The organism is uncultured Serinicoccus sp., from assembly GCF_947487915.1.
Lineage (GTDB): Bacteria > Actinomycetota > Actinomycetes > Actinomycetales > Dermatophilaceae > Ornithinicoccus.
In genome coordinates, this window is sequence record NZ_CANKYH010000008.1 from 114,631 (window position 1) to 171,227 (window position 56,597).

The 56,597-nt window shown below is 73.7% G+C and carries 49 protein-coding genes and 1 pseudogene (2 of these 50 only partly in view); 29 read left to right on the forward strand and 21 right to left on the reverse strand.

From position 1 onward, the window contains the following. Both Q0795_RS11970 and Q0795_RS11975 read right to left on the reverse strand, forming a co-directional pair. Positions 1–67, reverse strand: partial view of a hypothetical protein gene (locus tag Q0795_RS11970; protein ID WP_298889932.1) — the beginning only. It extends 560 nt beyond the left edge of the window; the window shows 67 of its 627 coding nt (coding positions 1–67); the start codon lies at positions 65–67; the stop codon falls past the left edge of the window. Next, a complete protein-coding gene (locus Q0795_RS11975; RefSeq protein ID WP_298889934.1) occupies positions 64–1,128 on the reverse strand; it encodes a glycosyltransferase in 1,065 nt (354 codons plus the stop codon). Before Q0795_RS11975 ends, Q0795_RS11970 begins: the two co-directional genes overlap by 4 nt. An 89-nt stretch (positions 1,129–1,217) precedes the next feature. Here Q0795_RS11975 and Q0795_RS11980 point away from each other — a divergent pair, with 89 nt between their 5' ends. From Q0795_RS11980 to Q0795_RS11995, 4 genes are read left to right on the forward strand one after another with little or no spacing between them, the layout of a single operon-like run. Beyond that, entirely contained in the window at positions 1,218–2,477 is a 1,260-nt protein-coding gene (locus Q0795_RS11980; RefSeq protein WP_298889936.1) for a nucleotide sugar dehydrogenase, read from the forward strand. After that, the gene (locus Q0795_RS11985; RefSeq protein WP_298889938.1) at positions 2,474–3,388 is read left to right on the forward strand and encodes an ABC transporter permease; all 915 of its coding nucleotides are present in this window, start codon (positions 2,474–2,476) and stop codon (positions 3,386–3,388) included. The genes Q0795_RS11980 and Q0795_RS11985 overlap by 4 nt, the downstream gene beginning before the upstream one ends. Next, positions 3,375–4,304 (forward strand): ABC transporter ATP-binding protein, encoded by a 930-nt coding sequence (locus tag Q0795_RS11990; protein ID WP_298889940.1) that lies wholly within the window; start codon positions 3,375–3,377, stop codon positions 4,302–4,304. Before Q0795_RS11985 ends, Q0795_RS11990 begins: the two co-directional genes overlap by 14 nt. Further along, positions 4,301–5,434, forward strand: coding sequence for a glycosyltransferase (locus tag Q0795_RS11995; RefSeq protein WP_298889942.1), 1,134 nt, complete (start codon positions 4,301–4,303; stop codon positions 5,432–5,434). The genes Q0795_RS11990 and Q0795_RS11995 overlap by 4 nt, the downstream gene beginning before the upstream one ends. On the opposite strand, the gene Q0795_RS12000 is transcribed toward Q0795_RS11995, so the two are convergent. Both Q0795_RS12000 and Q0795_RS12005 read right to left on the reverse strand, forming a co-directional pair. Continuing rightward, positions 5,384–8,470, reverse strand: coding sequence for a glycosyltransferase family 4 protein (locus Q0795_RS12000; RefSeq protein ID WP_298889944.1), 3,087 nt, complete (start codon positions 8,468–8,470; stop codon positions 5,384–5,386). The genes Q0795_RS11995 and Q0795_RS12000 overlap by 51 nt on opposite strands. Then, positions 8,460–10,532 (reverse strand): glycosyltransferase family 2 protein, encoded by a 2,073-nt coding sequence (locus Q0795_RS12005; protein ID WP_298889946.1) that lies wholly within the window; start codon positions 10,530–10,532, stop codon positions 8,460–8,462. Before Q0795_RS12005 ends, Q0795_RS12000 begins: the two co-directional genes overlap by 11 nt. A 136-nt stretch (positions 10,533–10,668) precedes the next feature. Between Q0795_RS12005 and Q0795_RS12010 the strand changes: the two genes are divergently transcribed. Genes Q0795_RS12010 through Q0795_RS12020 form a run of 3 tightly spaced genes read left to right on the forward strand, consistent with a single transcriptional unit; the run spans position 10,669 to position 15,127 of the window. Further along, positions 10,669–11,043 carry a hypothetical protein gene (locus Q0795_RS12010; RefSeq protein WP_298889948.1) on the forward strand — a complete coding sequence of 125 codons (375 nt, stop codon included), beginning with the start codon at positions 10,669–10,671 and terminating at the stop codon, positions 11,041–11,043. Beyond that, a complete protein-coding gene (locus Q0795_RS12015) occupies positions 11,040–14,009 on the forward strand; it encodes a glycosyltransferase (protein WP_298889950.1) in 2,970 nt (989 codons plus the stop codon). Before Q0795_RS12010 ends, Q0795_RS12015 begins: the two co-directional genes overlap by 4 nt. Next, positions 14,006–15,127, forward strand: a complete 1,122-nt coding sequence (locus Q0795_RS12020) for an ATP-grasp fold amidoligase family protein (RefSeq protein ID WP_298889952.1) — start codon at positions 14,006–14,008, stop codon at positions 15,125–15,127. Before Q0795_RS12015 ends, Q0795_RS12020 begins: the two co-directional genes overlap by 4 nt. A gap of 6 nt (positions 15,128–15,133) precedes the next feature. Here Q0795_RS12020 and Q0795_RS12025 read toward each other — a convergent pair whose 3' ends face one another. The 3 genes from Q0795_RS12025 to Q0795_RS12035 are packed head-to-tail and all read right to left on the reverse strand — an operon-like array spanning position 15,134 to position 20,568. Continuing rightward, positions 15,134–17,287 (reverse strand): acyltransferase family protein, encoded by a 2,154-nt coding sequence (locus Q0795_RS12025; protein ID WP_298889954.1) that lies wholly within the window; start codon positions 17,285–17,287, stop codon positions 15,134–15,136. Beyond that, positions 17,284–19,356 carry an acyltransferase family protein gene (locus tag Q0795_RS12030; protein ID WP_298889956.1) on the reverse strand — a complete coding sequence of 691 codons (2,073 nt, stop codon included), beginning with the start codon at positions 19,354–19,356 and terminating at the stop codon, positions 17,284–17,286. Before Q0795_RS12030 ends, Q0795_RS12025 begins: the two co-directional genes overlap by 4 nt. A gap of 45 nt (positions 19,357–19,401) precedes the next feature. Continuing rightward, positions 19,402–20,568, reverse strand: coding sequence for a nucleotide sugar dehydrogenase (locus Q0795_RS12035; protein ID WP_298889958.1), 1,167 nt, complete (start codon positions 20,566–20,568; stop codon positions 19,402–19,404). Positions 20,569–20,841: 273 nt separating this feature from the next. Between Q0795_RS12035 and rpsF the strand changes: the two genes are divergently transcribed. From rpsF to rplI, 4 genes are all read left to right on the forward strand, one after another. Next, positions 20,842–21,129 (forward strand): 30S ribosomal protein S6, encoded by a 288-nt coding sequence (rpsF, locus tag Q0795_RS12040; protein WP_298889960.1) that lies wholly within the window; start codon positions 20,842–20,844, stop codon positions 21,127–21,129. 51 nt (positions 21,130–21,180) lie between these two features. Beyond that, on the forward strand, positions 21,181–21,843 hold the full coding sequence (locus tag Q0795_RS12045) for a single-stranded DNA-binding protein (protein WP_298889962.1): 663 nt from the start codon (positions 21,181–21,183) through the stop codon (positions 21,841–21,843). A gap of 88 nt (positions 21,844–21,931) precedes the next feature. Next, positions 21,932–22,168 carry a 30S ribosomal protein S18 gene (rpsR, locus tag Q0795_RS12050; RefSeq protein ID WP_010147233.1) on the forward strand — a complete coding sequence of 79 codons (237 nt, stop codon included), beginning with the start codon at positions 21,932–21,934 and terminating at the stop codon, positions 22,166–22,168. A gap of 20 nt (positions 22,169–22,188) precedes the next feature. Beyond that, positions 22,189–22,635 (forward strand): 50S ribosomal protein L9, encoded by a 447-nt coding sequence (gene rplI / locus Q0795_RS12055; RefSeq protein WP_298752079.1) that lies wholly within the window; start codon positions 22,189–22,191, stop codon positions 22,633–22,635. A gap of 264 nt (positions 22,636–22,899) precedes the next feature. Here rplI and Q0795_RS12060 read toward each other — a convergent pair whose 3' ends face one another. Continuing rightward, positions 22,900–23,868 carry a hypothetical protein gene (locus Q0795_RS12060; protein WP_298889964.1) on the reverse strand — a complete coding sequence of 323 codons (969 nt, stop codon included), beginning with the start codon at positions 23,866–23,868 and terminating at the stop codon, positions 22,900–22,902. Positions 23,869–24,060: 192 nt separating this feature from the next. Here Q0795_RS12060 and Q0795_RS12065 point away from each other — a divergent pair, with 192 nt between their 5' ends. The 7 genes from Q0795_RS12065 (at position 24,061) to Q0795_RS12095 (ending at position 33,565) form a co-directional block, all read left to right on the forward strand. After that, positions 24,061–27,009, forward strand: coding sequence for a Na+/H+ antiporter subunit A (locus tag Q0795_RS12065; protein ID WP_298889966.1), 2,949 nt, complete (start codon positions 24,061–24,063; stop codon positions 27,007–27,009). After that, a complete protein-coding gene (locus Q0795_RS12070) occupies positions 27,006–27,497 on the forward strand; it encodes a Na(+)/H(+) antiporter subunit C (protein ID WP_298889967.1) in 492 nt (163 codons plus the stop codon). Before Q0795_RS12065 ends, Q0795_RS12070 begins: the two co-directional genes overlap by 4 nt. A gap of 17 nt (positions 27,498–27,514) precedes the next feature. Then, positions 27,515–29,053 carry a Na+/H+ antiporter subunit D gene (locus tag Q0795_RS12075; RefSeq protein WP_298890175.1) on the forward strand — a complete coding sequence of 513 codons (1,539 nt, stop codon included), beginning with the start codon at positions 27,515–27,517 and terminating at the stop codon, positions 29,051–29,053. Then, positions 29,050–29,670, forward strand: coding sequence for a Na+/H+ antiporter subunit E (locus Q0795_RS12080; protein WP_298889968.1), 621 nt, complete (start codon positions 29,050–29,052; stop codon positions 29,668–29,670). The genes Q0795_RS12075 and Q0795_RS12080 overlap by 4 nt, the downstream gene beginning before the upstream one ends. Further along, the gene (locus Q0795_RS12085) at positions 29,667–30,053 is read left to right on the forward strand and encodes a monovalent cation/H+ antiporter complex subunit F (protein ID WP_298889969.1); all 387 of its coding nucleotides are present in this window, start codon (positions 29,667–29,669) and stop codon (positions 30,051–30,053) included. Before Q0795_RS12080 ends, Q0795_RS12085 begins: the two co-directional genes overlap by 4 nt. Beyond that, positions 30,050–30,406 carry a monovalent cation/H(+) antiporter subunit G gene (mnhG, locus tag Q0795_RS12090; protein WP_298889970.1) on the forward strand — a complete coding sequence of 119 codons (357 nt, stop codon included), beginning with the start codon at positions 30,050–30,052 and terminating at the stop codon, positions 30,404–30,406. Before Q0795_RS12085 ends, mnhG begins: the two co-directional genes overlap by 4 nt. Positions 30,407–30,478: 72 nt before the next feature. Further along, complete coding sequence (locus tag Q0795_RS12095) at positions 30,479–33,565, forward strand: hypothetical protein (RefSeq protein ID WP_298889972.1); 3,087 nt, start codon at positions 30,479–30,481, stop codon at positions 33,563–33,565. Positions 33,566–33,575: 10 nt separating this feature from the next. Here the strand turns inward: Q0795_RS12095 and Q0795_RS12100 are convergent, their stop codons facing one another. Together Q0795_RS12100 and Q0795_RS12105 are read right to left on the reverse strand one after the other, a co-directional pair. Further along, positions 33,576–34,910, reverse strand: coding sequence for an MATE family efflux transporter (locus Q0795_RS12100; protein WP_298889974.1), 1,335 nt, complete (start codon positions 34,908–34,910; stop codon positions 33,576–33,578). A 36-nt stretch (positions 34,911–34,946) separates the two neighbouring features. Then, complete coding sequence (locus Q0795_RS12105; protein WP_298890177.1) at positions 34,947–35,393, reverse strand: Hsp20/alpha crystallin family protein; 447 nt, start codon at positions 35,391–35,393, stop codon at positions 34,947–34,949. Positions 35,394–35,766: 373 nt separating this feature from the next. On the opposite strand from Q0795_RS12105, the gene dnaB reads away from it, so the two are divergent. Continuing rightward, complete coding sequence (dnaB, locus tag Q0795_RS12110) at positions 35,767–37,566, forward strand: replicative DNA helicase (RefSeq protein WP_298889976.1); 1,800 nt, start codon at positions 35,767–35,769, stop codon at positions 37,564–37,566. Positions 37,567–37,595: 29 nt separating this feature from the next. Beyond that, a complete protein-coding gene (locus Q0795_RS12115; RefSeq protein ID WP_298889978.1) occupies positions 37,596–38,423 on the forward strand; it encodes a hypothetical protein in 828 nt (275 codons plus the stop codon). Positions 38,424–38,490: 67 nt separating this feature from the next. Here Q0795_RS12115 and Q0795_RS12120 read toward each other — a convergent pair whose 3' ends face one another. Both Q0795_RS12120 and Q0795_RS12125 read right to left on the reverse strand, forming a co-directional pair. Further along, entirely contained in the window at positions 38,491–39,498 is a 1,008-nt protein-coding gene (locus Q0795_RS12120) for an arsenic resistance protein (protein WP_298889980.1), read from the reverse strand. A gap of 9 nt (positions 39,499–39,507) precedes the next feature. Next, the gene (locus Q0795_RS12125) at positions 39,508–39,909 is read right to left on the reverse strand and encodes an SRPBCC family protein (RefSeq protein WP_298889982.1); all 402 of its coding nucleotides are present in this window, start codon (positions 39,907–39,909) and stop codon (positions 39,508–39,510) included. 93 nt (positions 39,910–40,002) lie between these two features. Here Q0795_RS12125 and Q0795_RS12130 point away from each other — a divergent pair, with 93 nt between their 5' ends. Together Q0795_RS12130 and Q0795_RS12135 are read left to right on the forward strand one after the other, a co-directional pair. Next, complete coding sequence (locus Q0795_RS12130) at positions 40,003–40,605, forward strand: GNAT family N-acetyltransferase (protein ID WP_298889984.1); 603 nt, start codon at positions 40,003–40,005, stop codon at positions 40,603–40,605. Next, on the forward strand, positions 40,602–41,474 hold the full coding sequence (locus Q0795_RS12135; protein WP_298889985.1) for a hypothetical protein: 873 nt from the start codon (positions 40,602–40,604) through the stop codon (positions 41,472–41,474). Before Q0795_RS12130 ends, Q0795_RS12135 begins: the two co-directional genes overlap by 4 nt. Positions 41,475–41,528: 54 nt before the next feature. Here Q0795_RS12135 and Q0795_RS12140 read toward each other — a convergent pair whose 3' ends face one another. Next, on the reverse strand, positions 41,529–42,086 hold the full coding sequence (locus Q0795_RS12140; protein ID WP_298889987.1) for a helix-turn-helix domain-containing protein: 558 nt from the start codon (positions 42,084–42,086) through the stop codon (positions 41,529–41,531). 78 nt (positions 42,087–42,164) lie between these two features. Between Q0795_RS12140 and Q0795_RS12145 the strand changes: the two genes are divergently transcribed. After that, positions 42,165–43,790: a bifunctional NAD(P)/FAD-dependent oxidoreductase/class I SAM-dependent methyltransferase gene (locus Q0795_RS12145; protein ID WP_298889989.1), complete on the forward strand. Its 1,626-nt coding sequence runs from the start codon at positions 42,165–42,167 to the stop codon at positions 43,788–43,790. A gap of 43 nt (positions 43,791–43,833) precedes the next feature. Here Q0795_RS12145 and Q0795_RS12150 read toward each other — a convergent pair. Both Q0795_RS12150 and Q0795_RS12155 read right to left on the reverse strand, forming a co-directional pair. Next, a pseudogene (locus tag Q0795_RS12150) lies at positions 43,834–44,897 on the reverse strand (DUF6596 domain-containing protein). A 143-nt stretch (positions 44,898–45,040) separates the two neighbouring features. Further along, entirely contained in the window at positions 45,041–45,460 is a 420-nt protein-coding gene (locus Q0795_RS12155; protein WP_298889991.1) for a YciI family protein, read from the reverse strand. 177 nt (positions 45,461–45,637) lie between these two features. Here Q0795_RS12155 and Q0795_RS12160 point away from each other — a divergent pair, with 177 nt between their 5' ends. Then, positions 45,638–46,813 (forward strand): MFS transporter, encoded by a 1,176-nt coding sequence (locus Q0795_RS12160; protein WP_298889993.1) that lies wholly within the window; start codon positions 45,638–45,640, stop codon positions 46,811–46,813. A 16-nt stretch (positions 46,814–46,829) separates the two neighbouring features. Here Q0795_RS12160 and Q0795_RS12165 read toward each other — a convergent pair whose 3' ends face one another. Further along, entirely contained in the window at positions 46,830–47,372 is a 543-nt protein-coding gene (locus tag Q0795_RS12165) for a TetR/AcrR family transcriptional regulator (protein ID WP_298889995.1), read from the reverse strand. Positions 47,373–47,453: 81 nt separating this feature from the next. Between Q0795_RS12165 and Q0795_RS12170 the strand changes: the two genes are divergently transcribed. The 4 genes from Q0795_RS12170 to Q0795_RS12185 all read left to right on the forward strand — a co-directional run bounded on the left by Q0795_RS12170 (position 47,454) and on the right by Q0795_RS12185 (position 51,580). Further along, a complete protein-coding gene (locus tag Q0795_RS12170) occupies positions 47,454–48,284 on the forward strand; it encodes an SDR family oxidoreductase (protein WP_298889997.1) in 831 nt (276 codons plus the stop codon). Between the two features lie 94 nt (positions 48,285–48,378). Then, entirely contained in the window at positions 48,379–49,374 is a 996-nt protein-coding gene (locus Q0795_RS12175; protein ID WP_298889999.1) for a GTP pyrophosphokinase, read from the forward strand. Positions 49,375–49,400: 26 nt separating this feature from the next. After that, positions 49,401–50,438 carry an alcohol dehydrogenase catalytic domain-containing protein gene (locus Q0795_RS12180; RefSeq protein WP_298890001.1) on the forward strand — a complete coding sequence of 346 codons (1,038 nt, stop codon included), beginning with the start codon at positions 49,401–49,403 and terminating at the stop codon, positions 50,436–50,438. Between the two features lie 122 nt (positions 50,439–50,560). Further along, positions 50,561–51,580, forward strand: coding sequence for a serine hydrolase (locus Q0795_RS12185; protein ID WP_298890003.1), 1,020 nt, complete (start codon positions 50,561–50,563; stop codon positions 51,578–51,580). 8 nt (positions 51,581–51,588) lie between these two features. Here Q0795_RS12185 and Q0795_RS12190 read toward each other — a convergent pair whose 3' ends face one another. The 5 genes from Q0795_RS12190 to Q0795_RS12210 all read right to left on the reverse strand — a co-directional run bounded on the left by Q0795_RS12190 (position 51,589) and on the right by Q0795_RS12210 (position 56,133). Beyond that, the gene (locus Q0795_RS12190) at positions 51,589–52,107 is read right to left on the reverse strand and encodes a hypothetical protein (RefSeq protein ID WP_298890005.1); all 519 of its coding nucleotides are present in this window, start codon (positions 52,105–52,107) and stop codon (positions 51,589–51,591) included. A gap of 110 nt (positions 52,108–52,217) precedes the next feature. Beyond that, positions 52,218–53,078, reverse strand: a complete 861-nt coding sequence (locus Q0795_RS12195) for an SDR family oxidoreductase (RefSeq protein WP_298890006.1) — start codon at positions 53,076–53,078, stop codon at positions 52,218–52,220. Between the two features lie 34 nt (positions 53,079–53,112). Then, the gene (locus Q0795_RS12200) at positions 53,113–55,314 is read right to left on the reverse strand and encodes a catalase (protein WP_298890007.1); all 2,202 of its coding nucleotides are present in this window, start codon (positions 55,312–55,314) and stop codon (positions 53,113–53,115) included. 124 nt (positions 55,315–55,438) lie between these two features. Further along, complete coding sequence (locus tag Q0795_RS12205) at positions 55,439–55,927, reverse strand: glutathione peroxidase (protein WP_298890008.1); 489 nt, start codon at positions 55,925–55,927, stop codon at positions 55,439–55,441. Next, positions 55,924–56,133: an antitoxin gene (locus tag Q0795_RS12210; protein ID WP_298890009.1), complete on the reverse strand. Its 210-nt coding sequence runs from the start codon at positions 56,131–56,133 to the stop codon at positions 55,924–55,926. The genes Q0795_RS12205 and Q0795_RS12210 overlap by 4 nt, the downstream gene beginning before the upstream one ends. A gap of 136 nt (positions 56,134–56,269) precedes the next feature. Here Q0795_RS12210 and Q0795_RS12215 point away from each other — a divergent pair, with 136 nt between their 5' ends. Beyond that, positions 56,270–56,597, forward strand: partial view of a TIGR03557 family F420-dependent LLM class oxidoreductase gene (locus Q0795_RS12215; RefSeq protein WP_298890010.1) — the 5' end (the start) only. It continues 635 nt past the right edge of the window; 328 of the gene's 963 nt are visible here — the first part of the coding sequence; the start codon lies at positions 56,270–56,272; the stop codon falls past the right edge of the window.

Consider the following 56,597-nt stretch of genomic DNA (forward strand, 5'->3'; position numbering starts at 1 on the left):
CGGGCAGCCTCCGGGTCCACCGGGCGAGCGTCTGCTGGCGCCGCCGCTGAACCGGGGTGGGGGTCATGCCGCGCCCGCCACGGCCAGGATGTGGTCGGCGGCGGCCTGCGCCCCGTTGCCGGGGTCGGCGTCCAGCGCGGCCGCGGCGAGCTCCCCGCCGCGCGCCAGCAGCTCGTCGACGAGGGGTCCGGCCGCGCCACCCGTGAGGGTGGGGGCGACGAGCGCCCAGCCCTGTCGGGCGGCCTCGCGCGCCCGGGCCTCCTGGTCGTCGAGCGACGTCTGCCGGTTCGGGACGAGCAGGGTCGGCACCCCGAGCCGCAGGGACTCGTGGAAGGAGTTGTAGCCGGCCGCGGCGACCACGAGGTCGAAGGCCCGGTAGTGCTCGGACAGCGGGAAGTGCCGCACGAGGTGGACGTCACCGGCATACGCCCGCTCGGCGATCGCGGGGGCGGTGACGCAGACTCCGACGCCCCGTTCCGTCAGGGCCGCGGCGGCGGCCCCCACCTCGTCATCGGTGTCGTTGATGTTGCCGGCACCCAGCGAGACCAGCGCGAGGGTGCCCTCCGCCGGCAGACCGAGGGCGGCGCGCGAGGCGGCCCGGGCGTGCGCCTGCCCGGCGTCGACGAGGGTGACCGGCGGGACCCGCAGGACCGCCTCGTCGGGCACCGTGGCCGTCGCCCCGCGGTCCGCGGCGGCCGACAGGTCGCCGGGCTCGACGACCGCGTCGAACCACGCGGCCTTCTCCAGCTGGTCGGTGTTGCGGCCCGCACGCCACATCCCCCGTCGCGACCACACGGCGCGGGTCCGGGAGTGGGCGGCCAGAGCCTCGTCCAGCCCGGAGTAGGGGTGGGTGCCGTCGAAGACCAGCACGTCGGGGTCGACCCGGTGCAGGATCTCGCCGACCTGCTCGGCGAAGAGGCGCCGCCACGCCGCCGGGCGCAGGCCGGAGGCACCCTGCGACGCGAGGTACTCCCACGGCAACCCCTCGGCCTCCACGACCGGCACCGCCTGCGACAGCGACACCACGTGCCGGCGGACCTCCGGCGGCATCCGGCGCGCGTACGCCAGCAACCGCGTCAGGTGGCCCATCCCCGCGCCGTTGCTGGACAGCAGGAGCACCGAGGACATACCGGCGATCATGGCACAGGGCGTTATGCTCGGGACGCGCCCGGCGGGCGCCCCGACCCACCCTCTTGTCGCGAAGGAGACTGGCCACCGTGGCTGTCGACGCTGTCATCATCGGCCTGGGATATGTGGGCCTCCCCCTGGCGCAGGAGGCGACCCGCGCCGGGATGAGGGTCCTGGGTTTCGACATCCACCAGGGCGTGGTGGACGACCTCAACGCGGGCCGGTCGCACGTGGACGACCTGGCCGACGACGACATCGCCCAGATGCGCGAGGGGGGCTTCGAGGCGACGACGGACGAGGCGCGGATCGCCGAGGCCTCCACGGCGGTGATCTGCGTGCCGACGCCGCTGTCCGCGGACGGCGGACCCGACCTGCGGGCGGTGGAGTCGGCGGTCGCGGCGGTGGCCCGCAACCTGCGCCCGGGGATGCTGGTCGTGCTGGAGTCGACGACCTACCCGGGCACGACCGACGAGGTGGTGCGGCCGGCGCTGGAGGCGGGCGGCCTGGTCGCCGGTCGGGACTTCCACCTGGCCTTCTCCCCGGAGCGCATCGACCCGGGCAACACCAGCTTCGGTGCCAAGAACACCCCCAAGGTGGTGGGCGGGCACACCCCGGCGTGCAGCGACGCGGCGGCCGCGTTCTACGGGACCTTCGTCGACACGGTGGTGCGCACCAAGGGGACCCGCGAGGCCGAGACGGCCAAGCTGCTGGAGAACACCTACCGGCACATCAACATCGCGCTGGTCAACGAGATGACCCGGTTCTGCCACCAGCTCGGGATCGACCTGTGGGACGTCATCGACGCGGCGAGCTCCAAGCCGTTCGGGTTCCAGGCGTTCTACCCCGGACCCGGGGTGGGTGGGCACTGCATCCCGATCGACCCGAACTACTTGTCGCACAACGTGCGCGCCCGACTGGGCTACCCGTTCCGGTTCGTCGAGCTGGCGCAGGAGATCAACGCCGGTATGCCGTCCTACGTCGTCTCCCGCGCCCAGGACATCCTCAACACCGAGGGCAAGGCGCTCAACGGCTCGAGCGTGCTCCTGCTGGGGGTGACCTACAAGCCCAACATCGCCGACCAGCGCGAGAGCCCGGCGGTCCCGCTGGCGCGGCAGCTGGCCGCCAAGGGCGCGCAGGTGCTCTTCCACGACCCGCACGTCCAGGAGTGGCACGCGGTGCCCGAGGCGGAACGGGTGCAGGACGCCGCCGACGCGGCGGCCCAGGCCGACCTGACCATCCTCGTGCAGAACCACCGCGGCTACGACGTGGACGCCCTCGCCGACGCCTCCCGGACCTTCTTCGACACCCGCGGGGCCGCCACCGGAGGGGAGAAGGTCGTCCGGCTGTGAGCTCCGACCTCGGGCCCGAGCCGCGCCACCAGCCCACGGTGATGCCTCACGCCGAGGCCGCGGAGCTGGCACGCCGCCACGGGATGACGCAGGTCGCGGTGCGACCCTCGCTGGGCGGCTACCTCCGGGAGATCTGGCGCTACCGCCACCTCATGTGGTCGCTCGCCAAGGGCGAGGTCGTCAGCCAGCACCGGGACAACTACCTCGGCGTCCTGTGGTCGGTCATCAACCCGATCCTCCTCGGCGTGGCCTACTACCTCATCTTCGGGGTCCTGCTCGGCCTGGACCGCGACGTCGACAACTTCGTCGCCTTCCTCACCGTCGGCCTGTTCACCTTCTCCTTCATCTCGGCGACCCTCACCTCCGGGGCGCGTTCCCTGCTCGGCAACGTCGGGATGATGCGCTCGCTGGCCTTCCCCCGGGTGCTGCTGCCCGTGGTCAAGGTCATCTCCGAGTTCGTCAACAACATCCCGGCCTTCCTCGTGCTCGTGGTCATCGCCCTCATCACCAAGGAGCCGGTCACCTGGGAGTGGCTGCTCTTCCCGGTGGCGCTGCTCATCGTGGTCGTCATGGGGCTGGGCATCTCCATGCTCATCTCCCGCGCCGTGCACGCCGTCCGGGACCTCGCCAACATCGTGCCCCTCATCACCCGGCTGCTGCGCTACGTCTCCGGGGTGTTCTTCTCCATCCAGGTGCGGTTCGCCAGCATCGACGACGCGCCCCGGTGGGTGGGCCTGCTGCTGGAGTACCAACCGGTCGCGGTGAGCCTCACGCTGGTCCGGGAGACCCTGCTGCAGGGCTTCGAGCTGCGCTGGCAGACGTGGGCGGTGGCCGCGGGCTGGGCGGTCGTCCTCTTCGTCAGCGGCTTCATCGTCTTCTGGCGCGGGGAGGGGACGTATGGCCGTGCCTGAGGACGCCGGCGCGCGGACCGCCGCGACGCCCGCCGCGGAGGAGGACCGGATCCCCTCGGTCATCGTGTCGCACGTCGACATCCGCTACCGCATCTACGGCAGCCCGAAGCGCCCGGAGGAGAGCGAGGAGGAGGGCGCCGTGCGCCGCCTCCTCAGCCGGGGCAACCAGGCGGGCCTGGGGGTGCAGGAGGTGCACGCGGTCAAGGACGTGTCGTTCGTGGCCTACCGCGGGGAGTCGATCGGCATCATCGGCCGCAACGGGTCGGGGAAGTCGACGCTGCTGCGCTCGGTCGCGGGCCTGGTGCCGCCGAGCAGCGGGACCATCTGGCTCGGGGGCCGCGCCGCCCTGCTGGGCGTCAACGCCGTGCTGCAGAAGAAGCTCAGCGGCCGCGACAACATCTGGATCGGGGCGCAGGCCCTCGGCCTCACCCCGGCGCAGGTCCGGCGGCGGATGGACGACATCATCGAGTTCGCCGACATCGGTGACTTCATCGACCTGCCGATGAGCAGCTACTCCAGCGGGATGGCGGCCCGGCTGCGGTTCGCGATCTCGACCGCCGTGGTCCCCGACATCCTCATCGTGGACGAGGCGCTGGCGACGGGTGACGAGCACTTCCGGGCGAGGGCCACCGAACGCATCGAGCAGATCCGGCAGCAGGCCGGGACGGTCTTCCTCGTCGCGCACAGCCGCAAGCGGATCAACCAGCTGTGCACGCGGGTGCTGTGGATGGACGACGGACGGCTGCTCGGGGACGGGCGCCCCTCGGTCGTCAACGGCCTCTACGGCCGTAAGTACGGCCGGCACCGCCAGGTGTGGAAGGAACGCTACGAGCAGATCGAGCGGGTCATGACCGAGCAGGGCCCGGAGGCGGCCCGCGAGCTGCTGCGCAGGTGGGAGCCGGAGGGGAACTGGTGAGCCCACGCCGGATCCTCGTCGTCACCGTCGTCCACCACCCGGACGACGCGCGCATCCGGCACCGCCAGGTCGCCAGCCTGCTGGAGGCCGGGTGGGAGGTCACCCTGGCCGCGCCGTTCGGCGGTCACGGCGTCGAGCGCCCCACGGACGTGCAGGGGCTGCGGACCGTCGACGTCACCCGGTCCACCGGTCGCCGCCGGGTGGCCGCCCAGCGGGAGGCCCGCCGGGTCCTGCGCGAGCTCGGGCCGCGGCACGACGTGGTGATGCTGCACGACCCCGAGCTGGTCCCGGCCACCCTGGGCATCTCCCTCCCGGTGACGGTGTGGGACGTGCACGAGGACACGAGGGCCGTCGTCGCCCTGCGCTCCTGGGTGCCCGACCGGCTGCGCGGCCCGCTGGCCTCGGTGGCCTCCGCGCTCGAGCGCAGCGCCGAGCGGCGGATGGTCCTCATCCTGGCCGACGAGGAGTACGCCGACCGGTTCGCCCGCGCGCACCTCGTCGTCCCCAACACCACCCCGGTGCCGGTCGACCCACCCCCGGCCGGGACCCCGGACGAGCAGGGGCGCCTGCGCGTGGTCTACCTCGGCAGCCTGGCCCGCGAGCGCGGCGTCGCCGAGCTCGTCGCGGTCGGAGAGCAGCTGCACCGGCGCACCGGCGGACGAGCGGTGCTCGAGGTGGTCGGCCCGGCGCACGGCGCCGCCGTCACCGCCGAGCTCGAGGCGGCCCGGGAGCGAGGGCACCTGGAGTGGACGGGGTTCCTGCCGGCGCGGGAGGCGCTGGCCCGCCTGGACGGAGCCCTCGCCGGGCTGTCGCTGCTGCACGACGTCGCGAACTTCCGCCCGAGCATGCCGACCAAGGTGGTCGAGTACATCGCCCACGCCGTCCCCGTCGTCACGACGCCGTTGCCGCGGGCCGTCGACCTCGTCGAGCGCAGCGCCGCGGGTGTCGTCGTGCCCTTCCACGACGTGGAGCAGACCGTGCAGACGCTGCTCGGCTGGGTCGAGGACCCGGCGGCCGCCGCGGCCCTGGGCCGTCAGGGGCACGCCCTCGCCGCCCGGGAGCTGGACTGGGCCGTGCACTCACGCGCCTTCGTCGACGCCATGGACCGGCTCGCCGACGCGCCCCGCTGAGGGCGGTCGCGCCCCGGTGGCGATCTCGTAGACCTCGTCGTAGCGCGTCGCGATCGCGGACCAGGTGCGGTGCTCGCGCACCCACGCCCGGGCGGACCGGGCCATCTCCGCCCGGCGGGCGGGGTCGTGCAGGAGGTCGGCGAGCACGTCGGCGAGCGCCTCGGCGTCCCCCGGCGGGAAGGTCGCGCCGCGCTCCCCTCCGCCGACGACCTCCAGCAGGGCGGGGAGCGCCGAGACCACCAGCGGCAGGCCCATCGACATCGCCTCGTAGGGCTTGAGCGGGGTCACCAGCCGTGCCGCCCGCTCGTCGATCCGGGGGACGACGAAGATGTCGAGGAGGGCGTAGTAGTCGCCGACCTCCTCGTGCGGGACCTGCCCGGTGAGGACGACGTGCTCGGCGACGCCGCGCTCGGCGGCCAGCCGCTCCAGGGCCTCCTGGCGTTCGCCGCCCCCGACGAGCAGCACGGTCACGGCGAGCCCGCGGCCGCGCAGCACCGAGACCGCCTCCACCAGCGTCTCCTGGCCCTCCCGCGGGTGGTCCAGGTTGCTCACGTAGCCGACGACGAGTGAGCCGCCCTCGCCGAGCCCGAGCCGCTCGCGCAGGTCGGCCCGCGGGTCGCGCGGCCCGATCGCCTCGGCGTCCACCCCGTTCGGGACGACCACGACCCGCGCCGGGTCCGGCGTGCGGCCGGCCCGGGTCGGGGGCCGCTGCACGATGTCCTCGCGCATGGACTCGCTCAACGTCACCACCGCGTCCGCCTCGGTGAGGACCCGGGTCTCCAGCTCGCGCCGCAGCCGGTAGAGCTCGCTGCGCGTGGCCCGCCCGACGTCGGAGGTCCACACCGCCTCGAAGAGGCCGCGGACCTCGTAGACGACCGGTATGCCGGTGGCGCGGCCGACGGCGAGGGCGACCAGCGCGAGCTCGTAGCCGCGGTGCCCGGAGTGGGCGTGCAGGACGGCCGGCCGGTGCTCGGTGACGACGTCGAGCAGGTGGCGGGCGAAGACGTCCAGGTGCTGGTCGGGAGCCTCCCGGTCCGGCACGTCCGTGCGGGTGAGCCGCAGGTGGGGGACGCCGCCCACGTCCTGCACCGGTGGCGCCGGTTCGTCGGGGAAGTCCAGGGCGGTGGCGGCCAGCACGTCCTCGCCGGCGCGTCGCCGCTCCCGCAGGAGGTAGAACGAGCGGACGGCATACCCGCTGGTGCGCTGCGGGAGGGAGGCCTTGAGCAGGTGCAGCACCCGGCCGGGGACCGGGTCGACCGGTCGGGGTGCGAGGTCGCCGGGCCACCAGCCGGGGTCGAACTCGCGCAACCGCCCCTCCTGCTCGCGGACCAGCGTCGCGAGCAGGGCCCGGTCGTCCCGCGCGGCCCAGCGACGCAGGACGGCCAGCCGGGCGCTGGGCTCCCCGGCCTTGGTGGCCGTGAGGGCCGCCTGCTGCAGCACGGCGGGCCCGACCGCGTCGTCCGGACGGGCGAGCAGCTCGTGGACGAGCGCCATGGCGGCCTCGTGCTCGCCGGCCCTCGTCCGGTCGGCCAGCCGCCCGATGTCACCCAGGACGGCCTCGCGCAGGGTCGTGGCGGCGCCGCCGGTCGACGTCTCCGCGCGCAGCGAGCCGAGCCCGGGCACCACCTCGACGACCGCTCCCGGCGCCAGCTCGCGGACCCGGCCGGCGGACGCGTCGTCCTCGACGAGCAGGCGCTCCATGCGACCGGTCTCCAGCATCGGCAGCCACGGCGCGTCGAGGTCCCCCGGGCGCAGCAGAACCAGGAGCCGCGCCGTGACGGGGGCGACGAGCGAGGCCAGGACGGCGCGCTGGTCGGCGCCGTCGACGAGGACGACGTCGGGCGGCCCGTCCTGCACCGCCGCGGTGAACGAGGGGTAGGCCGGGCCCGGCCTCCCGAGACCGGCCCGCAGCCGGGCCTCCACGAGGGCGTCGGGAACGCCCGCGCCGCGCAACGGGGTAGGGACGGCGCCGTCGCCGGCGCCGAGCAGCGTGACGTCCACCACCGGGGAGACCCGCAGGGTCGTGCGCAGCGGCGGGCCGGAGCCGTCCTTCGGCAGCACCAGGACCCGGTGGTGCGAGCTCTGCGCCGGCGCGGCCTCGGCGCCCGCTGCGTTCGCTGTGTCCGCCGCGTCGGCCATGCTTGCGGCGTCCACGCGGTCGCGGACGGGGTCGGTGAGCGCCCGGCCCGTCCGGCTGCCCCGCAGCAGGTCGCGGGACGACGTCCCCCCGTCGGCAGGCAGCAGGCGCAGCGCCAGGGCCGCCCAGCGTGCGGCGGTGCCGGGATCGCCGTCCAGCAGGCCGTCGGCGGCGGCGAGCAGGTCCGTCCCGGCCTCGACGGCCTGCGCGTCGCTGCCGCTCCCCGCGAGGGCCGCCCAGGCACGCAGGACGACGTCGTCCGCCCCGAGCAGCGGGACGAGGGCCTCGAGGAGGACCTGCCGCTGGTGCTCGTCGAGGGTCGTCCAGGGCACCCGTCGTGCCCGCTCGCGCACCTCGGGCCCCGGTGGGAGGTCCTCACGGAGCAGGCGCACGGCCGCGCACAGCGCGTCCAGCTCGTCCTGCGGCAGGCTCGCCCGGCGTCTCGGAGGACCGGCGGGGAGCCAGCCCCGGGCGACCTCGGCGGCCGCGGTCCGCACCGGTCCCGGTCCGACGACGACGCGGGTGGTCGGGGCCAGGATCCGCGTCCTGGCGGCGACCGCCTCCGCGCCGGGGCCCAGGACCAGGACGAGGTCCGCCGAGCGCGCGGCCGGGACGAGCCGCGGGTCCAGCCGGGCGGCCAGGGCCGCCCGTGGGCCGGCGGGCAGGAGCCCGGTCACCCGCAGCGGTGTCCGCTGCCACCGAGGCCGTCCGTGCCCGGCCCGCAGGACGGTCCGGCCCGGCACCGGCGCCGCGCCGGGCCCGGTCTGCGGGAGGGTGAGCGAGGGGAGCAGGACCCCGAGGTCGCGGCCGAGCGCGGCGGCGAGCTGGTCCGGGTCGCCACCGACGAGGAGCAGGACCGCCGGCTGGTCGGGCTGCCCGGCGACCGGGTCAGCCGGCACCGTGGACCTCCGACGTCGGCGTGCGGGCGACCTCCACGGACCGGGGCGACCCGGTGGTGGTCGGTCCGGGCGGGCCACCCACGTCCTGCGCAGTGCCCCCGTGCGGGTGCAGGTCGAGCCCGGGCAGCGCCCGCCGCAGCTCGGCCTCCTCGCCTTCGTCCAGCCACGGGGCGACGACCCAGCGGGGCCGGACCCCCCACCAGGAGCGCACCACGTCACCGGCCCCGAGGAGGTCCTCCGGGAGGCCGGAGGGCCCGGGCCGCACGCTCTCGGTGCCGAGCCAGACCTCCACCGCACCGGCCTGCACGCGCACGCCCTGCCCGGCCAGCAGGGCCAGGACCGAGAGGTCGAGGACGACGAGCCGGTCCACGGCGATGTCGTCGGTCCGGGAGAGCAGCCAGGCCCGACCGTCCAGCAGGGCGTCGTCGAGCCCCCGGTCCAGCTCGGCTCGGCGCACCCCCGCCGCGGCGTGGCCCTCCTGGTGCCACAGGCCGACCCGCTGCTCGGGCGGGCCGGTCCGCAGCCGTCGCTGGAGCCACCCGCTCGCGCGGGTGGTGGGGGGCGCGGAGAAGGAGCCGAGGTATGCCGTGGCCAGCCGGCCCGGGACGAGCGCGCCGACGGGGAGCCCCCGGGTCCACCCCCGGGGGACGGGGAAGGGCAGCGCGCCGAGGGTGGCGTCGTCGACGCTCGCCTCGCCCTCGTCGCGCCGGCGCCTGCTGAGGCGGCGGTGCCAGGCCATGAAGCTCGAGCGGAAGGCACGTCGCTCGGGGGCGGCCCAGGAGAAGGTGAAGTCGCCCCGCGAGAGCGAGCCGGCCCGCAGCCGGGTCACCGCCAGCGGCAGCTCCACGTCGACGATCTGGCCGTGCAGCCGGGCCACCCGCTCGGCGAACTCGGAGTCGGCCCCCTTGCGCACCGGCAGGAACCCGCCGGTCCGCTCCAGGATGCTGCGGCGCAGCAGCAGCGAGGAGGCGTTCTCGCGCACCGCGCGGTAGCCCAGCCACTGGTGGGTGAGGTCGTCCTTCGCCCGGACCGCGAGGCTGCGGCTCATCGGGGTCTGCGGACCAGCGTCGTCCAGGGCCCGCACCTGGTGCTCGATGCGGTTCGGGTGCGACCAGTCGTCGGCGTCCTGGAAGGTGATGAGACTGCCCCGCGAGGACTCGATCGCGGCGGCCCTGCCGAGGTAGGACCCTCCGTTGCGTTCCATGGTCAGGACCCGGACCCGGGGGTCCAGCGCGGCCACCCGGGCGTAGACCTCCGCGAAGTCGGGCCCCGAGCAGTCGTCGACCACGACGATCTCCAGCTCGGGGTAGGTCTGCTCGGTGATGGAGCGCACCGCCGTGAGCAGCCCGACATCCGGGCGCCAGCTGGGCATGATGACGGTGACGAGCTCGCCGGCGACGGCCGAGCCGGCCACCGGCCCCGGTGCCGCGAGCCGGTCGAAGGGGCAGGGTGCGCCGTCGACCGCGTCGTCCCGGTCCACCTCGCGCAACCGCGGCGTGGCGAGCCCACGTTCGGCGAAGCGGGTGCCGAGCAGCTGCTCCCAGGCGGTCTCGGCCAGGGCCACGGTGCTCGCTCCGTGCGGGTTCGCCAGGTCCACCCGCAGATAGAGCTCGGCGTCGGGGTGCAGACCCTCGGCGTCCGCCAGCAGCTGCCGCAGCTGCTCGTGGCGACCGGCGAGGTAGAGCGTCTGCAGCGCGGTCATGCGCAGCTGCGGGGAGACCCACGACAGGCCCTCACCCCGCCACAGGGTCTCCACGACCAGGGCCGCCGCGCGCAGCTCCTCCTGGGAGCGCAGCAGGCCCGCCCACACGAAGGCGACCCCCGCCAGCGCCCGCCGTTGCGGGGTGCCGCGCAGGCACACGCTCGGCACGCCCTCGCCCAGGACGGCCGCCAGCAGGGTCGACGCGGTGTGCCGCCCCGTGCTGGCCCGGCCGGCGAGCACCTCGAGGGCGTCCGGCGAGCGGTGCCGCAGGGCCAGGTGGAAGAGCGCGGCCGGGTCGTCCCCGGCGGGACCGTGCCCCAGCTGCCAGGCGAGCCACGACGGGACCGGATCGGTGCTCATGGGGTGGACAGCTCTCCCTCGTGGGCTCGCGGGTGCGTCGTGCCGGGCCGGGGCGCCCGGCCCCGGGGTACAGTGAACACCGTCTGGCCCGGTGCCGGAACCCCGACACCCCACCCCGTGCAGGAAGGTCTGTCGCGTGCCCGTCCGCCTCGTTCCCGTCGTCGGCAGCGCCCTCGGGCTCGTCCTCACCGTGGTGCTGGTCATCGGCGCGGCGATCGGCAGCCCGGTCCTCGCAGCGGTCGCCGGAGGGTTGCTGGGGACGGCCGTGCTTGCGGTCCAGCTGGACTCCTGGCGTCGCGTCCGGAGCCTGCGCACCTACCTGCGCGACGAGATCCGGGCCAGCCGGGCGCCCGCCCAGCCCACGGGAGCGGCGGGGCCCTCGGAGGCCGACCTGCTCGGAGCCGTGCAGCTGCTGCAGGCGCAGTACACCGGGCGCCTGGACCGGATGCAGGCGGCGTTGGACGACGCGCTGGCCCGGACGGGCTCGCGGGCCGACCACGACCCGCGGTGAGCACGGCCCGGAGCGCCACCACCAGGGGGGTGGCGGCCGACCACGCGCGCATCGCCGGCCGACGCTCCAGGGCGCTGGTCGCGACGGCGCTGCGCACCCGGTCCGTCCACGGCCGGGAGGTGCTGGCCGAGGCGGCCTGGCCCGGTCACCTGCCCGCCGACCTGGCCGCGTGGGCGCAGCGCGGCCCGCGGGCCGGGGTCCCCGACGACGCCGACCCGCTCGGTCTGGCCGACCACGCCCGCGTCCTCGCCGTCCAGACCGGTGACCCGCAGGACGTCACCGTCGGTCGGGGGCTGCTCGAGCAGCTCCTCGCCTCCCCGCACGGTGCGGCGCTCCGCCGCGAGCACGTCGAGATGCTGGCCCAGCTGCGCGTCCTGGGCGGCGACCCCGGCGGTGCGGTCGACCTGGCCGCCGACCGGCGGGTCCGGCCCGGCGTGGCCGCGTCGGTGCGGGCCGACGCCCTGCACCCCCGGCTCGACCCGGGCGCCGCCGGACAGGGCGAGCGCTGGGCCGCGGCCTTCTCCGCCGCGCTCGGCAGCGGCCGACTCGCGCCGGTCCGGGCGCCCGAGGGTGGTGCCGCACCGGACCTCGACACGCTGAGCACCCGGGCGGTCGAGCCGGTGAGCGGGAGCGGGCTGGTGACCGTGCTCATGAGCAGCTACCGCCCCGGCCCGCCGCTGCTCACGGCCGTCCGCTCGGTCCTCGCGCAGAGCTGGGCCGACCTGGAGCTGCTCGTCGTGGACGACGCCTCCGGCGACGAGGAGACTGCCGGTCTGCTGGCCGAGGTCGAACGGCTCGACCCCCGCGTCCGGGTGGTCCGCAAGGCGCTCAACGGCGGCACCTACCGCGCCCGCAACACCGCCCTGCGCCTGGCCCGCGGCGACTACGTGGTCGTCGTCGACTCCGACGACTGGTGGCACCCGCAGACCCTCGAGGTCTGCGTGGCGCCGCTGCTGGCCGACCCCGGTCTGCTCGCGACCCGGGCGCAGGGCGTGCGCGTCACCCCCGACCTCGTCCTCACCCGGCCCGGCTACCTGCCCCGCTTCGCCTCCGCCGCGACCGTGCTCTTCCGGCGCCTGCCCGTGATGAACCGCATCGGCTTCTTCGACCCCACCCGCAAGGGCGCCGACACCGAGTTCACCCGCCGCCTGGAGGCCGCCTTCGGGCCGGTGGTCCGGGACGTCGAGGAGACCACGACCATCCTGCGCGGCGGGGCCCCGACGCTGTCCTCGGAGGAGTTCGCCAACGGCTACCGGCACCCGGCACGCCAGCTCTACAAGGCGCTCTACACGCCCTGGCACGACGCCGTCCGCGGCGGTGAGGACGCGGCATACCTCGACCCCGAGCTGCCGCGCCGCTTCCCGGAGCCGCTGCGCTGGACCCGGCCCACCCACCCGCTGCTCGAGGCCCGGCCGGCCCGGCTCGATCTCGTCGTCGCCGGGGACTGGCGCAAGTTCGGCGGCCCGCAGCGCTCCATGATGGAGGAGATCCGCGCGGCGCTCGAGGCCGGGCTGCGGGTCGGCGTCATGCACCTGGAGGCGCTGCGCTTCATGTCCGCCCAGGACCAGCCGCTGGCCGTCCCGTTCACCGACCTGGTGCGCTCGGGCGCGGTCACCTGGGTGCTGCCGGACGACGACGTCGACATCGACGTGCTGCTGGTCCGCTACCCGCCCATCCTGCAGTACCCCCCGGTGCTGGCCCGCCCCGCGCGCGTGCGCCAGCTCCTCGTCATGGCCAACCAGGGACCGCTGGAGCCCGACGGCAGCGACCAGCGGTACGTCGTCACCGACGTCACCCGGCGCGCCGGCGAGCTCTTCGGGGCGCCGGTCACCTGGGTGCCGCAGAGCCCGACCATCCGCCGGGTCCTGCGCGAGCAGGACCCGGCGGTGGTGCTCACCTCCTGGGACAACCCCGGGCTCATCGACGCCGACGCCTGGGCGGTGCGGCCCACCGACCGGCCCCCCGGTGCGTCGGGCACGGTGGTGGTCGGGCGGCACTCCCGGGACGACCGGATCAAGTTCCCGCCGACGTGGGAGGAGCTGCGGCGGGGGTATGCCTTCGGTCCCGGGCACGAGGTGCGGGTCCTCGGCGGGGAGCAGACCGTCGCCGCGCTGCGCGCCGCCGCCGACGCCCCGGGGGAGGAGCCGGCCAGGTGGACGGTCCTGCCGGCCACGACCGAGGACGTCCGGCCCTTCCTCGCCGGCCTGGACTTCTACGTCTACCTCGACAACCCGGACGCCCACGAGGCCTTCGGCCGCACCCTGCTCGAGGCGGCCGCCAGCGGCGTCCTCGTCATCGCCCACCCCAAGCACCGACCCACCTTCGGCGACCTCCTCGACTACGCGGCACCGGGGGAGGCGCAGGCCCTGGTGGCGCGCTACACCGCGGACCCGGGCGCCTACCGCGAGCGGGTCGAGCGCACGGCGGCCCTGGTGCGAGAGCGGTACGGCCACGCGGGCTTCGTGGACCGTCTGCGGCCGCACCTGTCCGGGGCGGACGAGGGGCCGGTGGACGAGGGGCCGGAGGGGGCGGACGCACCGATGGCCTCGCCCGTCCGGGTGCCGCTGCGCAGCGCCGGTGACGGCACCCGCGCGGACGCGCTCGTGGTGGAGCACGTCGGGCTCACCGAGACCGAGCTGCGGGGGTGGCTGGGCCGCGAGGTGCCCGACCCGCCCGGGCCGACGTGGACCCCCGGACCGCTGCTCGCCGGCGCACCCTCCGGCGTCCGTCGCGTGCTCCTGCAGCAGGGGGGTCTGACCCTGTCCGCCGACCGCGCCGAGGGGGACACGCCGGTGCCCGACCCGGCCGGCGCGGACGACCCGGCCGGCGCGGACGACCCGGCCGGGGGCGCCGCGACGGCCCTCGCGCACCGGCTGTGGGACGCGCCGCCGCCGGGCTGGGTGTGGCGGGCGGCCCCCAGGCATACCGAGGCCACGACGGCCCCGACCACCGAGGAGAGGTCATGAACCTGCGACGTGAGGTCATCCGGCGCATCCCACCCCTGGAGAAGCGGGACGCCGAGCTGCGCCGGCGCAACCAGCGGATCCGCGCGCTGGAGGCCGAGCGCACCGGGCTGGAGCAGGAGCTCGACGCGCAGCGGGACCATGCCGCCACGCTGGTCGACCCCGCCGAGCTCGCCCGGCGATCCAGCTTCACCCAGCACCTCGTGACCCTGCGCCGGGTGACCGTCGCGCTGCGCGAGCTCGACCCCGAGCGCCGCCACCCGTTGCGCCAGGTGCCGTTCAAGCTGCGCAACTACCGCCTCGCCGCCAGCCACGGCATCCCCACCCCCCGCATCCTCGGGGTGTGGGAGGACCCGGCCGGCATCGACCTGGACGCCCTTCCCGACGAGGTGGTCGTCAAGTCCGACGGGGGCGCCGGCAGCCACGGGGTGCTGCCGCTGCGCCGGGTCGCCGGAGGCGGGTACCAGACCCTCGACGGGGTGCGCTCGCTCAGCGCGGACGAGGTGCGGGAGCACTTCACCTCCCGCGCGGCGCAGGGCCGGATTAGCGGACCCTTCTTCGCCGAGGAGGTGCTCCGTCAGCCCGGGGGAGGCCCGATCCCGGACGACGTGAAGATCAACGTCAGCTACGGGGAGGTGCTGCACGTCATGCTCCGACGCGTCTCCCGGCACGGTCACCTGCGGTCCATGGGGTACCGCTACGTCGACGCGGACGGGGCGGAGCTGGGCGCGGTCATGATCGGCCGGGAGGACGACCGCGCCGTCCCGGTGCCGCCGGACCTGCCGGAGATGGTGGAGATGGCCCGGCACCTGTCCCTCGCGACCGGGCTGCCCTTCATCCGGGTGGACCTCTACGGCACCGAGCGGGGGGCCGTGCTCGGCGAGCTCACCCGGACCCCGGGTGGTCGCCAGCCGTTCCGCGCCGACCACGACGAACGCATGGGTCTCGGGTGGGAGGCGGCCGCCAGCCGCCTCGAGCTCGACCTCGTGGCCGGCCGGCCGCCGGGCATCCTGCACGGCGAGCACCCCGTGCCCGAGCTCTACCCCGAGGGGCACGTCAGCCGCTCGGCCGACCCCGGGGCGTGGGCGCCGCGGGTCGTGCCGTGCGCGCAGTGCGGATGAGCCCGCTCAGCGCCCGGGCGCCGGGTCCTGCGGCAGCTCCCAGCTGATCTCCTCCGGCGGGGTCGTCGTGACCCCGAGCCGGGTGAGCTCGTGGTGGAGCACGGGGGTCAGCGAGCGCACGTAGGTCGCAGTCAGGTGGCTGCCCTGGCGGTTGACGACGACGCCACCGACGACGGGCGCGCACCCGTCGAGCCGCTCGGGCGCGGGGCAGACCCAGGGCAGCAGCTCCACCAGCGGGGCGTCGAGCCGCCCGGCCACCTCGCTCAGCAGGCGGGTCCCCGAGGCGGGGGCGGCCGGGCTCCAGCACGGGGTGATGTCCTCGCGGTGCTGGTCCAGGCACTCGAAGCTGCTGACTCCCTCGGCGACCCCGCGCGGCTCGGGCAGTGGCGTGTCGGCGACGAGCACGACCCGGGCGCCCTGGTCGGTGGCCGGACGCAGCAGGTCGACCATGGACCCGGCGAGCTCCGCCGGGTAGCCCTGGCCGACCGAGGTGAGGACGAGGTCGGGGGCGTGCTCGGGCTCCCCGAGGTGCTGCGCGAGCATCCGGTTGTAGTCGTGGCACTCCGGCGATCGGCCCTCCGCGACGAAGCCGCACGCCGACTTCGTGTAGAACCGCACCCGCCACCCCTCCTGGACCCCGATGGCGTGCAGCGCCGAGCTCCACTGCTCCATCTTGGAGTCGCCGACGACGGCGACCTCGACGCCTCCGTCGGGGTCGCCGAAGGTGCAGTCCTGCGCGTTGGGCAGCTCGGTGCCGCTCGTGCTGACCTGGCAGCCCGCGCGGTAGGCCAGCGAGATGTCCTCGTCGGCGACGGCCGGGTCGGGGACGGGCTGGTCGACCTGGCCGGTGACGGCCCCCGGGTCCTCGACCAGCTGCAGCTGTGCGGCACCACGACTGCCGGGGTCGACCAGGGCGAGGGCGCCCACCGACCCCTGCACCGCCGCGGCGTCCGGCTCCTCCAGGGAGGGGGCGCTCGCCACGAGCGCGGCGGCCAGGGCCGCCGAGGTGGCCATGGCCGCGGCGCCGGCCAGGAGGGCCGGTCCGGGGGAGCGGCTGAGCGCCGGGGAGTAGCGCAGCGGGTTCTCGACGAGGTGCAGCGTCAGCCAGGACAAGAGGACCGCGAGGAACGCCACGCCCAGGCGCACCGCCAGCCCGGCCTCCGGCACCCGCTCGGCGAGCAGCTGCAGCAGCGGCCAGTGCCAGAGGTACAGGCCGTAGGACAGTCCGCCGACGAGGCGCAGCGGCGCGACCCCGAGCAGCCGTCCGACGGGTGAGCCGCCCGGGTGGATGCCGGCAGCGATGACGGCCGCCGTCGCGAGCGTGGGCAGCGCGGCGGCGGTGCCCGGCCACGGGGTCGCCGTGTCGACCGTGACGAGGGTGAGGGTGATGCCGACCACCCCGGCGGCGGCCAGCACCGTCCGACCGGCCTGCGGCAGGCGCTCCAGCCGCGAGGTGAGGAGCACGAGCAGCGCACCGACCCCCAGCTGCCAGACCCGGGTGGTGGTGGCGAAGTAGGCCTCGCCCGGCGAGGCCGCGGTCCGGACGACCGACCACCAGAAGCTGGCGAGCACCACGACCGTCAGGGCCAGGGTCAGCACCGGCAGCAGCCGTAGCCTCTGCCGCCGGACCAGCCACAGCACGGCGATGATGAGCAGCGGCCACACCACGTAGAACTGCTCCTCCACGGACAGCGACCAGTAGTGCTGCACCAGCGAGGGGTTCTGGTCCTCGGCGAGGTAGTCGACCTCGCGCCACGCGAGGAGCCAGTTGACGACATACCCCGTCGCCGCGAGGACCTCGGTGCCGAGGTCGGCGTGCCGGCCCCGGGGGAGCAGCAGCCACCCGGCCAGCGTCGTGACCACGAGCACCAGCGACGCCGCCGGCAGCAGCCGGCGCGCCCGGCGGGCGTAGAACCGGGGCAGCGAGATGCGCCCGTCCCGCCGGGCCTCGCGCACCAGCTGGCTGGTGATGAGGTAGCCGGAGATGACGAAGAAGACGTCGACGCCGGCAAAACCGCCGCCCGACCCGGGCAGCCCGACGTGGTAGGCGAGGACCATGAGGACCGCGATCGCGCGCAGACCCTCGATGTCCCCGCGGAGGCGGGTGGACCCCGGGGCCGGGGAGACGACCCTGGAGGTGGGCGCGGTAGCGGCGGTCACGGGGTCCCTCCGGAGGGTTGGCGCGGCACGTCGTCCAGCGCGATGTCTCCCGGCGCCGCCTCGGTGAGACCCAGGGCGCTGAGCTCGCGGTAGAGGAAGGGGGTGAGGGAGCGGGCGTAGGTGTCGGTGAGATGGCTGCCCTGACGGTAGACCAGCTGACCGCCCAGGGCGGCCGGGCAGGTGCTCTCCTCCGGGCAGATCCAGGGGTTGAGGTCGATGACCGGGGCGCCGGTGGCCTCGTGCACGGCCCGCAGGTGCGGCCGTCCGTAGATGCCCCTCGGGGGACGCTCGCAGGCCAGCAGGTCCTGCGGGTGCTCGGCCGCGCACTCGTAGGCCTGGTGGTCGGGGTGGGCGTTGTCGTCGACGACGACCACGTCGATCCCGGCGTCGGTGAGGGCCCGGGCCCCCTCGACCATGCCCTCGCGCTCCGCCGCCTCGAAACCGCCGGAGCCGAGGAGCACGAGGTGCGGCGGGTCGGCCAGCAGCTGGCGCACCACCTCCTGGCCGAAGGCGTCGCACTCCGGCTCGGTCGCGCCGGCCACGGTGGGCGAGCAGGCGCTCTTGAGGTAGAGCTCGAGGCGCCAGGACTCGGCCTGCGCGATCGCCTCCAGGGCCGAGGCGTACTGCCCGAGCTTGGAGTCGCCCCACAGGGCGACTCGCGTCGGTGAGTCGACGTCCCCGTAGACGCAGGTCGGGTCCGGCACCGCGACCCCCTGCTGCACCTGGCAGCCGTCGGCGTAGTAGCCGGGCACGTCCTGCCGGGCCAGCGACGGGTCGGGCTGGACCGGGCCCGCCCGGTCGTAGGCCCGCCGGGGCAGCCCCACCGGCTCCCAGACGTCGGCCGAGGGGTCGGCCACGAGCGCGGCCGGGCCCGGTGCCGTGGTGGCACCCAGGGTCGGTCGGGCGGCCCACGCGACGCCGGCGGCCCCGGTCACCACGGCCATGGCGGTGCCGGCGGCGAGCAACGAGCGCGCGGGGCGGACGCCGAGGCGGGAGCTGAAGCGCACCGGGTCCTCGACGAGCAGGCGCAGCAGCCAGGCCAGCAGCACGGTGAGCACACCGACCAGGGCGAGACCGGCCGGCCCCAGCGGGCCGCGCTGCTCCTCGACGAGCACCAGCAATGGCCAGTGGACGAGGTAGATGCCGTAGGACAGCCCGCCGACCCACACCATCGGCGGGACCGAGAGGAGCCGCCCCACGAGCGTCGGGGTGGCGCAGGTCCCGGCGGCGAGGAGCAGCGCGCTGCCGGCGACCGGGAGCAGGGCCGCCGACCCCGGCCAGGGGGTGCTCGGACCGATGAGGAGCACCGTGAGCAGGACCAGGGTGAGCCCGGCCGCCGCCGCGACCTGTGCCGCCCAGGCCGGCAGCCGCCGCAGGGCGGGCACCGTGAAGGCCAGGAGGGCGCCGGCGCCCAGCTCCCAGAGCCGCGTCGGGGTGACGAGGTATGCGGTCTGCGGCGTCTGCGCGGTCGCCACCACCGACCACCCCAGCGACAGGACCGTGACCAGGCCGAGCAGGGCGGCCAGGGGGCGGCGCGGGGACGTTCTCCGGCGCGCGGCGAGCGCGAGGCCGGCGACGACCAGGAGCGGCCACAGGAGGTAGAACTGCTCCTCCACGGCCAGCGACCAGTAGTGCTGCAGCGGGGACACGCCCGCGCCCTCGGCGAGGTAGTCGACCGAGCGGGCGGCCAGGACCCAGTTGACGACGTAGAGCGTCGAGCCGAGCACGTCGGCGATCAGGTCCGGCCGGCTGCTCGTCGGCAGCACGACCCAGCCGGCGGCGAAGGTCGCCGCGACGACCACCAGGGCCGCCGGGAGGAGCCGCCGGGCCCGGCGGGCCCAGAAGTCACCCAGCGACACCCGGCCGGTCCGGTCGATCTCGCGCAGCAGGATGCCGGTGATGAGGAAGCCGGAGATGACGAAGAAGACGTCGACCCCGGCGAAGCCGCCGCCCAGGCCCGGGACCCGCAGGTGGTAGAGGAGCACCGCGAGGACGGCGACGGCGCGCAGGCCCTCGATGTCCCGCCGTCGGGCGCGCCCCGGTGCGGTGGTGGGGTCCGGGCGCGGCATGGGCTCATCGTGCCAAACGCCCGGAGGGTCACCCGCGAGGAGCGGTCAGTCCCGCCCGTAGAGGTCGCGGGTGTAGAGCTTGTCGCCGAAGTGCTCGCTGTGCTCGTCGAGACGGTTGGCGATGATGACGTCGGCCGTGTCGGTGAACGCGTCGAGGTCGCGCACGACGCGGCACCCCTGGAAGGTGTCGCGGTCGTAGGACGGCTCGTAGATGACGATCTCCACCCCGCGGGCCTGCAGCCGGGACATGACGCCCTGGACGCTGGAGGCGCGGAAGTTGTCGGACCCCGCCTTCATGATGAGCCGGTAGATGCCGACCCGGCTCGGGTGCCGGTCCAGGATGTCGGCCGCGATGAAGTCCATCCGGGTCGTGTTGGCGTCCACCACCGCGGTGATGAGGGTCTGCGGGACGGTCCCGTAGTTGGCCAGCAGCTGCCGGGTGTCCTTGGGCAGGCAGTAGCCGCCGTAGCCGAAGCTGGGGTTGTTGTAGTGCGCGCCGATGCGCGGGTCCAGACCCACGCCCTCGATGATCTGCCGGGTGTCGAGGCCCCGGGTCACGGCATACGTGTCGAGCTCGTTGAAGTAGGCCACCCGCATCGCGAGGTAGGTGTTGGCGAACAGCTTGATGGCCTCGGCCTCGGTGGAGTGGGTGAGCAGCACCGGGACGTCGGTGTCCAGCGCGCCCTCCAGCAGCAGGTCGGCGAACTCCTGGCCGCGCTCGCCGGTGTCGCCGACGATGACCCGGGAGGGGTGCAGGTTGTCGTGCAGGGCGCGACCCTCGCGCAGGAACTCCGGGCTGAAGATGATGGTCGCGCCGGGGTGCTCGGCGCGCAGCTGCTCGGTGTAGCCGACCGGGATGGTGGACTTGATGACGATCGCGGCGTCGGGGTTGGTGGCGCGGACGTCGGCGACGACCGCCTCCACGCTGCGGGTGTCGAAGAAGTTGGTCTCGGTGTCGTAGTCCGTCGGCGTCGCCACCACCACCCAGTCGGCGTCGGCGTAGGCCTCCTGCGCGTCGGTGGTGGCGTGCAGGGCCAGCTCCCGGGTCGCGAGGTAGGCGCTGATCTCGGGGTCGTGGATCGGGCTGCGCCGCTCGTTGATGAGCGCGACCTTGGCCGGGTCGATGTCCAGCGCGGACACCTGGTGGTGCTGGGCCAGGACGACGGCGAGGGAGAGCCCCACGTATCCGGTGCCGGCGATGGCGATCTTCATGCCTCTCCTTCGGGTCGGTGGCGCCCAGTATGTCGCGGCGCGGGTGAGAACATCATGAGGCGGTGGGGCGGGGATTAGGCGTGGGTCCGCCGCGGTCGGTATCGTGGTCGGGTTCACCGCCGTCCACGACCCCCGACCCCGGGGGCCCTGTGGACAGTTCCTGCGGGCGTGTCGAGACGATGGCATGCTGGCAGCGAAGCGGTGAGACGTGTGAAGCCCTCCTGTCACGGAGAGACCGTGACCGCTACAGACCGAAGGAGGTGGGTCCTCACCATGCGTCAGTACGAACTCATGATCATCCTCGACCCCGAGACCGACGAGCGCACCCTCCAGCCCACGCTGGAGAAGATGCTCGCCGTCGTCCCCCAGGACGGTGGCTCGATCGACGAGATCGACGTCCTGGGCCGGCGCCGCCTGGCCTACGAGATCAAGAAGCAGGCCGAGGGGATCTACGCGGTGGTCAACCTGACCACGGAGCCCGCCACGGCCAAGGAGCTGGACCGTCAGCTCGGGCTCAACGAGTCCGTCCTGCGGACCAAGCTGCTGCGCCGCGACGTCTGAGCCGCGCCCGCCGCATACCCCGACCGCACGACCCGCGAAGGAGCACCTGACATGGCCGGAGAGACTCCGATCACCGTCGTCGGCAACCTGACCGCCGACCCCGAGCTGCGCTTCACCCCCAGCGGTGCGGCCGTCGCCAACTTCACCGTGGCCTCGACGCCGCGGCAGTTCGACCGGCAGACCAACGAGTTCAAGGACGGCGAGACGCTGTTCATGCGCTGCTCGGTCTGGCGTGAGGCTGCCGAGCACGTCTCGGAGTCGCTGCACCGCGGGGACCGGGTCATCGCCACCGGCCGGCTCGTCTCCCGCTCCTGGCAGACCCAGGAGGGCGAGAACCGCACGGTCATGGAGATGCAGGTCGACGAGGTCGGTCCGTCCATGCGGTATGCCACCGCCCAGGTCACCAAGGCCCAGCGCGGCCAGGGTGGCGGCGGAGGCGGCTGGCAGGGCGGCCAGGGTGGCCAGTCCGGCGGCCAGCAGGGCGGCTGGGGCGGTAGCTCCGGCGGTCAGCAGGGCGGCCAGGGTGGCCAGTCCGGCGGTCAGCAGTCCGGTGGTCAGCAGTCCGGTGGCCAGCAGTCCGGTGGCCAGCCGGCCCCGGCCAACGACCCCTGGGCCACCGGCGGGGCCAGCAACAACCCCGGTGGGGGATCCGGCGGCTCCGGTGGGGGCTCGGGGTGGGGCGGCGCGCCGTCCTACGACGAGCCGCCCTTCTGAGCCGACCTCCACCACCAGCACCACACCGTTCAACCACCACCATCCCGAGCGATGAGCTCGGGCTCTCACGAAAGGGGAGAGCACCACGATGGCCAAGCCCGTCATGCGTAAGCCGAAGAAGAAGGCGAACCCGCTCAAGTCCGCGAAGATCGAGTCGATCGACTACAAGGACACCGCGCTGCTGCGCAAGTTCATCTCCGACCGGGGCAAGATCCGTGCCCGTCGGGTGACCGGTGTCTCCGTCCAGGAGCAGCGCCGCATCGCCAACGCCGTCAAGAACGCCCGCGAGATGGCGCTGCTGCCCTACAGCAGCTCCGCCCGCTGAGTCGGCGAAGGAGCACTCAGATGAAGATCATCCTCACCCAGCCCGTCACCGGCCTCGGTGACGCCGGCGACGTCGTCGACGTCAAGGACGGCTACGCGCGCAACTTCCTGCTGCCCCGCAAGGTGGCGACGCCCTGGACCAAGGGCGGCCAGAAGCAGGTCGACTCGATCAAGGCCGCGCGCGACAAGCGTGCTGTCCGCAGCGCCGAGGACGCCGCCGCCGCCAAGGCCCGGCTCGAGGGCGCCGAGATCACCGTCGCCGCGCGCGCCGGCTCCGGCGGCCGCCTCTTCGGCGCCGTCACCCCCGGTGAGATCGCCGACGCGATCCTCGCCGGTGGCGGTCCCCAGGTCGACAAGCGCCGCATCGAGGTCCGCACCCCGATCCGCAGCGTCGGCGAGCACGCCGTGCACGTGCGTCTGCACGAGGACGTCGCGGCCGACCTCACCGTGAGCGTCGTCGCCGGCTGACCGACGGCTGCGCGCACACCGCAGCGGACGGCCCCGTCTCCCCACGAGGGAGGCGGGGCCTTTCCGTCGTCCCGCTGACCGTGGAAATGTTGCCGGGGCGGCATTTCGCCGGTCGGGTGCCTGCTCGGGCGGTCGGTGACCGTGGAAGTGTTGCCAGGGCAGCGATGTGCCGGTCGGGTGCCTGCTCGGGTGGGCTGGTGACCGTGGAAGCGCTGCCGGGGCGGCACTTCGACGGTCAGGCGACGGAGGGGGCCGCCCGCGTCGTCAGCTGGTGTGCTGGCGACGCGCGTGGGCCGCGCGGAGGGCCTGCCCGACCTGGGCGAAGAAGGGCTCGGGCGTCGTCCGGAGGCCCAGCACCGGGATCTGCAGGCTGACCATCGAGCGGTCCCTGAGCTGTAGGTCGTTGTGCCGCAGGGCGTCGTCGAGACCGGCGGTGCCCTGGAAGTGCTGGGCCCCGTGGATCTCGACGTGCACCCCGAGCTCCTCCCAGAACACGTCGAGGTAGACCCTCCCGTTCCGGCCCGTCCGCACCGCCTGCCGCGTGGGCTCGGGCAAGCCGCGGCGGCGGCACTCGGCGGCGAAGTCCAGCTCGTTCAGCGAGTGGGCTCCGTCGCAGACGTCCCTGACGACGTCGTCCAGCACCGAGTTCGCCGAGCCCTTCCGCGTCTGCTGCCAGTGGACGAGCAGGGCGTCTGGCGTCACCAGTCCCTGCTGCACCGTCATCGCCACCACGGTCGCCGCCTGCCGGTCGGTCCTGGCCCACCGTGCCGCACGGACCACCGCGACGTCGGTCGGTGTGCGACGAAGCCCCGAGGTGGTGCGTGGCCCCAGGTCGCGCAGCCGGTGGTGCCGGACCCCCTCCAGTCGGCGGACCGTGGCGTTGTTGGGCACGGCGACGTGGATCACCGGCTCGTCCCAGTGCTGCAGCCCGGCAACCAGCAACGCCGTCACGCCGTCCAGGACGCTGCGGCTCCCGGACTCCCAGACGGCCCACCACCACAGCGCCCGGCCGGTCGGCACGTCCGAGGTGATGCAGAGGGTATGCGCGCCCGCCCGGCTCCACGCGCCGTGGTCGACCTCCGTGGCGATCTGCCCCGGTGTCAGCCCGGCCTCCAGGAGCATCCGCCTCGTGACCACCCCGTCGTGCGGCTCGGCCAGCCCACGCGCGAGCCGGTGCCGCCGGGCGCGTTCGAGCGCCTGGGTCGTCCGGCGCTCGGCGCGCGTCGTCGGCATATCCCAGTCTGCGTCGTGCTCGCCACCTCGCCCCGAGGTTGTCCACAGGTGAGCGTGGTCGGTCCACCCGCTGACCGGCGGAGCGCCGCCGCGGCAGCAGGGGCACGGTCGGAGCGCCCGTCAACCATTTAGGACCGGGGGCCGCGCGCCGATAGACTGGGGGGACGCGTCATGTACCGAGGGGAGAGCAGCGTGATCCTGGCTCTCCTGGGGGCGCACCTCGCCGCAGCTGTCGTGGCGCCCTCCCTCATGCGGGCCCTCGGGGGCCGGGCGTTCGCGGTGCTGGCCCTCGTGCCCGCCGCCTCCGCCGCCTGGCTCGCGACCCGCGCCGGTGGCAGGGGCGCCGTGCACGAGGAGTCCGTCGCCTGGGTCCCGGACCTCGGCCTGGCCCTCGCCTTCCGGCTCGACACCCTGTCGATGGTCCTCGCCCTCGTGGTGACGGTCGTCGGCGCGCTGATCCTGCTCTACTGCTCCCGCTACGTCGACCTGCGCTCCACGGGGGGCAGCCCGGGCCTGCTGGGCGGGGCGCTCGTCGGCTTCGCCGGCGCGATGCTGGGCCTGGTCACCACGGACGACCTCCTGGCGCTCTACGTGTTCTGGGAGATCACGACCGTCCTGTCCTACCTGCTGGTGGGCTACCTCACCACCAGCGCCGCGAGCACCCGCGCCGCCCGGCAGGCCCTGGTGGTCACCGCCGGCGGGGGGCTGGCGATGCTGGTCGGCGTCGTGATCCTCGGCGAGACGGCGGGGACCTACCTCATCAGCGAGCTGGTGGGCGATCCGGTCACCTCGACCGGCCCGCTGGTCGCCTGGGGCGTCGGCCTGCTGCTGCTGGGCGCGATCACCAAGTCGGCTCTGGTGCCGTTCCACTTCTGGCTCCCCGGGGCGATGGCCGCCCCGACCCCGGTGAGCGCCTACCTGCACGCCGCGGCGATGGTCAAGGCGGGCGTCTACCTCGTGGCCAGGTTCGCCCCCGGGTATGCCGACCTCCCGGTCTGGCAGGTCATGGTGCTGGGGCTCGGGGCGGGCACCATGCTCCTGGGCGGGCTCCGCGCGACCCGCCAGCTCGACCTCAAGCTGCTCCTGGCCTACGGCACGGTGAGCCAGCTCGGGATGCTGGTCCTCCTGCTGGGCTACGGCACCGAGGGTGCCGCGCTGGCCGGGCTCACCCTGCTCCTCGCCCATGCCCTGTTCAAGTCCGCGCTCTTCCTCACCGTCGGGGCCATCGACCACGCCACCGGCACCCGCGACATACGGCACCTGCGCGGGGTGGGTCGGCGCGCACCCTGGCTCATGGTGGCGGGGACCCTGGCCGCCGCCTCGATGGCCGGGCTGCCGGTGCTGCTGGGGTTCGTGGGCAAGGAGGCGGCGCTCACGGCGCTGCTGACGCCGGCGGCCGGGTGGTCCTCCCTGCAGGGTGCGGCCGCCGTGTCCTTCGTGCTCGGCTCGGTCCTCACCATGGCCTACTCGCTGCGGTTCGTCTGGGGCGCGTTCACCGACGGTGCCCGTCCACCGGCCGGTGGGCCGGTCTCCGTCGCGCCGCGCGCCCACGCGTGGCACGCCCCCGGCTCCGTGCTCGTCGGGATCCCGCTGGTGCTGGCGGTCGCCGGCCTGCTGCTCGGGCCGGCCTCGGTCTGGCTCGAGCGAGGGCTGGCGGGCTACTCCGCCACCGTGCAGCAGATGCCGTCCGCCGGGCCGGAGGTGCACCTGGGCCTGTGGCACGGGGTCACCGCCCCGCTGCTCGTCTCGGTCGGGGTGTGGGCCCTCGGCGGGCTCTGGTTCTGGCTGCAGGCGCGCCGCCCCGCCGAGGTGCCGATCCCGCTCTCGCCGTTCGACGCGGCCCGCGCCTACCACGGCCTCACGCGGGGCCTGGACCGGCTCGCGCTGGAGACCACCGGTTTCCTGCAGCGCGGCTCGCTGCCGGTCCTGCTGGGGACGATCCTCACCGTGCTGGTGCTGCTGCCCGGGACCCAGCTCCTGCTCGGGCAGAACCGGTGGCCGCGGGTCGACGGGCTGCGGATCGCCGACAGCGCGGCGCAGGTCGCGGTGGCGGCCCTGGTCGTCGCCTCGGCGGTGCTGGCCGCCCGGGCCCGGCGCCGGCTGCGGGCGGCGTTCCTCGTGGCGGTGACCGGGTACGGCACCGCCCTCCTGTTCCTGCTCCACGGGGCCCCCGACCTCGCGCTGACCCAGATCCTCGTGGAGACCGTCTCGCTGGTGGTGCTGGTGCTGGTCCTGCGCCGGCTGTCCGGTCGGTTCCCCGACGACCCGAGCGCCCTGACCCGTCGGCTCAGGGCGCTGCTCGGCGTCGCGGTCGCGGTGGTCGTCGGCGCGACCACGCTGGTGGTCTCCGCCAGCCGGGTCCACCCCCCGGCCGCGGTCGACCTGGCCGAACGGTCGGTCGACTACGGCGCCGGCCGCAACATCGTCAACGTCATCCTCGTCGACGTCCGCGCCTGGGACACGATGGGCGAGCTGTCCGTGGTGCTCGCCTGCGCGACCGGTGTCGCCAGCCTGGTGTTCCTCCGCGAGGAGGCGATGGACCGGGTGCGCGCCGGGCTGCGCAGCGCCCGCGGTGACCGGGCGGGGATGCGGGCGGGCACCTCCGAGACCACGGGCGCCATCCTGCCCAGCCGCCGGATCACCGGCATCCTCGCCCTGGACCCGGAGCGGCGCTCGGTCATCCTGGAGGTGGTGACCCGGCTCGTCTTCCACACCATCCTGCTCTGGTCGGTCTACCTGCTGCTCTCCGGCCACAACCAGCCCGGTGGCGGTTTCGCCGCCGGCATCGTGGCCGGGCTCGCCCTCTGCCTGCGCTACCTCGGTGGCCGGGGGTATGAGCTGCGGGCCGCCCTCCCGGTCATGCCCGCCGTGCTCCTGGGCAGCGGCCTGTTCATCGCCGCCGGCTCCGCCGTGATCCCCATGCTCTTCGGCTCCCCGGCCCTGCGGACCTGGGACGCCTACCTCACCATCCCGCTGGTCGGTGAGGTGCACCTGGTGACCTCCCTGCTCTTCGACATCGGCGTCTACCTCGTCGTCATCGGCCTCATGCTCGACGTGCTGCGCAGCCTGGGCTCGGGCATCGACGCCCAGATCGCCCGGGAGCGCGAGAGCGAGCGCGCCGAGGCGGAGGTGGGCCCGTGAGCGTCAACCTCACCCTCATCCTCGTGGCCAGCGTGCTGGTCGGCACCGGGGCCTACCTCTTCCTGTCCCGGTCGCTGGTGCGTGCCCTCATGGGCTTCCTGCTCATGGGCAACGGGGTCAACCTGCTGTTCATCATCGGCTCCGGCCCGGCCGGCTCACCGCCCATCGTCGGTGCCGACGACGGCGGCCCGATGGCCGACCCGGTGCCCCAGGCGCTGGTGCTGACCGCCATCGTCATCACCCTGGCGATGACGGCCTTCGTGCTCGCCCTGGCGCACCGGGGCTGGCAGGTGGGTCGGGACGACCTGGTCGCCGACGACACCGAGTCCGCGCGCATCCACGCCCGGGCCGAGGCCGACGACCTCGGCTCCGAGCCGGGGGCACGTGAGCAGGCCGAGGAGATCGCGGCCGAGACCGAGCGCTCGGAGCGGGGCCACCACGGCCGGCGCGACGAGGGCGCCACGGACGAGGAGGGGGGCACCGCGTGAGCAACGGCTACGCCTGGATGGTGCCCCTGCTCGTCCTGCTGCCCCTCATCGGGGCCGGACTGACGCTGGCCGCGGCCGGACGGACCGCCGTGCAGCGGGTCGTGAGCGTCACCGCGCTCTCGGGGATGACCGTGCTGGCCGGCGTGCTGCTGTGGGCGAGCGACACCCAGGGCCCCCAGGTGATGTTCGTCGGCGGCTGGGCAGCCAACGAGGGCATCGTGCTCGTGGTGGACCGGCTGGCGGCGCTGATGGTCATCGTCTCGACCGTCGTCACGCTGGCGGTGCTCGCCTACTCCATCGGTCAGGGTGCGAGCGGCTTCGACGAGGAGAGCGACGGGCACTCCCCGCTGCCGGTCTTCCACCCGACGCTGCTGGTGCTCGCGGCCGGGGTGACCACCACCTTCATCTCCGGTGACCTGTTCCACCTCTACGTCGGGTTCGAGATGCTGCTGGCGGCGAGCTTCGTGCTGCTGACGCTGGGCGGCACCGCGGAGCGGGTCCGGGCGGGCACGACATACGTCCTCGTCTCCCTGCTGTCCTCCATCATCTTCCTCGCGGCGATCGGGCTCACCTACGGCGCCACCGGCACCATCAACCTGGCCCTGCTCAGCGAGCGGCTCGGGGAGATCGCACCCGGCACGGCCGCGCTGCTGCAGCTCATGCTGCTCGTCGCCTTCGCCGTCAAGGCGGCGGTGTTCCCGATGTCGGGGTGGCTGCCCGACTCCTACCCGACGGCGCCCGCACCGGTGACGGCCGTCTTCGCCGGGCTGCTGACCAAGGTTGGCATCTACGCGATGATCCGCACCCAGACGCTGCTGTTCCCCGGCTCCCCCTTCTCCGACCTGCTGCTGGTGGCGGCGCTGCTCACCATGATCGTCGGGATCCTCGGCGCGATCGCCCAGGACGACATCAAGCGGATGCTGAGCTTCACCCTCGTCAGCCACATCGGCTTCCTGCTCTTCGGGATCGCCCTGGGCAGCACCCACGGGCTGGCCGCGGCCATCTTCTACGTCGTCCACCACATCACCGTCCAGACCACGCTCTTCCTGGTGCTCGGGCTGGTGGAGCGGGTGGGCGGCTCGACCGACAGCACCCGGCTGGGTGACCTGGCCCGCATCTCACCCCTGGTGGGGGTCCTGTTCTTCATCCCGGCGATGAACATGGCGGGGATCCCTCCCTTCAGCGGGTTCCTCGGCAAGGTCGGCCTGGTCCAGGCCGGGGTGGCCGAGGGGTCCTGGCTGGCGCTGCTGCTGGTGGCCGGCTCGGTGCTCACCTCCCTGCTCACCCTGTATGCCGTGGCCAAGGTGTGGGGGCGCGCGTTCTGGTCCGAGAACGCCCGCGGCATCACCGGCCAGGGACCGGTGCGCGGCGGGCACCACGACGCCCTCGGCCTGGGGGTGCTGGCACCGACCATGGCCCTGGTCGCCGTCGGCCTCACGCTGACCGTGGTGGCCGGTCCGCTCTTCGACATCACGACGAGGTCGGCCGTCGACCTCGTGCTGCGCGAGCCCTACCTGGACGCGGTGCTCGGGGTCGGCGCGGAGGCCGGGCCGTGACGGGCGTCGACCGGCTGCGGCGGCAGGGCGTGCGGCGCCTCCTGCCCCCCGTGTCCCCCTGGGGGCTGCTCTGGCTGACCGTCGTGTGGGTGCTGCTGTGGGGCAGCCTCAACGTGCTCAACCTCCTGGGCGGCCTGCTCGTGGCGCTGCTGGTGCTCGTGCTCTTCCCGCTCCCCAGGGTGGACCTGCACCTGCGGGTGCGTCCGCTGGGGCTGCTGGTGCTCCTCGGTCGTTTCCTCCTGGACCTGGTGCGCGCCTCGGTGGAGGTCGCCTGGCTCTCGGTCCGGCCCGGGCCGGTCGCCACGGGGGTGGTGATGGACCTGCAGCTGGCCACCGACGACCCGCTGCTGCAGACACTCACGGCGGAGATGGTCTCGCTGGTGCCGGGGTCGGTGGTGATCGAGCTGGACCCGGGCAACCGGGTGCTGACGCTGCACGCGCTGAACGTGCGCACGCGGCACCAGGCCGAGCAGGTCCGGCACAAGGTGCGTGCGCAGGAGGCGAGGGTGCTGCGGGCCCTGCACCCCGACCCCGCCTCGGTGCTGGACCCTCGTCGGCACCGGAACGGGAGCCGGGGCGAGGCCCCGGAGTCCACGACCACGGAGGAGACGCCATGAGCATCGATCTCGTCGAGCTCGTCCTCACCTGGATCGTCGGTGGTCTGCTGGCGGTCTCCGCCACGCTGACCCTCATCCGCATCACCATCGGCCCCAGCGTGCTGGACCGGGTGGTCGCCACCGACGTCCTCGTGTCCATCGTCATCTGCGCGCTGGGGGCCTACGCCGCCCTGAGCGACGCCTGGACCACGCTGCCGCTGCTCATCTCGCTCTCCCTCGTCGGCTTCCTGGGCTCGGTCGCGGTGGCCCGCTTCGTGGCACGGGACCGGGACACGCCGGCGGCCGAGCCGGTGCCGGACCGGCTCGAGGTCGGCGGACGGGACGCCGGGCCGCAGCCTCCCGCCGGAGGGCGTCGCACCCCTGAGGGGGAGGGATCGGTATGAGCGCGGTCGACGTGCTGGACGTCCTGGGACTGGTGTGCCTGCTGCTCGGGGCCCTGCTGTGCCTCGCGGCAGCCATCGGCCTGCTGCGCTTCCCCGACCTGCTCACCCGCATGCACGCCGGGACCAAGCCGCAGGTGCTGGGGGTGCTCCTCGTCATCCTGGGCGTCGGGCTGCGCTCGCGCTCCGGGCTCGACATCGGGATGCTCGTGCTCATCGGGCTGTTCCAGCTGCTGACCATCCCGGCGGGATCGCACATGGTGGGCCGCGCCGGTTTCCGCACCGGCCAGATCGCCCCGGCCCACATCCACCTGGGGCAGCGCGACGGGGACGGGGACGACCCACCGCAGGGATAACCGCCCAGGTATCTGCCGCGCCGACGTCGGCTCTGTCCAGCAGGCCCCGCCGCGCACACGACCTGGAGCATCATGGACCCGACGACCCTGCCCCGCCGCAGGCTGATCCTGCTCACCGTGTGCGGCGCGCTGCTCATCTCGCTCACCGAGATCGACCGGCTCATCCGGATGGTCCAGGCCGGGCCGGAGGGGTTCTCGCTCGGGATGGCGCAGGTGAGCTCGCCGCGGTTGCCGCTGCCCCCGCCCGGCCCGACGTCGCAGCCGTGGCTGGCGATCCACCAGCTCGGCATGGGTGGCGAGGCCGGGGCGAGGGCGCAGGCCGACCTGCTCGTCGGGCTGTGGCTCGGGGTGGACGTGGTCCTCGCCATCACCTACGGGCTGCTCCTGTGGTCGCTGCTGTCCCGGGTCGTGGAGCGCGGGGCCGTGCAGCCGGGGGCTCCCCTGCGGATGCTCACCTGGCCCCGTCCGTGGATGGTCTGGCTCGCCGTGGCCGCTGACGTGGTGGAGAACCTCCTGCTGGCACTGCTGGTCCTGGGTCCGGCCAGCGAGGCGCCACCGGCGCTCCTCGTGAGTGCCACCGCCTGGATGAGCGCCCTGAAGTGGGTGCTGCTGCTGGCGGTGGCGGGGCAGCTCGGATACGCGCTGCTCGGCACCCCGGCCGGCCGCGCGTGGCTCTCCCGCCGTGGCCGGGCGGTCTACGCCCAGCGGTTCTCGGCGCTGGCCTTCGCGCCGGTCGCCCTGCTGGCCCTGGTGCCGGGCAGCGGCATCCTGGACCAGCTGCCGGACATCCAGCGCACGTGGTTCGCCACCGGTGACGGGCGCACCGCCGTGCCCGGCTGGGTGCACGCCCTCCTGGCCTCGGTGCTGCTGCTGCTCATCACCCTCGGCCTGGTGCTGCTGGGTCGGCTGATCGCCGACAACGTCGCCCGCCGGGTGGTGGACGCCAGCGATCTGGCGCCCCGTCCCGCGCCGGCGTTGCGGCAGTGGCTCTTCGGGCCGGCGGTCGTCATGGTGCTGTGGGGGTGGGCCAGGCTGGCGGGCACCGGGGAGGTGCGGTGGGGCTGGACCCTGGCCTTCGTCGCGGTGCCGGTGCTCATCGTCGCGGGGTCGTGGGCCACCACCCGGCACGCCCCGGCCCTGGCGACTCCTCCCCCGAGCACCTATGACGGCGCGACCGCCGCCCAGGTCCGTCGCGTCGGCGACATCCTGGCGTTGAGCGGGCTGGTCGTGGGCACCCTGGCGCTCATCCGTTCGCACCTCGTGCTCACGGTGCTGGGCGAGGGCACGCCGTTCCAGCGCTGCGTGCCGCTGCTGGCGCTGGCCGCAGCGATCGTCGTGTGGTGGCTCGGGCCGTGGGCCATCGACCGGCTCCAGGGGCTGCCCTGGGTCGGTGACCTGTTCACCCCCGGTGCCGGCACCAGCACCGTGGTGGGGGAGGACGAGATCGGACCGTGGGGGCGGCCCACGCAGCCCGGGTCGCGGCGCCTGTGGTGGCTGGCGTGGGCGTTGATCTGGGCGAGCACCGCGGTGGTCGTCGCGCTGGCGGTCTGGCCGGTGGGCCTGTCCGCCCTCCTCGGGGTGATCGGCGTCGTCATGCTGGGCCTGGGTGCGCTCATGCTGCTGGTGGGCTCGAGCGTGGTGCTCCACCACTTCTACGCCCCTCCGCAGCTCTTCTGGTGGCCGGCCCTGCGGCTGCGGGAGGCTCCGGTGGCCCTCCTGCTCACCGCCGTCGTGGTCGCGGCCCTCGTCCCGGGGAGCAGCCACCAGGTCCACGGCATCCGAGGGTCGCTGGCCGGGCAGGTGCCCGGCGCGGTCGCCCGCCCCGCGCCCCTGTCCGACGCGGTGGCCGCCTGGCTGGCGCGCACCGAGGACTGCGTCGTGGAGACACCGCAGGGCTCGGCGCGGCCGATGATCCTCGTGGCGGCCGAGGGCGGCGGGATCCGGGCGGCCTACTGGAGCGCCGCCGCCCTCCACGAGATCAAGGTGAACAACCCCTGCGGGCTGGACGCGGTCCTGCTCGCGAGCGGCGTCAGCGGCGGCTCGGTCGGGCTGGCCGTCAGCCGCTTCGCCGACGACCAGGCCGGCGCGGTCGACGAGGTCTGGGCCATGGGCGCCCCGGACGCGCTGGCCCAGGCCAGCCTGGGTCTCCTCGTCCGTGACCCGGCCTACGCCGTCACCGGGCTGCCCGCGGGGTCGGACGCACCGGGTGAGGGCTGGCACGACCGGGCTGCGCTGATGGAGATGGCGTGGGAGCAGAGCTCCCCGGGCCTCGCGGTCGACTTCCTGCAGCCGCCCCAGGATCGCCCTCCGGGTCAGCTGAGTGCCGCCCTGGTGCTCAACTCGACGGCGACCTCGTCGGGCTGCCGGGTGCTGGTGAGCCAGGTCGACCTGGGCTCGGGCCAGGTCTCGGACTGCGCGGACCTGGGATCGCCGCTGGCCTACAGCCGGGACTTCTACGCCGACTACCTGCCCCCGGTCCCCGCCGGCGAAGGTTCCGCACCGGACGGGGCGGAGACGTGCGTCGGGTCGGTCCCCGCGTCGACGGCCTCGATGACCTCCGCGCGTTTCCCCTACGTGACGCCCTCGGGGGTGGTGGGACCCTGCGGGGACGCGCCGCAGGCCCAGCTGATCGACGGTGGCTACGCCGAGGGGAGCGGCCTGGGCACCGTCGTCGACCTGGCGCCGCGGCTGCTGGCGGAGGTGGCCGGGCAGGACCCGTCCGCGCGGGTCGTGCCGATCGTCGTCTACCTGGACAACGGCCGCGGCAGCGACCTGGTGCAGCCACCGCCGGAGCCGGTGGCGGAGGTGCTGGTCCCGCTGGTCGGCAACGGCAGCGCCGCGCTCACGCAGAAGGACACCCCTGCGCTCCTGCAGCGGGCCCGCGAGCTGACCGGCGCGTTCAGCCCCGACGTCCCGACGGTCTACGTCGTCACCCAGGCGAGCCGACCCGCGGTCGAGGCACCCCTGGGCTGGGTGCTATCGCCGGCCAGTCGGGAGGACATGCTCGACTCCCTGGGCGAGGGGGTGGACGAGGCGGTCGCCCAGTGCAGGCGCAGCGTCGAGCCCACCGACGCCCCGGTCGAGGGCAGGCCGGCGCGCTACCCGGGCCTGGCCGAGCTGCTCGTGGCGCTGGACGGGTGCGAGCGGCTGCGGCGCTGAGGTCCGTGGCTCAGCGCTCGGCGCCCACCACCATCCAGGTCTCCCCGCGAGCACGCCGCCACAGGAGGAGGGCACGCACGGTCATGAACCCGGTGAAGGCGACCCACAGCCAGACCAGGCCGGTCGTGCCGTCCACCCCGCTGAGCCGGACCCCGAGCACCATCGGGAGGTAGGCCACGGTCGCGGCGGTCTGCGCCCACGCCAGCCAGCGGGTGTCCCCCGCCCCGATGAGCACCCCGTCGAGGATGAAGGCGATGCCGGCGATCGGCTGCCCGACCGCGACGACGACGAGCGCCGCGCCCAGGGCGGACCGCACGTCGAGGTCCCGGCTGAAGCCGAGGGGGATGACCCGGTGCAGGGCCAGGATCACCCCGGTGAGGATGACCCCGAACCAGATCGACCACCGGATCATGAGCGTGGTCGCCGCGCGGGTGCCCTCCCGGTCGCCGGCGCCGAGGGTCTTGCCGGTGAGTGCCTGGGCGGCGATGGCCAGGGCGTCGAGCGCGAAGGCGAGCGTGGACCATACCGTCATCGCGACCTGGTGGGCGGCGAGCTGCTCGTCACCCAGCCCGGCCGCCGACCAGGTGGTGAGCAGCAGCGCCGCGCGCAGGGCCACGGTCCGCACGAGCAGGGGTATGCCGCCGCGCGCCGCGCGCAGCACCCCGGCGCCGTGGAAGGTGAGCGAGGACCCGAGGCGGTTCGCCCCCCGGACGACGACGAGGACGAGACCGAGCGCCATACCCGTCTGGGCGAGGACCGTCCCGATCGCGGCGCCGGCGATGCCCCACCCGACGCCGTGCACGAGCAGCAGCGACAGCAGGGCGTTGGCGGAGAAGCCGACCACCGAGGCGACCAGCGGCGTGCGGGTGTCCTGGAGGCCGCGCAGGACGCCGGTCGCGGCCAGCACGACGAGCATCGAGGGGATGCCGAGCGCCGACCAGCGCAGGTAGGTCACCGCCTCGGCTGAGACGTCGGGACCGGCGCCGAAGAGCTGCACGAGCGGCCCCGCCAGGACGGCGGTGACGACCGCGCCGGCCGTCCCCAGCAGCAGCGCCAGCCAGATGCCGTCGATGCCGGCGCTGACGGCGCCGCGCTGGTCGCCGGCCCCGAGGCGACGGGCCACGACCGCGGTCGTGCCGTAGGCCAGGAAGACGAAGATGTTGACGGCGGTGAGCAGGACCGCGCTCGCGACACCCAGACCGGCCAGGGCGGAGGTGCCGAGGTAGCCGACGATGGCCGAGTCGGCCAGCAGGAAGAGGGGCTCGGCCACGAGGGCGAGGAAGGCCGGGACGGCCAGGCGCAGGATCTCCCTGGCCTGGCCGTCCCGCGGTGCGGTGGCGCTCACCCGCCCGAGTGTGTCACCGGGGCACGACACCCCCGGTCATCGGGCTGCGGCGTCCTCCGGCACGCGCTCGCCCTCGATGCTCTGCTGGCCGCGGTGGGTGACGTTGATCTTGCGCGGCTTGGCCTCCTCGGCGACGGGGAAGGTCAGCGTGAGCACGCCGTCGGTGTAGTCGGCTTCGATGCGGTCCAGCGCCACCCCGTAGCCGAGGGTCAGCTGCCGGGCGAAGGTGCCGGCGGGACGCTCGTGGGAGAGCCACTGCTCGACATCGGTCTGCTCCCGGCGCTCGGCGCGCAGGGTGAGGGTGCGGTCCTCGACGTCGATGTCGATCGAGCCCGGGTCGACGCCGGGGAGGTCGACGCGGGCGACGAAGTGGTCCCCCGAGCGGTAGAGGTCCATCGGCATGGCGGACGCGGTGGTCGGGGCCGTGCGCAGCTCGGACATCAGGCGGTCCATCTCGCGCAGCGGGTCGAAGCGGTTCATCAGGGTTCCTCCTTGTCTCGACGCGGGTGCGTTAGCACTCGTGCTTATAGAGTGCTAAACGCGGGTGGGGGTGTCAACCTTCCCGGGGGGATGACCGCGACTTTTCCTCCACAGGGTGTGCGGGGAGTCCCTGCAGGTCAGCGCGGTGGTGTGACGCAAGTTTCTGGCCTGTCCACAACACTGTCCACACCCGCGCGCGGCGCGCCAACCTGTCGTCCCCATCGTGTCCCCAGGGTGTCCACACGTCCTCCACAGGGCAGTGCTGCGGGCCGGGTCCGTGGGCCGTACGGTGGGCCGTCGGCGACTTCGCGCGAGGGTCTGTCGGTGGGCGGTGCTGGACTGATCCGCACAGGAGTTCGATAGTCGGGAGGCCGGTATGGCGCTGAGCGAGATGGAGGTCTACGGACCGCCGGACCAGGGCACGCGTGGGGGCCCGGAGGACCGCTTGCCGCCGCAGGACGTCGCCGCCGAGCGCAGTGCGTTGGGCTCGATGATGCTGTCGAAGGACGCCATCGCCGAGTGCTCGGAGATGGTCAAGGCGCAGGACTTCTACCGCCCCGCGCACGAGACGATCTTCGAGGCCTGCGTCGACCTGTACTCGCGCGGCGAGCCGGTGGACGCGATCACCGTCGGCGACGAGCTGACCAAGCGGGGCGACCTGCAGCGGATCGGGGGCACGGCATACCTCCACCAGCTCATCGCCGAGGTGCCGACGGCCGCCAACGCGGCGTTCTACGCCGAGATCGTCGCGGAGCGCGCGGTGCTGCGCCGGCTGGTCGACGCCGGCACGCGGATCGTCCAGATCGGCTACCAGGGCGGTGACGTCGAGGACATCGTCAACGCCGCCCAGGCGGAGGTGTATGCCGTCGCCGACAAGCGCGGCGGCGAGGACTACCAGGCGCTCGGCATGCTCATCGAGCCCACGATGGACGAGATCGAGCACGCGGCCGGGTCCTCGGGGGAGATGACCGGCGTGCCGACCGGCTTCGCCGAGCTCGACGAGCTGACCAACGGCCTGCACCCCGGGCAGATGGTCATCATCGCCGCCCGCCCGGCTGTCGGAAAGGCCCTCGCGCTGGACACCCCGCTGCCGACGCCCGCTGGCTGGACCACCATGGGCGAGGTCACCGTCGGTGACGAGCTGCTGGGGGCTGACGGTCGGCCGACCTCTGTCGTCGCGGCGACCGAGGTCATGCACGACCGTCCCTGCTACGAGGTGGAGTTCTCCGACGGGTCGGTCATCGTGGCCGACGAGGAGCATCTGTGGGCATGTGCTGACGGCGACGGGCACCGCGTCTTGACGACCGGAGAAGCTGTCACCGCTCTGGAAGCCGGAGACAGTCTGCAGATCGGACGAGGCGGAGACCAACCGGCGACCTGGGCGATCCGTGAGATCCGCTCCGTGGAGTCGGTCCCGGTCCGCTGCGTGCAGGTTGCTGCTGACGACCATCTCTATCTCGTTGGTCGGTCCATGATCCCGACCCACAACTCGACCATCGCACTGGACTTCGCCCGGGCCGCAGCGATCAAGCACCAGATGGCGACGGTCGTCTTCTCCTTGGAGATGAGCCGCACCGAGATCACCATGCGCCTGCTCTCGGCGGAGTCGGAGATCCCGCTGCAGAACATGCGCAAGGGCAACATGCGCGACCGCGACTGGACCCGGCTCGCCGAGACGCAGGGCCGCATCACCGATGCGCCGCTGTTCATCGACGACAGCCCCAACATGTCGCTCATGGAGATCCGGGCCAAGTGCCGCCGGCTCAAGCAGCGCAACAACCTGCGGATGGTCATCATCGACTACCTGCAGCTCATGAGCTCGGGCAAGCGCGTGGAGTCGCGCCAGCAGGAGGTCGCCGAGTTCTCCCGGGCGCTGAAGCTCTTGGCCAAAGAATTGGAAGTTCCGGTCATCGCACTGTCTCAGCTGAACCGCGGCCCAGAGCAGAGGACAGATAAGAAGCCGCAGATGAGTGATTTGAGAGAAAGCGGTAGTATCGAGCAGGACGCGGACGTTGTCATCCTTCTGCACCGCGAATCTTTGTATGAAAGAGAATCGCCCCGTGAAGGTGAAGCGGACGTCATCGTAGCCAAACACAGGAATGGTCCCACCGATACCGTGGTCGTCGCTTTCCAGGGGCACTACAGCCGGTTCACCAACATGGCGAGCAACTTCTAGCGAGGCGTCCGGACGGATGGCCGTGGGCGGTGCCCACGGCGAGACTCTCCGACGATCAGCGCGACCTGCCCGACGAGCACGATCTGCGGTCTCTGACCTTGGCCCTGGAAGCCGGGGCCCGGGGCGATGCGGTGGCCAGCCAGGCGCACGATCTCGACAGGACGATCGTCCTGGAGTCCCCGGCCCGGTTCATCCTCCAGGACCTCATCGACCATGGCGAGGAGGCACCGCCCTGGGCCTACTCACGGTGGTGCGTCGACCTCGCCTACCGCTCGATGCTCCTGGCGAAGGACCCGCGCACGAGCGCTCGGATGGGCGCCTTCGAGGTGGTTGGTCTGCGAGGGTGCCGACTCGTCCTCCGCTCGCTGGTCGATGGCGGCACGGTGGAGCTCCTCAACCTCGGAGCCGGCTGCGTACGCGGCGCGCGGGTCATCGGCCGACCCGTGCCGATCTCCGACGAGCCTGGGCTGATGTTCGTCAGACCGCCGATGGAGGTCGACCCCGAGGCGGCACGAGAGGTCGGCGACGCGGTGCGCAGCGGCGTCCCTCTGGGGTGGCTCTTCGGCCTGGCGACCGCGCTGGACGCGGGTCGAGCTGCGGAGGGGTTCCATCAGGTCGGCGCGACGACGTACACCTCGGATCTGCCGCTGGTGGTGCCACCACCGTGCGGGCGTCCCCCTGCTCGTCCCGACGAAGCCCCTCGGGTCACCGAGCTGCGCTCCCGGGGTCACTCGGAAGCGGTCGCGAACGCGGTCACCGTGCTGGAGGTGGGGTTGATCGCCGCCAGAGTCAGCGATGAGGCCGCCGCGGGCGTCGCTCCCCACGTCATGGCGGCGCTGTCGACCGGTGTCGTCTGACCCCCTCCAGATCCGAGACCCGGGGGACGTCTCACGACAGTCGGTTCACCACCACGGCGAGCAACGTCTAATCGCCGTCGTCGGCGGCGGGCGCCGTGGTCGTGCGGTCCGTCGACCCGCCCGTGAGGGCCGGCACCAGGCGGACGAGGACCACCATGGCGACGAGCTCGACCAGCGTCTGGGTCACGACGACCAGCGGGACGATCGCCAACGACGCCGGCAGCGCCAGCGCGAGCGGCAGCACGACCAGGGAGTTGCGGGTGGCGGTGGAGAAGACCACCGCCCGCGTCGACGGCACGTCGAGACGCGCGGCGCGACCCACGGCCATCCCGACGGCGACGGCGACGACGACGAAGGCCACGTAGATCGGCACCACCCGGGCGATCTCGGCCGCCTGCGGCCCCAGCCTCGCGACCTGGGAGCCGACCACCAGCGCCAGCGTGGCCATCAGCAGGGGAACCATCGCTGCTGCCATCGCCTCCTCGACCAGACGGCCGGCGCGGTGCCGGCGGGAGAGCGACTGCACGAGGGCGGCCGCCGCCAGCGGAACGACGATGAGCAGCAGGAAGGCCTCCACGAAGGGCGCCACCTCGACGACCGACAGCACCTCGGGTCCGGCGAGCACGAGCAGATAGAGCGGCAGGAGCAGGACCTGCAGCGCCATGAGCAGCGGGACGGCGGCGACCAGGCGATCACGGGCCCCGCCGGCGAGCCCCGTGAAGACGATGACGTAGTCGACGCACGGGGTCAGCAGCACCAGCAGCACGCCCAGGAGCAGGCCGGGCTCGTCCGCGACGAACCGCGACAACCCCCCGGCGACCAGCGGGACCACGACGAAGTTCGCCACCGTGACGCTGCCGAGGAAGCGCGCGTCGCGCAGCGCCCGGCCGACCTCGACGAGGGGCACGCCCAGGAAGGTCGCGAAGAGCAGCGCCATGAGCGCAGGTTGGATGCCCGGGTCCAGCACCGGTCCGAGCTGGGGGCGACCCACCCCGACGGCAGCGCCGAGAGCGATCGCCGCGAGGAGGAGCGGGACCTGGTGGGCGTCCCACCACCCGACGACCTGGCGCGGCATGCTCGCCCGTCAGCCGCGGGCGTGGTCGTCGACGAGCCCGGCCAGCCGGTCGAGGTCCGCGGCCACCATCTGGCAGTCGCGCTCGAACTCCTCGTCGGTGAGCTCGAGCTGGCGCACGGTGAAGACGACCTCGCTGCCGTGCGGGTGAGCGAGGACCCGCAGCGGGTTCGTGACGGTCGTGCCGGACGGGAGCAGGACGTCGTGGTCGGCCACCCCGAGCTCGTTGCGGGGGACGAAGCGCACGCGCACCTGGCCCATGGGTGACTCCACGACCAGGTCGTCACCGTCCCGGGTGACCTCGGCGGAGGCCAGGCCCTGCGCCCACGCGGGCAGGTTGTCGACGTCGGCGACCACGTCGTAGACCCGGTCGCGGTCCGCTCTGATCACCCGGCTGATGTGGCGGCTCCTCATGCCCAGAGCCTGACACGTCGGCGGGCCCATGGCGACGCAGGTGCTGGTGGGCTGACGGACGCGACGTGTCCGGCATACCCCTAGGTTGAGGCCATGAGCACCGACACCGGCGAGGTCGCCCAGCTCGAGGTCCGAGCCCTCACGCCCGAGACGTGGCGGGCCTTCGACGCCCTGGTGCTCCGGCACAATGGCATCTTCGGCGGGTGCTGGTGCACCTACTTCCAGCCCTCGTGCGCCGACCGGCTGCCCGGGGCCGAGGGCAGCAGGACGATGAAGCGGGAGTCTGTCGAGTCCGGGCTCGCGCACGCCGCTCTCGTCATGGACGGGGACGAGGCGGTGGCGTGGGCCGAGTTCGGCACCCCGGAGGAGCTGCCCAACATCCACCACCGCAAGCAGTACGACACGGAGAAGGTCGCCGACCCGGACTACCGCATCACCTGCGTGTTCGTGGACCGGCGCTACCGCCGCCGCGGCCTGACCGAGATCGCGATCCGCGGTGCCCTCGACCTGATCGCGCAGGACGGTGGAGGAGTGGTCGAGGCCTACCCGCACGACCTGACGCACCAGACGAAGAAGATGTCGTCTTCCTTCCTCTACAACGGCACCCGCCGGCTCTACGAGCGCCTGGGCTTCACCTACGTGCGCCCCAAGGGCCTGAGGAACTGCGTGATGTCGATCGAGGTGCCCGCCGGATGAGCACCCCTTCCCCGCGCGCCGGGCGTGCCCTGTCGCTGGCGGCCACGGTGGCGAGGGACCACGGCCTGCCGGCCGACGACCTGCGGGTCCTGCACGACTCGTTCAGCGTCATCGTCCATCTCGCGCCGGCCCCCGTGGTGCTGCGCGTGCCGACGCTGACGGTGCTCCCCCTCGCGGAGGACGTGGCCCAGCGACGACGGGAGATGGAGGTGTCGGCCTGGCTCGTCGGGCAGGGCTTCCCGGTGGTCCCCCCGAGCGACCTGGTGCCGGAGGAGGTGCTGGTGGTCGAGGACGTGGCCATCACGGCCTGGCGTTGGGTGGAGCACCGGGACGAGGGCTTCGATCCGGTCGTCTTCCGCGAGCGCATGCCTCTCGTGGCCGACCTGCACCGTGCGTTGGCGGGCTATCCCGGAGCGCTCGCGGAGTGGGTGCCCCTGCACGGGTGCGAGTCGATGCTGGACGGCGTCGAGTCGTCCGGGGTCCTGCCCGCGCAGGACGTCGCCAGGGCCCGGCGGGAGCTTGCTGTGGTGCGGGAGCGCTGCTCGGGCCTCGACGGTCTCGTCCCGACCCACGGCGACGCCCCCTACTACAACGCGTTGGTCACGCCGCACGGCACGCTCGTGGGAGATCTCGAGCACGTGGGGCTGACCCCGCTGGAGTGGGACCTCGTCGGATGCTCCGAGGAGATGATCGAGGCCTACACCTCGGCAGGAGGGGCGGTCCCCGACCCCGAGCGGCTCGGCCTCATGGAGGTCGCCCGCAACGTCCAGCTCGTGGCCGCCCACACCTTCGTCCGTTCCGTGCCCGAGCTCGGGCCGGGGATGGCTCCGCTGGTCGAGGCCTGGCGCGGGTCGCCCGAGCTGATGTGACCGGCTCGCCCGGCCCCGGGTGAGCCTGGGTAGCACCCCTTCCGGGTGCACCGGTCACTGGTGCACGTGCGCCCGCTGCCCCTCGCGGTCGAAGGTCATGATCAGCTCGGCGGGGCCGTCCAGGGCGCGGATGGCGTGCGGGGTCATGGTGGAGAACTCTGCCGCCTCGCCGGTGCCGACCTCGATCTCCCGGTCGCCCAGGAGCAGCCGCACCCGGCCCTCGATGACGACGAACCAGTCGTGGCCGGGGTGCACCCGCTGGTCGGGGTTCCGGGGCGAGGGCTCGAGACGCATCTTGATCGCCACGGTCCGTCCGTCCGGGCGGCTGAGCGGCCACGTCGTCTGGCCCCCGGAGCTGTGCGGGGCGGGCCGGATGACGACGTCGTCGTCCCCCGGCCGCTCGAAGAGCGCGTCCAGACTCACACCCAGCGCCTGCGCCAGCGGCACGAGGACGTCCAGCCCGAGGGTCCGTCGGCCGGTCTCGATGCGGCTGATCGTCGAGGGGCTGAGATGGGTGCGCTCGGCCAGCTCCTCGAGCGAGTAGCCCAGCGTGCTGCGCAGGCTGCGCAGCCGGGTGCGGGCCAGGGTCTCGACATCGGTGATCGGGCTCATGAGACCAGGGTCTCGCAGATGTTGCGAATTCCGCAAACTCATTCCCTGATAGTGCACAGCAGGTCTACCGTGGTCAGCATGACGACGCACCACGACTTCCACCAGCACGACCACAGCTCCGGACCCGCCATGGAGCGCCACTGCGATGTCGCCATCATCGGCGCGTCCGCGGCGGGCCTGGCCGCGGCGCTGCAGCTGGCCCGCCAGCGACGGACCGCGATCGCCGTCGACGACGGCACCCCGCGCAACGCCCCGGCCGACCACATGCACGGCTACCTCGGGCGGGAGGGTGCAGCGCCCTCCGAGCTGGTCGCCGTCGGACGCGAGGAGGTGCGCGGCTACGGCGGCGAGGTGCTCACCGGTCGCGTGCTCGCCGTCCACCCCGCGGTGGACGGGCGCTTCCGCGTGGAGCTGAGCGGCGGGCATACCCTCCTGGCCCGACGCGTGCTCGCGGCGACCGGCATCGTCGACGAGCTCCCCAACATCGACGGCGTCGCCCAGCGGTGGGGTCAGGACGTCATCCACTGCCCGTTCTGCCACGGCTACGAGGTGCGCGACCAGCGGCTGGTCCAGGTCGTCACCCATCCGATGGGCCTGCACCCCACGGCGGTGCTCCGTCACCTCACCGACCGGTTGACGGTCGTGCTGCACGACGTGACCGGGTGGGACTCTGGCGCCGAGGCGACCGTCAACCGTCTCGAGGCCGTCGGCGTGCCCGTGGTGCGCACCGACGTGCGGCGCGTCGCCACCGGGCCGGACGGCGGGGTGACCGGTGTGGAGCTCGTCGACGGGACGGTGGTGGGTGCCGACGCGGTGCTCGTCGGCACCCGGTTCCACGCCCGTCTGGAGGTGCTCGCGCCGCTCGGGATCGAGGCGAGCGCGCACCCCACCGGTCTGGGTGAGGTGCTGCAGGTGGACCCGATGACCGGTCAGACCGCCGTCGCCGGGGTGTATGCGGCGGGCAACCTCACCGACCCCTCCCTCCAGGTGCTGCCCTCGGCCGCCCACGGGAGCCGGGTCGGTGCGATGATCGCCTTCAGCCTGGCCGACGAGGACCTGCGCTCGGCGCAGCGCACCTCCGGTGAGGAGGGCGACTGGGACGCCCGTTACGGCACGGGGGAGCGCATGTGGAGCGGCAACCCCAACGGCACCCTGGTCGCCGAGGTCGAGGGTATGCCGCCCGGCCGGGCGCTCGACGTCGGCGCCGGAGAGGGTGGCGACGCGCTGTGGCTTGCCGAGCAGGGCTGGGACGTCACCGCCAGCGACATCTCCGGTGCCGCGCTGGAGCACCTGGGGGCCGAGGCGAGCCGCCGCGGCCTGGCGGTGACCCTGCTGCACCGGGACGCCAACGCCCCCGGGGCGTTCGAGACCGGTGCCTACGACCTCGTCTCGTTGCAGTACGGCTCCTTCCTGCGCACCCCGGAGCAGCGTGGGCTGCGCTCCCTGCTCGGTGCGGTCGCGCCCGGGGGGACGCTGCTCGTCGTCGGCCACGACCTGTCCCCGCTGCGGGATCCGGTCGACCCGTCCGAGCAGACCCGGATGTTCGACCCCGGCGCCTACGTCGGTGCCGAGGAGGTCGCCGCGGCCCTCGAGGCGGAGGCGGGATGGCGGGTGGAGGTCTTCGAGACCCGGCCCCGGCCGGCGGGTGCCGCCTCCACCCACCACGTCGACGACGTGGTGGTGCGGGCGGTCCGGGAGGGCTGAGGAGGCACTCTGGCGTCCCTGCAGTCAGCTCTCGGCCGGCAGGTCATCCGTCAGCCTCCTCGACGCGGCTGACAGTTGACGTGCCGGCGGAGGGTTGACCAGCCGGCTGCCGGAGCCGGGCCGCCTGGCGCACGAGGTGGTCCCGCTCGGCCGTGTTCGACGCCTCCCGGGCCGCCCGGCCGTACAGCTCGGCGGCCCGTGCGGGCTCACCGGCTCGCTCGTGGAGGAACGCCTGCGCCGCGGTGCGGCGGGGTATGCCGTCCGGCACTGCTGCGAGCGCCCGTAACCCGGCCTTGGGGCCGTCGGCCTGTCCCCGTGCCACCGCCCGGTTGAGGGCCACCACGGGGCTGCCGGTGAGGGCGTGCAGCTCGTCGTACCAGCCGACGATCTGCGGCCAGTCGGTCTCCTGCGCACTCGGGGCGTCGGCGTGCAGGGCGGCGATCGCGGCCTGGGCCTGGAACTCCCCGAGCCGGTCGGTGGCCAGCGCCGGCTGCAGCAGCTCGACCGCCTCGGCGATGAGAGCCGTGTCCCAGAGCGAGCGGTCCTGGTCCTCCAGGGTCACCAGGGAGCCGTCCTGCGCGAAGCGGGATGCGCGCCGGGCGTGGTGGAGGAGCATGAGCGCCAGCAGCCCGATGGCCTCGGGGTCGTCGGCGGCGGTGGTCAGCTGCCGGGCCAGCCGGATCGCCTCGGCGGCGAGGTCGACCTCCCCGTGGTAGCCCTCGTTGAAGATCAGGTAGAGGACCCGCAGGACGCGGCCGAGGTCCCGGGCGCTCCCCGCCCCGAGCCCCTGGTCGGCGATCGTCCGCCTGGCCCGGTTGATGCGTTGGGCCATGGTCGCCTCCGGGACGAGGTATGCCGCGGCCACCTGGCGGGTGGTCAGCCCGCCGACGGCCCGTAGCGTCAGCGCCACCGCCGAGGCCGGGCTGAGCGAGGGGTGGCAGCACAGGACGAGCAGGAGCAGCGTGTCGTCGGCCTGCTCGGTCGGCCCGGGGGCCGGCTGGTCCAGGTCCGCCTGCTCGCGCCGGTGCCGCGCCGTCTCCGACCGGACGTGGTCCAGCCACCGGCGCCAGAGACGGTGACCAGCCATGCCTGCGGGTCGGACGGCATACCCTCCGGCCACCGGGCGGACGCCTCGATCATCGCCTCCTGCACCGCGTCCTCGGCTGACGCGAAGTCCGCTCCGCGCCGGACGAGGGCGGCCAGTGCCCGGGGTCCGAGCTGCCTCAGCAGGTCCTCCACGCCACGCCTCCTCAGGCGTCCGTCGGGGGCTCCTGGCCGAGGAACGGGCGCACCTCGAGCCACTCGTAGATCGGCTCTCCCCCCGGCCCCGGTGCGGCGGAGAGCTCGGCGGCCGCCGCGTAGGCCCGCTCCTCGGTGTCCACGTCGATGACCATCCACCCGGCGATGAGGTCCTTGGTCTCCGCGAAGGGCCCGTCGGTGACCGGGGGCTTCCCCTCGCCTCCGTGCCGCACGAAGGTGCCCTCGGGTGCGAGCGCCTGCCCGTCGACGAACTCACCGCGCTCCCTCAGCCGGTCAGCGAACGCGTCCATGAACCGCAGGTGGTCGGCGACCTCCTGCTCGGTCCACCGGTCCATCGGCACATCCGTCCCCGGCAGCGGGTCGGGGCCCGAGCTGCGACGGTAGTGCTTGAGCAACAGGTACCTGGCCATGACGTCCTCCTGGTGTCCGTGACGGCCCTGGTAGCCGCCATCTGTCCGGGGGACGGAGCCGAGGCGGCGTTCTCGACACCGGGTCGCCGATCCGAGTCTGCGTCCGGTCCGGTCCGGTCGCAAGACCAGGTGGCCGGAGCACGCGGCCGCCCGCTCGCCACCACCTAGGGTCACCCCATGGCGTCCACCACCCCCCGTCGCGCCGTCGTCACGATCGTGGTGGCGATGCTGCTCGGGACCTCGGTGTGGTTCAGCGCCAACAGCGCGGCCGACGGGCTGCGCGTCGAGTGGGGTCTGGACGCCGCCGGGATCGGAGCGCTGACCCTGGCGGTGCAGCTGGGCTTCGCGCTCGGCACGGTCGGCATGGCGATGTCCGGGCTGGCGGACCGCTTCCGTGCCAGCCGCGTCTTCGCGGTCTCCGCCGTCGTGGCCGCGCTCACCAACGCGGGCTTCGCGCTGCTCGCCACCGGACCGCTCGAGGGCATGGCGTGGCGCTTCGTCACCGGCATGGCCCTGGCCGGGGTCTACCCCCTGGGGATGAAGATGGTGGTCTCCTGGGACCCCGGCAGGGCGGGCGCGAGCCTGGGTTGGCTGGTGGGCATGCTGACGCTCGGGACGGCGCTCCCGCACGGGATCCGGGCCGTCGGCGTCGGCGTCGACTGGACGCAGGTGATGCTCACCTCCTCGGTCCTCTCCCTGGGCGCTGCCGCGCTCGTGCTCGCCCTGGGGGACGGGCCGCACCTGCCCCCGGCGAGGCCCGGCGGCCTGCGCTGGGGGGCGGTGCTGCGCGCGTTCACCGTCCGCGACTACCGCTCTGCGGCCTTCGGCTACTTCGGCCACATGTGGGAGCTGTACGCCTTCTGGACCCTGGTCCCGCTCCTGGTGGCCGACGCCCTCTCTCCGGGCGGTGGCACCGTCCCGGCGTGGTCCTTCGCCGTCATCGGCGTCGGCGCGCTCGGGTGCGTCGTCGGGGGGCGGTTGTCGGCGACCTGGGGCAGCGGCCGGGTGGCCGTGGTGGCGCTCGCGGCCTCCGGCCTGGTGTGCGCGGCATACCCGCTGCTCGTCGCGGGACCGGCCTGGCTGGTGCTCGCCGTGCTGCTGGTCTGGGGTGTCGCGGTCATCACCGACTCGCCGCAGTTCTCCGCGCTGAGCGCCCGCGCCTGCCCGCAGCACCTGGTCGGCAGCGCCCTGGCCATCCAGAACAGCCTCGGCTTCGCGCTCAGCGCCGGGTCGATCCTGCTGGTCTCCGCCACGTATGCCGGTCTCGGCGCCGCGGTCGCGTGGCTGCTCCTGCCCGGTCCGGTCCTGGGGCTGCTGGCGATGGCGCGGGAGCGCCGCCACGCCCGCGGGTAGCCGCACATCGGGGTGTTCAGGCGAGAGCGGCCCGGACGACCAGATCGACGACCGGCCGGACGTCGGTGTCGTCGTGGCGGGCGACGCGGTGCAGGATCAACCCTTCGGCGCAGGCCATGACTGCCTGGGTCGAAGCCCGGGCGTCGCGGGCTCCGAGGTCGACGAGCGCGCGCTGCAGCGCCGCCTCCAGCATCCGCCTGCCCTGTCCGAGCGTCGCCCGGAGTGCCGGTCGGTGGCCGGCCTCGAGGAAGAGCACCAGGCGCGCGCTGGTGAGCGTGCGTTGCTCCCCGGTGGTGCGGTCCAGCAGCTCGACCAGGGCGTCGACCATCTCGCGCGCCGAGCGGGGTGCGAAGGCGGCCCCCATGCCCCGCACCTCACGCTCCAGGATCGCGTCCGCCACCCCGTCGAGAAGAGCCTCCCGGGTGCGGAAGTAGTTGGACGTCGACCCTGGCGGCAGGCCTGACCGCTCGTCCACCCGCCGGTGGGTCAACGCCTTCAGTCCCTGCGTGCCGAGGAGGTCGATGGAGGCGTCGAGGGCACGGTCGCGGGAGGACGTCATACCCACACTATAAATGTAGTGACAGGCGGTCACTACAGGAGTAGTGTCGAGGGCGGACCTCATCGGGAAGGATCGTCCGACATGCCATCAGTACTCGTCACCGGGGCAGGGCGCGGGATAGGTCAGGCCATCGTTCTGCGGCTCTCCCGCGCCGGATGGACCGTCTTCGCCGGCGTGCGGGACGACACCGCGGGGGACCTGCTCGTGGCCCAGCACCACCGGATCACCCCGGTCCGGCTGGACGTCACCGACGGGCAGCACCTCGCTGCTCTGCCGGACCAGGTGCCCGACCGCCTGGACGCTCTGGTCAACAACGCCGGTATCGGGGTCCTGGGTCCGGTCGAGGCGGTGAGCATCCCCGACTTCCGCCGACAGTTCGAGGTCAACGTCTTCGGACAGGTCGCCGTCACCCAGGCCGTCCTGCCTCGGTTGCGGGCGGCGAACGGCCGCATCGTGTTCATCTCCTCGACCGGTGGTCGGTCGCCGGTCCCCATGGAGGGGGCCTACTGTGCCTCCAAGTTCGCGGTCGAAGGACTGGCGGACGTGCTGCGCGTCGAGCTGGCGCCCTGGCGGATCGGGGTGTCGGTCGTGGAGCCGGGCCCGACCGACACCGGTCCCTGGCGGGAGATCACGGGCCTCTTCCAGGACATGGAGCATCGCATGACACGCGAGCACCGCGAGCTGTACGCACAGCACGTCAGGGGGATGCTCGCCCTGGTCGGGGCACTCGGGTCCCGCACCGTGCCGCCGGACGTCGTCGCCCGCGTCGTGGAGCGGGCCCTGACGACCCGTCGTCCGCGCGCCCGGTACGCCGGAGGTGCGCAGGCCCGGGCCATGGTCGCCATGAAGACGGTGCTGCCCACCCGGGTCAACGACGCCCTCGGGGTCAGGCTGCTCGGCCTGCGTTCGTGATCGTCCACCCGTTCGGACGAGAGTCAGGGTGGTCTCCACCGCCGGCTGCGACCCGCCGCAGCAGTGGCGGCGGACCTGCGGCAGGCTGGGGTCCGTGGCGAGCAACCAGTCGGTCCGGATCCGCAGGGCGGTGACGCGGTATGCCGCGGGGCACGGGGCCCTGCGCGCCGCCACCGACGCCTACGTCGGGCTGGTCACCCAGCTGCTCGACGACGCGGGCATCAACTACCTGGCGGTGACCGGCCGGACCAAGACCGTCGAGTCCTTCGCCGGCAAGGCTGCCCGACGGACGAGCAGCGGCCGGCTGGCCTTCCCGAAGCCGCTCACCGACATCACCGATCAGATCGGGGTGCGGGTCGTCACCTACGTGCAGTCCGACGTTGAGGCCGTCGCCCAGCTGCTGGACGCCCAGCTGGAGATCCGCGACGACCGCGACATGGGGCAGGAGACCGCGGCCGAGGGCCGGTTCGGCTACGCCAGCCGGCACCTCCTGGTGGCCGTCGACGACGAGCGCGCCCGCGCGGCCGGCATCCCGGTGGGTCGGCCCGCGTCCGTGCAGATCCGCACGGTGCTGCAGCACGCATGGGCCGAGTTCGAGCACGACATCCGCTACAAGGGGTCGGTGCCGGAGGAGCACGCGCACGACTTCGACCGCCGCTTCACCCTGGCGGCCGGGCTGCTCGAGCTTGCGGACCAGCAGTTCACCGCCATCCGGGACCGGCACCGGCAGGAGCTGACCTCCCCGGCCGACGCCCCGGACGACGACCCCCGGATCGGGGCGACCGACCTCGCCGCGTTCCTCGCCGGCCAGTTCGCCGATGCCGGGTGGTCGCGCACCGACCACTACGCCTGGATCAGCGGTCTGCTGCTGGAGCTCGGCGTCACCTCGCTGGCCGAGCTGAGGGAGGTCCTGCGGGGGGTCGACGACGCGGTGATCGACGCGCGGATGGGGTACCGCTACCCCCCGGGCGCCGTGCGCCGGCTGGACGACTCGCTGCTGTCGGTCTACGGCGAGCGCTACGTCGCGCTGCACGGCAACGTCCACCGCCAGGAGCTCCTCACCGCCCGGCTGGCGCGGCTGCACGTCTAGCACCGACGGGCTGGCAGACTCGCCGGATGCGCGCCATGGTCCTGCCCGCCGCCCGCTCCACGCCTCGGGTGCAGCAGGTGCCCGAGCCGGTCGCCCCGCCGGACGGTGTGGTCGTGCAGGTCCACGCGACCGGGCTGTGCCGCAGCGACTGGCACGCCTGGGCCGGTCACGACGACATCGCCTTCCCGCACGTGCCCGGCCACGAGGTCGCCGGCGTCGTGACCGCGGTCGGCGCGCAGGTGCGGCGGTGGCGGGAGGGGGACCGGGTGACGGTGCCCTTCGTGTGCGGGTGCGGCCGGTGCCCGTGGTGCCGCTCGGGCCAGGCGCAGGTCTGCCCGGACCAGCAGCAGCCCGGTTTCACCCATGACGGGTCGTTCGCCGAGCTGGTGGCCCTCCATGCGGCCGACACCCACCTCGTCGCCGTGCCCCCGACGATCGAGCTCACGACCGCGGCGAGTCTGGGGTGCCGGTTCGCCACGGCATACCGAGCCGTCGTCGACCGGGCGAAGGTGGCGCCGCAGGAGTGGGTGAGCGTCGTCGGCGCCGGCGGCGTCGGGCTCAGCGTCGCGATGATCGCCCGGGCGGTGGGGGCACGCGTGGTCGCGGTCGACCGCAACCCGCAGGCCCTGGCCGTCGCCGCCGGGTTGGGGGTCGAGCACACGGTCCTCGCGGACGGCAGCGACGTGCCCGCGGTGATCCACGACCTGACGGGCGGGGGCAGCCACGTCGCCGTGGACGCGGTCGGCAGCGAGCAGACGTGCAGCGACGCGCTGCTGGGTCTGCGTCGCCGGGGGCGCCACGTCCAGGTCGGGCTGCTGCCCGGGGTGGTCGGCCACCCCCGGGTGCCGCTGGAGCGGGTCATCGGGTGGGAGCTGGACCTGCTGGGCAGCCACGGTATGCCGGCCGTCGACTACCCGGCGATGCTCGCCCTCATCGAGCGGGGCTCGCTGGCGCCCGAGCGGCTCGTCGAGCGCGTCGTCGGGCTGGAGGAGGCGGCCGAGCTGCTGCCGGGCTTCGACCGCGCGGTGGTCGCCGGGATGACCCTCATCGACCCGAGCCGCTGACCGCACCCTCGTCGTCGTCGCACCACACATCGGCGGCCCACAAACCCGTCGACAGCGGGCGGGGACCCGGTCATCCTGGGTCTGTCGCGCGGACCCGTGCGGCAGGCCAGGAAGGCAGTGCGATGACCACGACACCCAGCCTCGACGACGCGGTGCTCGCGGCGGCCGCCGCGGAGGACGGTTTCAGCGGTCTCGTCAGCCTCGACGTCCCCGGGCACGATCCGGTGACCCGCGCCTACGGGTATGCCGAGCGCGCGTTCCAGGTGCCGCACACCCGCTCGACCCGCTACGCCCTCGCCAGCGGCGGCAAGACCTTCACCGCTCTCGCGGTGCTGCGGCTGGTGGAGCAGGGGCGACTGCGTCTGGACGAGCCGGTGCGCGGGGTGCTGGGCGAGGATCTGCCGCTCGTGGACGACGCGGTGACGCCCCTGCACCTCCTGACCCACACCTCCGGCATCGGTGACTACCTGGACGAGTCGGCCGGGTGGGAGGTCGACGACTACGTGCTGCCTGTTCCCGTCCACACCCTCGTCGACACCGAGGCCTTCCTGCCGGTGCTCGAGGGCTACCCGCAGGCCTTCGCACCTGGAGAGCGCTTCGCCTACTGCAACGGCGGCTACGTCGTGCTGGCGCTGGTCGTGCAGCGGGTGAGCGGCCAGGGCTACCAGAGGTTCGTCGAGCAGGAGGTCTGCGAGCGGGCCGGGGTGCACAGCACCGGCTTCCTCCGCAGCGACGAGCTCCCCGCGGACGCGGCCCGGGGTTACCTCGACGCCACCGGTCTGCGCACCAACGTCCTGCACCTGCCCGTCCTCGGGAACGGCGACGGCGGCATCTTCAGCACGGCGTCGGACCTGCACCGGTTCTGGGGCGGGTTGCTCGAGGGTCGCGTCGTGGGTCCGCAGCTGCTCGAGCTGCTCACCACGCCTCGGCACGACGTCCCCGACGAAGGGCTGCGGCACGCGGCGGGTGTCTGGCTGCACGCCACCGCACCCCTGCTGGTGATGGAGGGCTGTGACGCCGGGGTGTCGTTCCGGTCCACCCACGACCCGGGGACGGGGGCGACCCTGAGCGTGCTCGGCAACACCTCCACGGGGGCCTGGCCCGTCATCGGCGAGCTCGCCGACCTGCTGGTCGCGGGCTAGCGGTACTGCTAGCCGTCCTGCGGCGGGTCGCTGAGCCGGGCGACCAGGACGTCCAGGCCCGTGCGCGCGGCCTGCTCGGCCAGGCGCACGCGCTCGAGCATCTGCTGAGCCGCCCCGAGGTCCTGGGCCGCGCGCCGCTCGGCCGCACGGCAGGCCTCCACGCCCTCCTCGCGCTCCCTCCGGTCCTCGACCCGGTCGTCCCCGTAGCGCTGGACCTCGGCAGCGGCCAGGTCGACCGCGCGGTCGACCAGAAACCGGTAGGACGCCCGCAGCTTCTTCTCCGTGGTCTTGCGGGCCAGACCGTCGACCTCCTCCTCCACGCCCTGGCGCATGAAGGGCAAGGGGTCGGAGGTGTAGGCCGCCTGGGCCACCGCCTGCTCGGCGGCCGCCCGCCGCTCCTGGGCGTCGGTCAACGCCCGCTGGGCCTCGCGCACGGCGGCGGTCGCCGCCTCGAGGTGCGGCCCGAGGCGCGAGTCGAGCGCATAGGTCAGCTGCTCCCGCTCCCCTGGGTCGAGCCCGTCCGCCATGGCTGCGCCTCCTCCGTGTCCGATGGCCCTACCCTCTCATCCGGGCCGGCCCCGCAGGAGAGGCGTGGCGTGGACAGGACCTGGGGATGGCGGGGCGTGCCCACGCGACCTCAGAAGACCGGCTTGCCCCCCGTCACCCCGAGCACCGTGCCGGAGACGTAGCTCGCCTCGTCGGAGGCCAGGAAGACGTAGGCCGCGGCCACCTCGACCGGGTGCCCGGCGCGACCCAGCGGGGTGTCCGAGCCGAAGCCCTCGACCTTGTCGGCGGACATGGTCGCCGGGATCAGCGGGGTCCAGATCGGGCCGGGAGCCACGGCGTTGACCCGGATACCCCGCTGCCCCAGCTCGGCCGCCAGGTTGACGACGAGGTTGTTGAGCGCGGCCTTGGTGGCGGCGTAGTCGAGCAGGTGGTCGGACGGGGAGTAGGCCTGGATCGAGGTCGTGACGATGATCGACCCGCCCGGGCTCAGCTCCTCGGCCAGCTCCCGGACCAACCAGAACGGCGAGAAGACGTTGGTCGCGAAGGTCTGCTCGATCTGCTCGGGCGGGAACTCCTCGAGCAGGTCGTGGGTCATCTGGTATGCCGCGTTCGCCACCAGCACGTCGAGCCCGCCGAGGGCCTGCACGGCGTCCCGGGCCAGCTGCTCGTTGGCGTCCCGTCGGGTGAGGTCGACGGCGAAGAGATGGCAGGTGCCGCCCGCAGCCTCGACCAGCTCCCGGGTGCGCTCGGCGTCGTCCTGCTCCTGCGGCAGATGGGCCACCGCGACGGCCGCCCCCTCCCGCGCAAAGGTCAGGGCGACAGCGCGACCGATGCCGGAGTCGCCGCCGGTGATGAGCGCCCGCCGGCCGGTGAGGCGGTCCCGGCCGGTCCAGGACTGCTCGCCGTGGTCGGGCTGCGGGTCGAGGTCGGCGACCCGGCCCGGCCAGTCCTGGTGCTGGCCGGGGAGTGCGGACAGGTCTGCTCTGGTCATGGTTCTCCTGGGGAGCGTAGGAAGCGTGGTCGGGTCAGACGTCGCGGGCCCAGTGGCGCAGCGCACCGCAGGCTTCGAGGAAGTCCTGGGGGCCGACGGTCCCCAGGTCCAGGCAGGCCTCGTCGAGGCTGCCGTCGATACCGCCGGCCTCGAGCAACGCCTGGGCACCGGGCAGGTGGCCGATGACCTTGTAGTGGCTGAAGGCGTCCGAGACGAAGTCTCGCGTGGCCGGGTGGCCGGCCAGCTCCTCGGCGCCGGCGCCGTCTCCCAGCAGGGCCACCGCGTCGAAGAGCACCGAGGGGGCGCCGTCGATCTTGTGGTCCACGGGGCGGCGCGCGCCGTCCGCGAGGGTGACCCCGCCCACCTTGAGGCCGATGGTCTCGACCAGGGCCCCGCCCTGCTCGAAGGTGTCCCGCAGCCCGTCCAGCACCGAGGCCTCGACCCCGTCGGTCACGAGGATCCCGAGCTTGCGCCCGGCGAAGCTCTCCGGCGCCCGCGTCATCATGCTCAGCGCCGGGGACTCCGGCAGGTCGTGCCTCGGGGCACGGTGCGCCTCGGTGGCCTCCGGGAGCTCCATGCCCAGCCCGTCGGCGACGCCGGCCGCGAGCTCCTCGTCCACGTTGCGCAGGTTGGCCACGACCCGCGTGCGGATCTGCGGGATCTCGCACTTGGAGAGCTCGAAGACGAAGGCCATCCGGATGTGCTGCTGCTCGGTCGCGCTCTGGCTGCGCCAGAACTGCCCGGCCTGGGAGTAGTGGTCGGCGAAGGACTCCGGCCGGGTGCGTCGGGTGTCGCCGCTCTCGTGCCGGGCCACGCTGCGGTAGCCCCGCTCGGCGTCCGCGCGAGGACCGGCGGCCGCCCCGGTGAAGGAGTTGGGCTCGTAGGTGGCGCGGCCGGACTGCGCGCCGGTCTGCATGTGCCCGTCCCGCTGGAAGTGGGCCACCGGGCACCGGGGGGCGTTGATGGGCAGCTGGGTGAAGTTGGGGCTGCCGAGCCGCTTGAGCTGGGTGTCGAGGTAGGAGAAGTTGCGGCCCTGCAGCAGCGGGTCGTTGGTGAAGTCGATCCCGCGGACGATGTTCTGGGTGCAGAAGGCCACCTGCTCGGTCTCGCTGAAGACGTTGTCCACCGTCTTCTCCAGGCGCAGGGTGCCGATGACCCGCAGCGGTACCTGCTCCTCGGGGATGACCTTGGTCGCGTCCAGGACGTCGAACTCGAACTGGTCGGCGAACTCGTCGTCGAAGGTCTGCACGGCGAGTTCCCACTCCGGCAGGTCACCGTTGTTGATGGCCTGCCACAGGTCCTTGCGGTGGAAGTCGGGGTCCGCGCCGTTGATCTTCACCGCCTCGTTCCACACGACCGACTGCAGGCCCTGGCGGGGGACCCAGTGGAACTTCACGTAGGTGCTGCGCCCGTCCGCGTCGACGAACCGGAAGGTGTGCACGCCGAACCCCTGCATGAAGCGGAACGACCGGGGGATGGCGCGGTCCGACATCTGCCACAGCAGCATGTGCGTGGACTCCGGCATCAGCCCGGCGAAGTCCCAGAAGGTGTCGTGCGCGGACTGGGCCTGCGGCCAGCCCCGGTCCTGCTCCTCCTTCACCGCGTGGACGAGGTCGGGGAACTTCACCGCGTCCTGCACGAAGAACACGGGGATGTTGTTGCCCACGAGGTCCCAGTTGCCCTCGTCGGTGTAGAACTTCACCGCGAACCCGCGCACGTCGCGGGCGAGGTCGAAGGAGCCCAGGTTGCCGGCGACCGTGGAGAACCGGACGAAGACCGGGGTCTGCTTGCCCGCCTCGGCGAACAGCGAGGCGCAGGTCAGGTCGGAGAGGTCCTCGGCCGCCGTGAAGGTGCCGTGGGCGCCGTACCCGCGGGCGTGGACCACCCGCTCCGGGATGCGCTCGTGGTCGAAGTGGAAGATCTTCTCGCGCAGCGCGAAGTCCTCGAGCAGGGTCGGACCGCGCTGCCCCGCCGTGAGGGAGTTCTGGTCGTCCGCCAGAGGCAGGCCCTGAGCGGTGGTGAGGACCTGCTGGTCCGGGCCCGGCTGCTGGTGCAGCTCGCCGCCCTGCCCCGGCTGGGTCCGTTCCGTGTAGACCGGGTTGTCGGCGGCCTGACCCGCGGTGCTGGGGGTCGGCGGGCGGGGCACCTCCGGTGCCGGCGGGTAGGAGGGCGCGGCCGGCTGGTGCCGGTGCGCTGCGGATGTCGGGGTGGCGGCGTCGCCGTCGCGGTGGCCCATGTCGATCTCCTCGGTCGTCGGGGCGTGCCCCGGCGACGTCGACAGCCGGCGGCACGAACTCCCTCGACGCTAGCCACCGCGGTGCCGTCGCGCGCGCTCAGCCGCCAGGGGGCCGACGGGCGGATCACGGCACGAGGGGCAGCATCCTCGTCAGGTCCGCGCGGATCGCCGCCGGACGGGTGGTGGGGGCGTAGCGCTGGAGCACCTGGCCGTCCGGGCCCACGAGGAACTTGGTGAAGTTCCAGCTGATCCGCCCTCCCAGCAGCCCCTTCTTCTGCCGCTTGAGCCACCGGTAGAGGGGGTGCGCGCCAGAGCCGTTGACCTCGACCTTGGCGAACATCGGGAAGGTCACGCCGTAGTTGCGGTGGCAGAAGTCGCCGATCTCCTCGGCATCACCGGGCTCCTGACCGCCGAACTGGTTGCACGGGAAACCGAGCACCACCAGTCCGTCGTCGGCCAGCTCGGCGTAGAGCTCCTCGAGGCCGGCGAGCTGCGGGGTCAGGCCGCACCCGCTGGCGGTGTTGACCACGAGCACGGCCCGCCCGGCGTAGTCGCCGAGGTCCCGCTGCTCTCCGGCGAGGGTCTCGGCGGTGAAGTCGTGCAGGCTCCTCACGCGCGTTGCTCGTCGTCGCCGAGAGCCGCCTTCCCGGCCTTGTCGGAGGCGGAGCGGATCTGGCTGGAGTACTTCCCCTTGGTCTGCCGGTCGGCGAAGCCGGCGGCCTTGTCCAGGTAGGACTGCGTCTTCTCCGGATTCTTGCGGGCGAAGCGGCGGGCCGCGTCGGCGGCGGCGCCGAGGGCGGCGATCTTGCGGAACGGCATACGGGAACCTCTGCTCGACGGGTGTGACGGAACTGTCACCTGCTCAACGCACCAGCACACCACATGTTTCCGCCCGCCGGCGCCGACCGGGGCAGCACGCCGCGCGCCGTGTGCCGGCGCCTCCTACGGTGGGGTCATGCAGATCGGATTCAAGCTCTTCGCCGAGAACTTCTCCCCCACCGAGCTCGTCCGGCAGGCCGTGGAGGCCGAGCGGGCCGGCTTCGACTTCGTCGAGATCAGCGACCATTTCCACCCCTGGCTGCCCGAGCACGAGCACTCCCCGTTCGCCTGGTCGGTGCTCGCCGCCATCGCCGCCTCGACCGAGCGCATCGGCCTGGCGACGGGGGTCACCTGCCCCACGATCCGCTACCACCCGGCGATCATCGCGCAGGCCGCCGCGACCACCCAGATCCTCTCCGGTGGGCGCTTCACCCTCGGAGTGGGCTCCGGCGAGCGGCTCAACG

Bases quoted from the DNA above. Each gene is read 5' to 3' on its own strand.
- Q0795_RS12210 (WP_298890009.1), bottom strand. From the start codon at position 56,133: ATGCCGTTCCGCAAGATCGCCGCCCTCGGCGCCGCCGCCGACGCGGCC.
- Q0795_RS12170 (WP_298889997.1), top strand. From the start codon at position 47,454: ATGCCATCAGTACTCGTCACCGGGGCAGGGCGCGGGATAGGTCAGGCC.
- mnhG (WP_298889970.1), top strand. From the start codon at position 30,050: ATGAGCGCGGTCGACGTGCTGGACGTCCTGGGACTGGTGTGCCTGCTG.
- Q0795_RS12180 (WP_298890001.1), top strand. From the start codon at position 49,401: ATGCGCGCCATGGTCCTGCCCGCCGCCCGCTCCACGCCTCGGGTGCAG.
- Q0795_RS12125 (WP_298889982.1), bottom strand. From the start codon at position 39,909: ATGAGGAGCCGCCACATCAGCCGGGTGATCAGAGCGGACCGCGACCGG.
- Q0795_RS11975 (WP_298889934.1), bottom strand. From the start codon at position 1,128: ATGTCCTCGGTGCTCCTGCTGTCCAGCAACGGCGCGGGGATGGGCCAC.
- Q0795_RS12160 (WP_298889993.1), top strand. From the start codon at position 45,638: ATGGCGTCCACCACCCCCCGTCGCGCCGTCGTCACGATCGTGGTGGCG.
- Q0795_RS12030 (WP_298889956.1), bottom strand. From the start codon at position 19,356: ATGCCGCGCCCGGACCCCACCACCGCACCGGGGCGCGCCCGACGGCGG.
- Q0795_RS12095 (WP_298889972.1), top strand. From the start codon at position 30,479: ATGGACCCGACGACCCTGCCCCGCCGCAGGCTGATCCTGCTCACCGTG.
- Q0795_RS12135 (WP_298889985.1), top strand. From the start codon at position 40,602: ATGAGCACCCCTTCCCCGCGCGCCGGGCGTGCCCTGTCGCTGGCGGCC.
- Q0795_RS11990 (WP_298889940.1), top strand. From the start codon at position 3,375: ATGGCCGTGCCTGAGGACGCCGGCGCGCGGACCGCCGCGACGCCCGCC.
- Q0795_RS12190 (WP_298890005.1), bottom strand. From the start codon at position 52,107: ATGGCGGACGGGCTCGACCCAGGGGAGCGGGAGCAGCTGACCTATGCG.
- Q0795_RS12005 (WP_298889946.1), bottom strand. From the start codon at position 10,532: ATGAGCACCGATCCGGTCCCGTCGTGGCTCGCCTGGCAGCTGGGGCAC.
- Q0795_RS12060 (WP_298889964.1), bottom strand. From the start codon at position 23,868: ATGCCGACGACGCGCGCCGAGCGCCGGACGACCCAGGCGCTCGAACGC.
- rpsR (WP_010147233.1), top strand. From the start codon at position 21,932: ATGGCCAAGCCCGTCATGCGTAAGCCGAAGAAGAAGGCGAACCCGCTC.
- Q0795_RS12195 (WP_298890006.1), bottom strand. From the start codon at position 53,078: ATGACCAGAGCAGACCTGTCCGCACTCCCCGGCCAGCACCAGGACTGG.
- Q0795_RS12020 (WP_298889952.1), top strand. From the start codon at position 14,006: ATGAACCTGCGACGTGAGGTCATCCGGCGCATCCCACCCCTGGAGAAG.
- Q0795_RS12200 (WP_298890007.1), bottom strand. From the start codon at position 55,314: ATGGGCCACCGCGACGGCGACGCCGCCACCCCGACATCCGCAGCGCAC.
- dnaB (WP_298889976.1), top strand. From the start codon at position 35,767: ATGGCGCTGAGCGAGATGGAGGTCTACGGACCGCCGGACCAGGGCACG.
- rpsF (WP_298889960.1), top strand. From the start codon at position 20,842: ATGCGTCAGTACGAACTCATGATCATCCTCGACCCCGAGACCGACGAG.
- Q0795_RS12120 (WP_298889980.1), bottom strand. From the start codon at position 39,498: ATGCCGCGCCAGGTCGTCGGGTGGTGGGACGCCCACCAGGTCCCGCTC.
- Q0795_RS12145 (WP_298889989.1), top strand. From the start codon at position 42,165: ATGACGACGCACCACGACTTCCACCAGCACGACCACAGCTCCGGACCC.
- Q0795_RS12155 (WP_298889991.1), bottom strand. From the start codon at position 45,460: ATGGCCAGGTACCTGTTGCTCAAGCACTACCGTCGCAGCTCGGGCCCC.
- Q0795_RS12130 (WP_298889984.1), top strand. From the start codon at position 40,003: ATGAGCACCGACACCGGCGAGGTCGCCCAGCTCGAGGTCCGAGCCCTC.
- rplI (WP_298752079.1), top strand. From the start codon at position 22,189: ATGAAGATCATCCTCACCCAGCCCGTCACCGGCCTCGGTGACGCCGGC.
- Q0795_RS12075 (WP_298890175.1), top strand. From the start codon at position 27,515: ATGGTGCCCCTGCTCGTCCTGCTGCCCCTCATCGGGGCCGGACTGACG.
- Q0795_RS12165 (WP_298889995.1), bottom strand. From the start codon at position 47,372: ATGACGTCCTCCCGCGACCGTGCCCTCGACGCCTCCATCGACCTCCTC.
- Q0795_RS12045 (WP_298889962.1), top strand. From the start codon at position 21,181: ATGGCCGGAGAGACTCCGATCACCGTCGTCGGCAACCTGACCGCCGAC.
- Q0795_RS12140 (WP_298889987.1), bottom strand. From the start codon at position 42,086: ATGAGCCCGATCACCGATGTCGAGACCCTGGCCCGCACCCGGCTGCGC.
- Q0795_RS12035 (WP_298889958.1), bottom strand. From the start codon at position 20,568: ATGAAGATCGCCATCGCCGGCACCGGATACGTGGGGCTCTCCCTCGCC.
- Q0795_RS12185 (WP_298890003.1), top strand. From the start codon at position 50,561: ATGACCACGACACCCAGCCTCGACGACGCGGTGCTCGCGGCGGCCGCC.
- Q0795_RS12085 (WP_298889969.1), top strand. From the start codon at position 29,667: ATGAGCATCGATCTCGTCGAGCTCGTCCTCACCTGGATCGTCGGTGGT.